The 52,585-nt window shown below is 58.1% G+C and carries 46 protein-coding genes and 7 pseudogenes; 20 read left to right on the forward strand and 33 right to left on the reverse strand.

Going from position 1 to position 52,585, the window contains the following annotated elements:
* On the reverse strand, positions 1 to 72 hold a 72-nt coding region (locus tag IWX87_RS20075; protein WP_196864042.1), incomplete at its 3' end, for a transposase DNA-binding-containing protein.
* 55 nt (positions 73 to 127) lie between these two features.
* A pseudogene (locus IWX87_RS17300) lies at positions 128 to 410 on the reverse strand (aldehyde dehydrogenase family protein); the annotation flags it as partial.
* Positions 411 to 675: 265 nt separating this feature from the next.
* Between IWX87_RS17300 and IWX87_RS17305 the strand changes: the two are divergent.
* Complete coding sequence (locus IWX87_RS17305) at positions 676 to 894, forward strand: hypothetical protein (RefSeq protein ID WP_348535239.1); 219 nt, start codon at positions 676 to 678, stop codon at positions 892 to 894.
* Positions 895 to 898: 4 nt separating this feature from the next.
* Positions 899 to 1,192 (forward strand): type II toxin-antitoxin system RelE/ParE family toxin, encoded by a 294-nt coding sequence (locus IWX87_RS17310; protein WP_196864765.1) that lies wholly within the window; start codon positions 899 to 901, stop codon positions 1,190 to 1,192.
* 337 nt (positions 1,193 to 1,529) lie between these two features.
* On the opposite strand, the gene IWX87_RS17315 is transcribed toward IWX87_RS17310, so the two are convergent.
* From IWX87_RS17315 to IWX87_RS17350, 8 genes are all read right to left on the reverse strand, one after another.
* Positions 1,530 to 2,120, reverse strand: a complete 591-nt coding sequence (locus IWX87_RS17315) for a c-type cytochrome (RefSeq protein ID WP_196864766.1) — start codon at positions 2,118 to 2,120, stop codon at positions 1,530 to 1,532.
* Entirely contained in the window at positions 2,104 to 3,402 is a 1,299-nt protein-coding gene (gene soxC / locus IWX87_RS17320; RefSeq protein ID WP_196864767.1) for a sulfite dehydrogenase, read from the reverse strand. The genes IWX87_RS17315 and soxC overlap by 17 nt, the downstream gene beginning before the upstream one ends.
* 111 nt (positions 3,403 to 3,513) lie before the next feature.
* Positions 3,514 to 4,728 carry an ABC transporter substrate-binding protein gene (locus IWX87_RS17325; protein ID WP_196864768.1) on the reverse strand — a complete coding sequence of 405 codons (1,215 nt, stop codon included), beginning with the start codon at positions 4,726 to 4,728 and terminating at the stop codon, positions 3,514 to 3,516.
* Between the two features lie 59 nt (positions 4,729 to 4,787).
* Positions 4,788 to 5,783, reverse strand: a complete 996-nt coding sequence (locus tag IWX87_RS17330) for an MDR family oxidoreductase (protein WP_196864769.1) — start codon at positions 5,781 to 5,783, stop codon at positions 4,788 to 4,790.
* A gap of 33 nt (positions 5,784 to 5,816) precedes the next feature.
* Positions 5,817 to 6,467, reverse strand: coding sequence for a TetR/AcrR family transcriptional regulator (locus IWX87_RS17335; RefSeq protein WP_231374889.1), 651 nt, complete (start codon positions 6,465 to 6,467; stop codon positions 5,817 to 5,819).
* 75 nt (positions 6,468 to 6,542) lie between these two features.
* Positions 6,543 to 7,745 carry an MFS transporter gene (locus IWX87_RS17340; RefSeq protein WP_280757919.1) on the reverse strand — a complete coding sequence of 401 codons (1,203 nt, stop codon included), beginning with the start codon at positions 7,743 to 7,745 and terminating at the stop codon, positions 6,543 to 6,545.
* Positions 7,742 to 8,566 (reverse strand): enoyl-CoA hydratase/isomerase family protein, encoded by an 825-nt coding sequence (locus IWX87_RS17345; RefSeq protein WP_196864771.1) that lies wholly within the window; start codon positions 8,564 to 8,566, stop codon positions 7,742 to 7,744. The genes IWX87_RS17340 and IWX87_RS17345 overlap by 4 nt, the downstream gene beginning before the upstream one ends.
* 54 nt (positions 8,567 to 8,620) lie before the next feature.
* Positions 8,621 to 10,099 (reverse strand): class I adenylate-forming enzyme family protein, encoded by a 1,479-nt coding sequence (locus IWX87_RS17350; RefSeq protein WP_196864772.1) that lies wholly within the window; start codon positions 10,097 to 10,099, stop codon positions 8,621 to 8,623.
* 263 nt (positions 10,100 to 10,362) lie between these two features.
* On the opposite strand from IWX87_RS17350, the gene IWX87_RS20080 reads away from it, so the two are divergent.
* The gene (locus IWX87_RS20080; RefSeq protein WP_370583950.1) at positions 10,363 to 10,824 is read left to right on the forward strand and encodes a transposase; all 462 of its coding nucleotides are present in this window, start codon (positions 10,363 to 10,365) and stop codon (positions 10,822 to 10,824) included.
* Positions 10,812 to 11,120 (forward strand): annotated as a pseudogene (locus IWX87_RS20085) (barnase inhibitor); the annotation flags it as partial. The gene IWX87_RS20080 and the pseudogene IWX87_RS20085, both read left to right, overlap by 13 nt.
* A gap of 184 nt (positions 11,121 to 11,304) precedes the next feature.
* On the opposite strand, the gene IWX87_RS17365 reads toward IWX87_RS20085, so the two are convergent.
* Entirely contained in the window at positions 11,305 to 11,646 is a 342-nt protein-coding gene (locus IWX87_RS17365; protein ID WP_196864774.1) for a thioredoxin family protein, read from the reverse strand.
* Positions 11,647 to 12,082: 436 nt separating this feature from the next.
* Here IWX87_RS17365 and IWX87_RS17370 point away from each other — a divergent pair, with 436 nt between their 5' ends.
* A complete protein-coding gene (locus IWX87_RS17370) occupies positions 12,083 to 13,435 on the forward strand; it encodes a PxKF domain-containing protein (RefSeq protein WP_196864775.1) in 1,353 nt (450 codons plus the stop codon).
* Positions 13,436 to 14,026: 591 nt separating this feature from the next.
* On the opposite strand, the gene IWX87_RS17375 is transcribed toward IWX87_RS17370, so the two are convergent.
* Entirely contained in the window at positions 14,027 to 14,737 is a 711-nt protein-coding gene (locus IWX87_RS17375) for a transposase (protein WP_231374893.1), read from the reverse strand.
* A gap of 9 nt (positions 14,738 to 14,746) precedes the next feature.
* Between IWX87_RS17375 and IWX87_RS17380 the strand changes: the two are divergent.
* Positions 14,747 to 15,349 (forward strand): annotated as a pseudogene (locus tag IWX87_RS17380) (IclR family transcriptional regulator C-terminal domain-containing protein); the annotation flags it as partial.
* A gap of 309 nt (positions 15,350 to 15,658) precedes the next feature.
* On the opposite strand, the gene IWX87_RS17385 reads toward IWX87_RS17380, so the two are convergent.
* The 10 genes and pseudogenes from IWX87_RS17385 to IWX87_RS17425 all read right to left on the reverse strand — a co-directional run bounded on the left by IWX87_RS17385 (position 15,659) and on the right by IWX87_RS17425 (position 27,425).
* Entirely contained in the window at positions 15,659 to 16,483 is an 825-nt protein-coding gene (locus tag IWX87_RS17385) for a M55 family metallopeptidase (RefSeq protein ID WP_196864777.1), read from the reverse strand.
* 39 nt (positions 16,484 to 16,522) lie between these two features.
* Positions 16,523 to 17,581 (reverse strand): P1 family peptidase, encoded by a 1,059-nt coding sequence (locus tag IWX87_RS17390; RefSeq protein WP_196864803.1) that lies wholly within the window; start codon positions 17,579 to 17,581, stop codon positions 16,523 to 16,525.
* Positions 17,582 to 17,599: 18 nt separating this feature from the next.
* Positions 17,600 to 18,511, reverse strand: a complete 912-nt coding sequence (gene gsiD, locus IWX87_RS17395; protein ID WP_196864778.1) for a glutathione ABC transporter permease GsiD — start codon at positions 18,509 to 18,511, stop codon at positions 17,600 to 17,602.
* A 7-nt stretch (positions 18,512 to 18,518) separates the two neighbouring features.
* Complete coding sequence (gsiC, locus tag IWX87_RS17400) at positions 18,519 to 19,439, reverse strand: glutathione ABC transporter permease GsiC (RefSeq protein ID WP_196864779.1); 921 nt, start codon at positions 19,437 to 19,439, stop codon at positions 18,519 to 18,521.
* A gap of 93 nt (positions 19,440 to 19,532) precedes the next feature.
* Complete coding sequence (gsiB, locus tag IWX87_RS17405) at positions 19,533 to 21,092, reverse strand: glutathione ABC transporter substrate-binding protein GsiB (RefSeq protein ID WP_196864780.1); 1,560 nt, start codon at positions 21,090 to 21,092, stop codon at positions 19,533 to 19,535.
* A gap of 77 nt (positions 21,093 to 21,169) precedes the next feature.
* Positions 21,170 to 23,065 carry a dipeptide ABC transporter ATP-binding protein gene (locus IWX87_RS17410; protein WP_196864781.1) on the reverse strand — a complete coding sequence of 632 codons (1,896 nt, stop codon included), beginning with the start codon at positions 23,063 to 23,065 and terminating at the stop codon, positions 21,170 to 21,172.
* A gap of 66 nt (positions 23,066 to 23,131) precedes the next feature.
* On the reverse strand, positions 23,132 to 24,064 hold the full coding sequence (locus IWX87_RS17415; protein ID WP_231374892.1) for an isoaspartyl peptidase/L-asparaginase family protein: 933 nt from the start codon (positions 24,062 to 24,064) through the stop codon (positions 23,132 to 23,134).
* A gap of 50 nt (positions 24,065 to 24,114) precedes the next feature.
* Entirely contained in the window at positions 24,115 to 25,056 is a 942-nt protein-coding gene (locus IWX87_RS17420; protein WP_231374888.1) for a MurR/RpiR family transcriptional regulator, read from the reverse strand.
* Between the two features lie 191 nt (positions 25,057 to 25,247).
* Positions 25,248 to 25,842 (reverse strand): annotated as a pseudogene (locus tag IWX87_RS19780) (IS3 family transposase); the annotation flags it as partial.
* A gap of 599 nt (positions 25,843 to 26,441) precedes the next feature.
* On the reverse strand, positions 26,442 to 27,425 hold the full coding sequence (locus IWX87_RS17425; protein WP_196864784.1) for a LysR family transcriptional regulator: 984 nt from the start codon (positions 27,423 to 27,425) through the stop codon (positions 26,442 to 26,444).
* A gap of 104 nt (positions 27,426 to 27,529) precedes the next feature.
* Between IWX87_RS17425 and IWX87_RS17430 the strand changes: the two genes are divergently transcribed.
* The 11 genes from IWX87_RS17430 (at position 27,530) to IWX87_RS17480 (ending at position 40,511) form a co-directional block, all read left to right on the forward strand.
* On the forward strand, positions 27,530 to 29,368 hold the full coding sequence (locus IWX87_RS17430) for a gamma-glutamyltransferase family protein (RefSeq protein ID WP_196864785.1): 1,839 nt from the start codon (positions 27,530 to 27,532) through the stop codon (positions 29,366 to 29,368).
* A 51-nt stretch (positions 29,369 to 29,419) separates the two neighbouring features.
* A complete protein-coding gene (locus IWX87_RS17435; RefSeq protein WP_196864786.1) occupies positions 29,420 to 30,385 on the forward strand; it encodes a tripartite tricarboxylate transporter substrate binding protein in 966 nt (321 codons plus the stop codon).
* A complete protein-coding gene (locus tag IWX87_RS17440) occupies positions 30,378 to 30,926 on the forward strand; it encodes a GAF domain-containing protein (protein WP_196864787.1) in 549 nt (182 codons plus the stop codon). The genes IWX87_RS17435 and IWX87_RS17440 overlap by 8 nt, the downstream gene beginning before the upstream one ends.
* 572 nt (positions 30,927 to 31,498) lie before the next feature.
* Complete coding sequence (locus IWX87_RS17445; protein ID WP_370583951.1) at positions 31,499 to 33,079, forward strand: ABC transporter substrate-binding protein; 1,581 nt, start codon at positions 31,499 to 31,501, stop codon at positions 33,077 to 33,079.
* A 202-nt stretch (positions 33,080 to 33,281) separates the two neighbouring features.
* Positions 33,282 to 34,256, forward strand: a complete 975-nt coding sequence (locus tag IWX87_RS17450; protein ID WP_196864788.1) for an ABC transporter permease — start codon at positions 33,282 to 33,284, stop codon at positions 34,254 to 34,256.
* A gap of 20 nt (positions 34,257 to 34,276) precedes the next feature.
* Positions 34,277 to 35,215, forward strand: a complete 939-nt coding sequence (locus tag IWX87_RS17455) for an ABC transporter permease (RefSeq protein ID WP_196864789.1) — start codon at positions 34,277 to 34,279, stop codon at positions 35,213 to 35,215.
* A complete protein-coding gene (locus IWX87_RS17460) occupies positions 35,212 to 36,198 on the forward strand; it encodes an ABC transporter ATP-binding protein (protein WP_196864790.1) in 987 nt (328 codons plus the stop codon). The genes IWX87_RS17455 and IWX87_RS17460 overlap by 4 nt, the downstream gene beginning before the upstream one ends.
* A complete protein-coding gene (locus IWX87_RS17465) occupies positions 36,195 to 37,205 on the forward strand; it encodes an ABC transporter ATP-binding protein (RefSeq protein WP_196864791.1) in 1,011 nt (336 codons plus the stop codon). Before IWX87_RS17460 ends, IWX87_RS17465 begins: the two co-directional genes overlap by 4 nt.
* A 34-nt stretch (positions 37,206 to 37,239) precedes the next feature.
* Complete coding sequence (locus IWX87_RS17470) at positions 37,240 to 38,163, forward strand: alpha/beta hydrolase (RefSeq protein WP_196864792.1); 924 nt, start codon at positions 37,240 to 37,242, stop codon at positions 38,161 to 38,163.
* 49 nt (positions 38,164 to 38,212) lie between these two features.
* On the forward strand, positions 38,213 to 39,340 hold the full coding sequence (locus IWX87_RS17475) for a M20 family metallopeptidase (RefSeq protein ID WP_196864793.1): 1,128 nt from the start codon (positions 38,213 to 38,215) through the stop codon (positions 39,338 to 39,340).
* A gap of 157 nt (positions 39,341 to 39,497) precedes the next feature.
* Positions 39,498 to 40,511 carry an IS110 family transposase gene (locus IWX87_RS17480; protein ID WP_196864794.1) on the forward strand — a complete coding sequence of 338 codons (1,014 nt, stop codon included), beginning with the start codon at positions 39,498 to 39,500 and terminating at the stop codon, positions 40,509 to 40,511.
* A gap of 495 nt (positions 40,512 to 41,006) precedes the next feature.
* Here the strand turns inward: IWX87_RS17480 and IWX87_RS17485 are convergent.
* A pseudogene (locus tag IWX87_RS17485) lies at positions 41,007 to 41,285 on the reverse strand (DDE-type integrase/transposase/recombinase); the annotation flags it as partial.
* Positions 41,286 to 41,392: 107 nt separating this feature from the next.
* Here IWX87_RS17485 and IWX87_RS17495 point away from each other — a divergent pair.
* Complete coding sequence (locus IWX87_RS17495; protein ID WP_196864795.1) at positions 41,393 to 41,698, forward strand: Mu transposase C-terminal domain-containing protein; 306 nt, start codon at positions 41,393 to 41,395, stop codon at positions 41,696 to 41,698.
* A 179-nt stretch (positions 41,699 to 41,877) separates the two neighbouring features.
* Entirely contained in the window at positions 41,878 to 42,675 is a 798-nt protein-coding gene (locus tag IWX87_RS17500; RefSeq protein WP_231376565.1) for a TniB family NTP-binding protein, read from the forward strand.
* A gap of 623 nt (positions 42,676 to 43,298) precedes the next feature.
* Here IWX87_RS17500 and IWX87_RS19785 read toward each other — a convergent pair.
* Positions 43,299 to 43,775 (reverse strand): annotated as a pseudogene (locus IWX87_RS19785) (DUF4158 domain-containing protein); the annotation flags it as partial.
* 117 nt (positions 43,776 to 43,892) lie between these two features.
* On the opposite strand from IWX87_RS19785, the pseudogene IWX87_RS17505 reads away from it, so the two are divergent.
* Positions 43,893 to 44,081: pseudogene (locus IWX87_RS17505) on the forward strand (peptidase); the annotation flags it as partial.
* Between the two features lie 240 nt (positions 44,082 to 44,321).
* Here the strand turns inward: IWX87_RS17505 and IWX87_RS17510 are convergent.
* The 9 genes from IWX87_RS17510 to IWX87_RS17550 all read right to left on the reverse strand — a co-directional run bounded on the left by IWX87_RS17510 (position 44,322) and on the right by IWX87_RS17550 (position 52,537).
* Positions 44,322 to 44,993, reverse strand: coding sequence for a hypothetical protein (locus tag IWX87_RS17510; protein WP_196868293.1), 672 nt, complete (start codon positions 44,991 to 44,993; stop codon positions 44,322 to 44,324).
* A gap of 111 nt (positions 44,994 to 45,104) precedes the next feature.
* Positions 45,105 to 45,458 (reverse strand): plasmid pRiA4b ORF-3 family protein, encoded by a 354-nt coding sequence (locus IWX87_RS17515; RefSeq protein WP_196864797.1) that lies wholly within the window; start codon positions 45,456 to 45,458, stop codon positions 45,105 to 45,107.
* Between the two features lie 57 nt (positions 45,459 to 45,515).
* A complete protein-coding gene (locus IWX87_RS17520) occupies positions 45,516 to 46,586 on the reverse strand; it encodes an IS3 family transposase (protein WP_196864798.1) in 1,071 nt (356 codons plus the stop codon).
* Positions 46,583 to 46,987 carry a transposase gene (locus IWX87_RS17525; RefSeq protein ID WP_231374885.1) on the reverse strand — a complete coding sequence of 135 codons (405 nt, stop codon included), beginning with the start codon at positions 46,985 to 46,987 and terminating at the stop codon, positions 46,583 to 46,585. The genes IWX87_RS17520 and IWX87_RS17525 overlap by 4 nt, the downstream gene beginning before the upstream one ends.
* A 76-nt stretch (positions 46,988 to 47,063) precedes the next feature.
* Positions 47,064 to 47,378, reverse strand: a complete 315-nt coding sequence (locus IWX87_RS17530; RefSeq protein WP_231374884.1) for a plasmid pRiA4b ORF-3 family protein — start codon at positions 47,376 to 47,378, stop codon at positions 47,064 to 47,066.
* A gap of 52 nt (positions 47,379 to 47,430) precedes the next feature.
* Positions 47,431 to 49,041, reverse strand: coding sequence for an IS66 family transposase (locus IWX87_RS17535; protein WP_036803739.1), 1,611 nt, complete (start codon positions 49,039 to 49,041; stop codon positions 47,431 to 47,433).
* 86 nt (positions 49,042 to 49,127) lie between these two features.
* Positions 49,128 to 49,475 (reverse strand): IS66 family insertion sequence element accessory protein TnpB, encoded by a 348-nt coding sequence (gene tnpB / locus IWX87_RS17540; protein WP_196864800.1) that lies wholly within the window; start codon positions 49,473 to 49,475, stop codon positions 49,128 to 49,130.
* Entirely contained in the window at positions 49,472 to 49,864 is a 393-nt protein-coding gene (locus tag IWX87_RS17545; protein ID WP_051983916.1) for a transposase, read from the reverse strand. Before IWX87_RS17545 ends, tnpB begins: the two co-directional genes overlap by 4 nt.
* A 423-nt stretch (positions 49,865 to 50,287) precedes the next feature.
* Entirely contained in the window at positions 50,288 to 52,537 is a 2,250-nt protein-coding gene (locus IWX87_RS17550; RefSeq protein WP_231376566.1) for a S8 family peptidase, read from the reverse strand.
* Positions 52,538 to 52,585 lie beyond the last annotated feature (48 nt).

The raw sequence follows: 52,585 nt of genomic DNA on the forward strand, positions 1-52,585 counted from the left end.
CCGGATGGCCCGCTTGTTGCGCCGCTCATCGCCCAAGTCTATCGTCTCAAATTCAGTGCCTGCCCAGCCCATCGTTTTCCTTCAAATCTTTCTTGGGGGGGAATTTTGCCGGAGTTGTGTATAACGAAATGGGCATAGCCGGCCAGGCCGAAAGGCAGACGGTTTGCCTCGAGGATGGCTTCATCGAGCGTGTTGAAGCTCTGAATGGCGGCCACCGGGCCAAAGGGTTCGTCGTTGAGTATCCTGGCGCCCTGCGGTACGTCGGCCAGTACGGTAGGCTGCCAGAAATTGCCCGACTCGCCGATGCGCATGCCACCGGCCAGCAGCGTAGCGCCACGCTCGACCGCATCCTGGGTAAACTCGGCCATCGCCGTGATTCTGCGCGCGTTGGCCAGCGGCCCCATCAGGGTGTCAACGCCAGTTTTTCGAGCCTTTTTGCTTCACCCACTTGGTGACTCCTGCAAATTCGTTGAAACTGGCTCCCAGTCTAGCTTGCAGCCGGGTTACTTGGCTTCAACTGCCGGAAATGGGATAAATCAGTCTGGAAAGAGAAAGGCGCATGTCATGCCGTTGGCAACTTCACGTACACCATGGCAAGCCAGAGGTTTGTCATCGTGACGGGTTGCAAAAAGTTGCTTTTTATGCCATATTAGCCCGTCAAACAAGGAGATGAAGATGGCGGTGGCTTTGAAATTGTCTGATGAATTGGTGCAGGACGCCAAAGCCGTTGCGGCCGCTGAACACCGCTCGGTGCCCAAGCAAATCGAGTATTGGGCCCGCATCGGAAAAGCCGTGCTGGAAAATCCGGAACTGCCGCTGCGATTGATCCAGGACACGATGCTCTCGCTTGAAGAGGCCAAAGCAGGCCGGGTTTCAGCGTATACGTTCGGTTAGTCCGGTGGCATTGGCTGTTGTCGCGACGCCGTCGTTTGCCCGCATTGCCAAGAAGCTTCACGCCAGAGAAAAGAAGGTCCTGGACCAGGCGGTCAAAAGCGTTGCCGATGATCCGGCGCTCGGCGAAGAAAAAAAGGGTGACCTGTCGGGTGTTTTTGTCTATAAATTCAAGCTCAACCAGCAAGAGACGCTGCTGGCGTACAGCTTGAAGCCTGACAAGCACTCGCCTGACGAAGTGGTGCTGCTCGCTGTGGGGCCGCATGAAAACTTCTACGCGCAACTCAAGCGATCGAGTTGATTGCGATGCGATCCACAACCGCTCAAAAGTCCAACGGGCTCCCATCTTCAAACTCGTCGTGCCGAGTTGTCGTCCGGGGTTCGGGCGGGTCTGTCGGTTTGCGCTCGATCGCCCTGCGCTTGCGCGTGACTTGGTAGGCGGTGAGCACCTAGCTGGCCACCAGATCGAGTGCCGGCCGGGCCATGCCTTCGCGGTCCGTTCAGGCCTTGGGCGTGAGTCTGCCGTTCAGAGCCACCGCTTCGAGGAGTGCGACGCTGTGCATCGGTATCGCCGCATCGGAAACAAAGCGTTGTTGATGTGCGAATGAACCCGGCGGCACGTGAGCCCTCTAGCTTGCTCAGTTCGAGTGCGGCGCCTTGGAAGCGGGTACGAAACTTTCCGGCCGGTGATCCGCGACGAAGCCATTTCGGTTCGGCATCTGCACCTGGGGCAGCGTGCGGGCGTCGAGCGTGACATCGGGACCGACGATCTTCGCCTCCGAGAGGATGTAGGCCGAGATGGCATAAACCTCGTCGTTGCTCAGACTGCCTGGCGTGTACAGAGGCATTGCACGCTTGACGTAGTCGAACAGCGTAGTCGCATACGGCCAGTAGCTCTCGATCGTCTTCACGGGCGCCTTCTTGGCGTCGCTGTTGACCAGGCTGCCGCGACCACCGATGAGCTTGTCTCCGATACCGCCCTGCAACTTGTCGCCGTGGCAGGCCACGCACTGTGCCTCGTAGATCGCTTTTCCCTGCACGACCGAGCCCGATCCAGGCGGCAGGCCGCGCCCATCGGGCAGCGGTGAGACAAAGTTCTTCAATTCGTCGGCGGTCGCAGTGCTGCCGATGCCGAATCCGTCGGCGGCGTCGTTACTCGCCGCGAAGCACGAACTGGTGAGTAGACAGAAGGCGGCGAAACGAAGTCCGCGCTCAATAGTGGTGGACATTGGAGACCTTTCCGTCGTTCGCGACCTGCCAGCTCTGAATGGCATTCAAGTGATAGATGGAGCCGGTTGGACCATTCAGCGCACCGCCGCGCGCGGCAATCACCTGCCCGAGTGTGGGTTGCACGTAGCCCATGTCGTCAGTGCAGCGGCTTTGCAGGATGGCCGCTTTGCCGTCCCACCGCCAAGGCAATCGAAAGCGCGTGTGGCAAATGGGCAGAAAAGGGCCCTGCAGCGCTGCCGTCTTCCAGGTCGCGCCGCCGTTGGTCGAGACCTCTACCTTCTTGATTGCCCCGCGACCGGACCACGCTAATCCAGTGATCTCCTGAAAGCCCGGACCATCGAGTTGCATTTCGCCGGAGGGCGAAGTGATGACGGACTTGGCATCCATCTCGAACGAAAACTGCACCGCCTTGCCGTTGGGCATCAGGTCGGTGTACTTGGAGGTCTCCTCGCGCGTCATGAAGGGCGTGTCGGAGACTTCGATGCGGCGCAGCCACTTGATGTGGGTGTTGCCTTCGTAGCCCGGAACGATCAACCGAAGCGGATAGCCCTGCTCGGGCCGCAGCGCTTCTCCGTTCTGGCCGTAAGCCACCAGACAGTCCTTCAGCGCCTTGGCCATCGGGATGCTGCGTGTCATTACCGAGGCGTCGCCGCCTTCGGCCAGCAGCCATTTAGCATCGGTGCGAAGACCCGCTTCGCGCAGCACCGTGGCCAGAGGCACGCCGGTCCATTCGGAGCACGAGGTGAGGCCATGCGTTCCCTGCACCGTCTTCAGTGTCGGCTTGGACCATTCGGTCAGGCCGTTGCCCGAGCACTCGATGAACATGATGCGCGACAGCGACGGGAAGCGCCGGATGTCGGCCATCGTAAACTTGCGTGGCTGCTTGACCATGCCATGCACGTACAGCATGTGCTTGGCCGGGTCGATCACCGCAGTGCCGCCGTGGCTGCGCTCGAAGTGAAGGCCCGAAGGCGTGATGATGCCGATGCTGTTCTGCAACGGCGTCAAGGTCCACGACGACTGCGGTGTCGCAGTCTTGAAACGTGTGCGCACTTCAGTCTCAAACTGCGAGCGCGAGCCATAGCTGGAGTCCTCCAGCGGATAGCCCTGGATCTTGGTCGCATCGGCTGGCACCTCGCGTTCAACCGCGCTCAGCGGCGCCGCTGCGCGCGCGGTACCTGCGGCACCGACGATGGCTGCCGTGCCGTTGATCAAAAAGCGTCTTCGGAGGCTGCGCATGCGCTCGGCATCGGCAGTGGCTGCAGGGGTTCGATTTTCCATCAAATTGTCTCCTCTTCGGTCGTGAATCGGTCTGTGGCCAGGTGCATGGGGTGCGCTTGTCGTCGCCCCAGTGCCTGTATCGTCAACGTCCGGTGCTCAGGGCGCCAACCCTCATTTCCACAATGAACACTTCGACTCAGACTTCGTCGCAAAAGCCTGATCGCCTGGTACTATTGTGATCAACTTGTAGTAATCCCACGGATACTTTGACTCGCTGGGGTCCTTGACTTGCATCAAGAACATGTCGTGGACCATGCGGCCATCGGCTCGGATAGTTCCGTTTGTAGCGAACATATCGTTGATCTTCGTTGACTTCATTTTGGCCATGACTTTGTCGCCGTCGGTAGAGCCAACTGCCTTCACGGCTTTCAGATAAGTCATAGTGGCCGAGTAGTCCGCAGCCTGCGTTGACGAGGGTTCCTTATTCATTTTCTGAAAATAACGTTTGGACCATTCTCGCGTCTCGGGGGTGCGATCCCAATACCAGGCGTCGGCCAGATACATACCCTTTGTGGCGTTCAAACCCAACGCATGTACGTCGGTGATGAACATCAGCAGGCCTGCCAGTTTCATGGTTTTTGTGATGCCGAATTCGTTGGCTGCTTTGATGGCGTTGACCGTATCACCTCCTGAGTTCGCCAAGCCAAGAATCTTGGCTTTTGAGCTCTGCGCCTGAAGTAGGAAAGATGCGAAGTCTGAGGTGTTCAGTGGATGTTTGACACTGCCTAAAACCTTTCCTCCGTTGGCTTTGACTACATCAGACGCGTCCTTTTCAAGAGAGGCGCCAAAGGCATAATCGGCAGCGAGGAAGTACCAGGAGTCACCGCCCTGCTTGACGATCGCTGAACCCGCGACCTTCGACAGTGCGACCGTGTCGTACGAGTAGTGCACGGTGTACGGCGTGCACTCTTCGTTGGTAAGGCGCGATGTACCTGCGGAAACCACGATGATTGGCTTCTTCTTTTCAGCTGCTACTTTGTTCATCGCCAGTGTCACGCCCGAATTGGTGCCGCCGATCAAGACGTCGACGTTCTGCTGATCAATCCATTCACGGGACTTGGACGCGGCTATATCGGCTTTATTTTGATGATCAGCCACCAACAATTCAATCTTCTTGCCGTTGACCTCACCACCGAAGTCGGCGATAGCCATCTTGATCGCTTCCACGCCGCCAGGACCGTCAATGTCCGAATAGAGTCCGGATATATCGGTGATGAACCCGATGCGGACAACATTGCTGGAGTTTTGTGAGATTGCTGCGCCGCTTCCCGCGAGTGTTACTAAAGAACATGCTACAGCTACCAAACGTTTATGTTTCGTTTTCATAATCTCTGCTTTCTGTTTATTGAACTATTGGCGGGCGATCACGCGTAATCTTGACGACCTTAAGCGTTAACATCAACCACAAAACGCCCACGAACAGTGCCGGCGAGAATATTTTTTGCAATTTCAGGTGCATCGGCCAAATTGACACGTTGTGCAATAGCTGCGATCGCGTTGCGATCCAGATCTTTAGCGAGTCGCGCCCACGCTTGTTTGCGCATACTCTGGGGCGCCATCACGCTATCGATTCCGATGAGCTTCACGCCGCGCAAAATAAAAGGCGCGACAGTGACTGGGAAATCCATTCCCTGAGCGAGGCCGCAGGCGGTCACTGTGCCACCATATCGAGTTGATGCGCATGCGTTGGCGAGTGTGTGCGAGCCGAGCGTATCAATCACACCCGCCCATCGCTCTTTCTGCAAAGGCTTGCCAGCGACGGAAAGTGAATTACGGTCAATAATTTCTTTGGCGCCGAGCGATTCCAAATAGCCGTGCTCCGTTGCCTTACCTGTGGACGCAACGACACGGTAGCCCAGCCCTGTAAGTAACGACACCGCCACCGACCCTACGCCACCGGTAGCACCCGTTACCAGGATCTCACCGTCGTCCGGCTTTAACCCTTGTTGTTCGAGTCCGAGCACGCACAGCATCGCGGTGTAACCTGCCGTGCCAATTGCCATGGCATCAAAGGCTGTTAAGGATTCGGGTAAGCGTACTAACCAGTCTCCTTTGACACGTGCCTTCTGCGCGAGCCCGCCCCAGTGCGATTCACCAACGCCCCAGCCGTTGAGGATGACTTTGTCACCCATTACCCAATTGGGGTCTTCGCTTGCGGTGACGGTACCAGCAAAATCGATTCCGGGAACCATTGGAAATTTTCTGACTACTGGCGATTTTCCTGTAATCGCGAGGCCATCTTTGTAGTTGACCGTTGAGAACGCAACATCGACTGTGACAGCGTTGGACTCAAACACCGGTAGTGCACTGTCATCCAGCTTCTTTACGGATGCTGATGTGATCTTGTCAGTGTTTTGTTCGAGATAAATGGCAGAAAACATAGATTCCTTTAATAAAGTTCAAACATTTAGAAATCAGGTACGTGCACGTTCTGACAGCGTGGGTCGAACTGGTAGGAGCATGTGGTCGAAGAAAAGCATGCTGATATTTTCAAGGGGTTTGGTAGAGCGCTCAAGCTTGGCGCATAGCACCGCACCCTCCCAAGCGCTCCAAAAGAACTGCGCGAGTTGTTGCGAGTCAACCGATGTAGAGATTTCTCCGGCGGCCTTAGCATCGTCGATGCATGAGCTGAAACGATGCTGCCATTCGTTCAGCAACTCAAGAAGACGCACCCTAACGCCGTCTTCCAGGCTAGCCATTTCTTGGCCCAGATTGCCTACCAGGCAGCCGCGTTTGAATTCGAAACGCTGCACAGCATTAGTCGCTTCTTCAGTGAAAGATTTCAGCCGTTTCAGCGGCGTTAGGCTTTCCTCGTTTAACGCGCGATCCAGCTTTTTGGCGAAGTAGGTTTCGTAGTTTTTTATCACTTCAAACACGTACTCCTCCTTAGTGCCGAAGTAGTAGTAGAAAGAACCTTTTGGAACCCCAGCCGTTTGTACGATTTCGTCGAGGCCGGTATTGAAGAAGCCTTTTTGGGTGAATAAAGCTGTTCCAACATCGATAAGCAACTTGCGCTTGATGTCACCTCGGCGCTTTAGCGGTGTTTTTTCTGGAATCTTGTTCATAGTAGAGGCTGTAGTCGTTATTGTTCGTGTTTCGATTGGTGTGCATTGCCGCAATAGTGGTCAGGCGTCATTGGATCAAACAACTCTTGTGGTATTCGCCGGTGGCGCGGAAGGTCTCAAAAGAGTACGCATGCAAATAAGACCGATGACTGGCCCTGGCAGCAAGATCCACGCGATTTTGCTGCCTATCAATGGCTGCGCTGACGTAGCGAGCAGTATCGAAAATGTAGTCAGAAGAAAACCGATACTATTTTGGATAGTCAGAGCGCTGCCCACCAGATCAGGAGGGCAGGCCTTGATTGAAAGCGCCGAGAACTGAGGGGAATCGGCAACCACAGCAAGTCCCCAAATCAGCATGACAGTGATCACAATACCAGACGGCAACTCGTCGAGAAACGGGTAGAGGAAGCAGACCCCTCCTGACGTAATTAAGGCCCACCACGCGACCTTGGCACTACCAAATCTTCGGCTAAGCACTCCCCCTGCGGTGCATCCGATCGTGCCCATCGCGATCACGGCGAAAGCCCACCCCGATATCAACGCTGGTGACGAGGCTCCCTCACGACTTAACACAGGCACCAGCAACACAGGCACCAGCGTCCAGAACGCGTAGAGTTCCCACATGTGCCCGAAGTAACCGAACGCTGATGCACGGAAGTCAGGCACTCGGAAAGCACTAAATACGTGTTGGTGGGTGACGTTTTGTACGCGACTCTTGACTTTTAAGTGTGGACCATCGCCTAGCAGTGCGATCACAACGGCGCCAATCACTGCCAGTGCCGAAGACGTTAGGATGACCCCCTGCCAAGAGATCGCGCCGCCCATCATTCGAATTCCGTGTGGGAGTGCGGTGCCTAGCGTTAGCATGCCAACGAGCAATCCGAGACTCTGGCCCGCGCGCAGCGGATCCCAGCTCACGATTAACTTCATCCCAAGAGGATAGATACCGGCCAGCGTGATGCCTACCGCAAATCGAAACCACATCGCAGAAGGCAGATCGTTACTGGCGAATGCGAATCCTGCGTTGAAGATCGCACCCAGCAAGCTACAAATCGTGAAGATGCGACTCGCTGGAAAGCGGTCAGCGAAACCGGTCAATCCGAACGTCAGCGTACCGATGATGAATCCACCCTGAACAGCATTTGTCAGCCAGCCTAAATCGCCCGTTGAAAGGCCCCAGATGCGCTGCAGGTCGTCAGCTGCGCTATTGGCGCTGAACCAAAGCGACGTACCGCACAGTTGTGCGAGAACAATCCATGCAACGGGAGGAATTTTCACGATTGCCCTTTGGCAAACCGTTCGTCGCGCCATGCAATCGCATTACGCATGCCTCGCTCGCGCGCGATGTCCATGAACGCACGCTTGTCGGGAGAGCCGTGTGATTCGATAGTGTGGTCGATGTCGAGCGCCACCTTTAGCGCTGTCGACATTCCCTGGATCTCGTACGTGCGGTTAAGAGCCTTCTTCGTTTCGGCCACCAGACTTGGGTCCATCAACGCTATGCTGCGTGCAGCGCGCAGCGCCTCTTCAACGTGCGTGCCCAGTGCGACCACACGGCTCACAAGTCCCATGGTGAGCGCATCGTTCGCTGAAATGCGATCGTCGGCCATTAGAATGATGCGCTTGGCTTGCTTGGGACTGGTCATCCATGGAAGCAACATGGTTACGATGCCTGCGCCGAACTTGAGTTCAGGCTCGCCGAAGACTGCGTCTTCGGACGCAATCGTAATATCGCACGCCATTGCCAGTTCAAAGGCACCGGCCAGGCAGGCACCGTGGACCGCAGCGATGGTCGGTTTCGGGCTGTTCCAGAAGCGCATCGTTGTGTTGAAGTCGAGGTCTAGGATTTCGCGCCAAACCTTTGCGCCTTCAGGCTGCTGTTCCATCTGTGCCTTGAGGTCGAATCCTGATGAAAATGCGCGGCCGCTACCGCTGACGATGATGACGCGCACATTGGCATCGGCCTCAGCCTGATCCATCGCGAGGTTGATTTCCTCAAGCGAGGCCTTGTTCAAGGCATTGAGTCTTTCGGGGCGATTAAGGATGATATGCGCGACATGGTCGCTAACGTCTAAAACGATTGATTGGTAGAAAGTCATGGTATTTCAGTCAGGATTGTTTCGGTGATTCAATGCAATTTGGGATGCACACACTCAAAGCTGGATCGGCGCAACTGCGCCCGTGGCGATCGAAGCCTTAAACTGCTCGCGATCCGCCTTTCCCGTACGACCGAGGGGTAGAGCCTCGGCCCGATAATAGAAATCAGGATGCTTGAACCGCTCGAGGTGCATTTCGAGGTGCTTACGCATCGCGTTCAAGCTAAGCGTTGAGCCGCTTCGAGGCACTAACAGCAGATGAATTCGCTGTCCGAGCAGGGGATCGTCGATACCGACCGCCATCGCTGCAGCGACATCCGCATGCGAGCAGATCGATTGTTCGATTTCGACCGGTGTAACCTTATTGCCTGCGCGGCTGATCACTTCCTTCAGCCGCCCCATAAGCTCCACTACCTGGCCGTCCAGTACGCGCCCGAGATCACCAGTCTTAAACCAGCCCTCGCGATAGGCCGCCGTAGTCAGAGCGGAATCGTCGAGATAGCCTTGCATAAGGTATGGACTGCGAATCTGTAGTTCCCCGACTGTTCCTGCGTCGACAGGTTGGTCTTCCGCATCAACGATTCGAAAGCGCACATTCGGCGATGGCCTTCCAATACTCCCGGGGTACCTCGCGTAGTCTGAGGGGAAGGCAAAGAAGTCACATGTTGCTGTTTCGGTCAGCCCGTAAATGTCGATTAGGGCAGTCTTCGAAAAACTTTTTCGGATCGTATTTGCGAGGGAGCGGCCAAGCGACTCTCCGCCGATGAGAATTTGACGTAGGCAACCCTGTTGGGTAACGCGATCAATCGCTGCTTCGTGCCGCGCATCGGAGAACAGCACACGCATCATTGTCGGAACCATTCCTACGCGCGTGATTCGTTCCGTGACAAGAGCGTCGAGGAAAGTGTCGGGCTCGAACTTCGACTGCATTACCAGCAACCCTCCGCGCAATAGAGTTAGGAGGCTGACCCACAGTCCAAAGCTAAAGGTGATGTTGAGGGTTAACAGGGTCCGCTCGCCCAACTTGAAGTTTAGCAAGCTGTCGACCTGCTCCATCTTTCCAAGAAATGCCTCGTGCGTAACCACCACTCCCTTGGGAACCCCGGTCGAACCCGACGTGAAGACGATTAAGGCAGCAGCATCCAACAGCGATCGCTCCGGCGGAGCTTCAGTCGCGATCAGAGTCAGCGGGTTAGCGTCGTCGATCTGCGTCCGAAAATCGACGAGGAACCGCGCATGCGTTCGTTGTTGAAATCCTGCCGCAATTGATGGCGGTGTCGTGCGATGGATCGGAACAGCCACGCCACCCGCAAGCCAAATACCTAGTAAGGCAGCAATATCCAAAGGTTGATTCGAAACGCACAAATGAACAGGCTCATCTTTTGTCATTCCTTTAGCTAAAAGTCTTACAGCGATTCCATGCGCATGGTCGGCTAGCTGTTGGTATGTAAGAGTCATGGAAGCACCAGATACTGCTGTCGCCTGCCCAAATTCCCGGAAGGCCGTGTCGAGGGCCTGACCCAATGCACCGTGCATATAGTTTCCTTTTGTGCTTTGCGAATTTGGATAAAACTTTGATGACGGTGCAATCGGCTGTTTCCAACTGCTCACCCTACTTCTGGAATAACTTTATGAATTACTAGTTGATCGGTCAACTAGTAATTTCCCTAGTATTGAAATTGGTTGTCGCTTACCAAAGCTTTTTGGTTTTGTCGCATTAGCAGTGCTAGCCAATGATGGCGTTATGCTGACAGCCTGAAATTCAATGGTTGGAACGGGGGATGTTGAAGATGAAGGGGATGCGATTTCCGAAGGAAATCATTCCGCTGTGCGTCCGTTGGTACGCAGCGTACCTACTGAGTTACCGCAACCTGGAAGAAATGATGCACGAACGTGGCGTGCATGTTGATCACTCCAGCGTCAGCCGCTGGGCGATCAAGTTTTTGCCATTGCTGGAGAAGGTATTCAGAAAGCACAAGCGGGCAGTTGGCGCCAGTTGGCGCATGGATGAGACCTGCATCTTGGTCAATGGCCAGTTGAAGTACCTGTATCGTGCGGTGGACAAGGGAAGGCGTCACCATCGATTTCCTGCTCTGAGCCAGGCGCGTATGGTGGCAGCGACCCGCTTTTTCGAAAGGCGATGCGCCAAAACTGAGATCCAGAGAAGGTCACGATGGACAAGAGTGGCGCCAACAAGGCGGCCATGGACGGGATCAACCAAAACCGCGACGTGCCGATCGAGGTGCGCTTTGTTGTGGTGATCGAACAGATTCCGGCGCATGCCAAATTTGACAAAGAAGCGCGCGAGCAGCTCCTGGACATTTTTCGCGATGCCGCCGACTACTCGGCAGAACGCAAGCTTCCTTTTCGATGCTTTTATACCTTTGCCGTTGCCCGCAAACCGGCCCCTGCTCCACCAGGCCAAAAAAGCCTCTCCAAACCGATCCTCATGAAAGGCGACGAGCCCATGGCGACCGACAAGCTGTACGACGTTTCACCGCTGGCGCTGCGTATGAGCAGCCCGTTCAATGCGCATTACTGGCGCGTGGAAGCGTAAACAAGAAAATAGCTTATAGATCCCGAGGGCAATATTGCACCGGGGCCCGTGCTGCTTCACAGGCAGCAGCGCTTCGCTTCGGGGATAGAAAGGGTCCATCGTCAGCGCTGGGCTTTTGCGCCGCGCGTGCTTGGCGTTCAATGCTAAGTTGCCAGGGCAGCGGCAGCCAAGCCCTGGCTGCGCATCACTTGGCAGGATCAATCGGATCAATGGCCGCCAGCGCCTGCGCCACGGCATGCCCGTCTGTTGGCCGCACCAAGCGGGCCACTTCCTTCCCATTGGCCAGGAAAATCAGGGTCGGCCACAGCTTGACCTGAAACGACCGGCCCAGCGCCCGGCCGCGGCCATCCTCGACCTTGAGGTGCTGGACCGCAGGGTGGGCAGCCAATGCCTTGGAAACGATGGGCGCGCTGGCCAGGCAGTGACCGCACCAATCGGTGCCAAACTCCAGCAGCGCCGTCCCGCTCAAAGCATCGATCGCGCCCCGTGAGGGCGCATCGCTGGCATAGGCAAAAGCAGAGGTCATGATGGGGGATCCTTCAGTAAAACGAAGTCAGGCGATTCAAACACGCTGCAGCGCCTGGCGTCAAAAATCAATGGCTCACACATTTCGCCCCCGCTGTTTTTTACAGAAAAGAAGTTGCTTTATCCACTTAATTAGGTACGCACTGAACGTAAGACGTGTCACCACTGACGTCTTACGTAACCGCTAGAGCTATCCCTGTACCGAGAACATACGAGGTATTTGGCTCAACCTTTTTGTGTTTTGTCTTTACTAAATAGTACTTTAAGACTGCAGCAATGCTGACAGTGGTGGAGGCTGATGAAGCAGCGCGGAGGTGAACAGTTGTAAATCAAGTGAGTATCTTTTTGAATTTTGCAGGTGTACTGTATCCGTCTCGAATATGACCCCATGACATGGGCTACGACCCTTTCCTCTTAATTCCCCGCTGAAAGACACCATGATTCTGCACATCAAAAAGCATCCAGATTCTTCTGGCACAAGTGGCTTGAACCGGCTATCGCGGCATGGCCGTCGCGCACTCTTGCTGTGCCTTGCACCGCTCTGGGTTGCTACCGTAGCGCCTCATGCATTCGCTCAAACCCTTGCTCCGGGCACTGTCACGGGCTGGGGCTACAACGAGTTTGGGCAGGCATCGCCTCCGGTAGGCCTGGATAACGTAAAAGCGATTTCGGCCAGCTTTCACTCCAGCATGGCACTCAAAACCGATGGCACGATCGTGGCCTGGGGCAAGAACGACTTTGGAGCCATCAACGTTCCGCCGGGCCTGACCAATGTGGTTGCGATTGCACAAGGCAATTACCACGGCCTGGCCCTCCTGGGCGATGGCACGGTGAGGAGTTGGGGTTGGAACTATTTTGGACAGAACAATATTCCGGCAGGTTTGACCGGCGTGACCGCGATTGCGGCCGGCTACGCGCACAACCTGGCCGTTAAAAGCGACGGTACGGTTGTGGCTTGGGGCAACAACGATGAGGGTCAAATCAACGTACCCGCGGGCTTGACCGGCGTGACCGCGGTGTCCGTTGGCGTTCGTAGCAGCTTTGCGCTCAAAAAAGATGGCACGGTTGTAGGTTGGGGATGGGGCTTTGGCCCCCTTCAACAGCTTGGCATTCCGCCGGGCTTGAAAGATGTGCAAGCGATTTCTGCGGGCTGGTATCACGTGATGGCGCTTAAGCGCGATGGTACGGTTGTGGCATGGGGCTCGAACCTCAGTGGGGAGACCGATGTTCCCGCGGGCTTGAAGAACGTGATAGCGATTGCAGCCGGCGCCGCCCCCTCCTTGGCGCTTAAAAGCGATGGCACGGTAGTGGCTTGGGGCAGCAGCTTCCTGGGACCGAATATCGTTCCGCCTGGTTTAGCGGGCGTGACAGCAATTGCAGCCGGCTCACTTCACAGCCTTGCCGCTAACGTATCCATTGCCTCGGCTACTGGCCCCTACACCCTCAGCGGATTTCAGGCCCCGGTCAACAATCCGATGGGGGTCAACATGGGCAAGGCGGGACGCAACTACCCTCTCAAATGGCAGCTCAAGGACAAGGACGGAAAATTTGTCACAACGCTTGACGCCGTGCAGTCGGTAACCTTCAAGGCCGCCCAGTGTGGCTCGTTCACCAGCACCTTGGCCGATGGCATGAAAGCGCAGAACCCGGGCAAAAGCGGGCTGACCTATGACGCGGGAGGCCACCAGTACCACTACAACTGGGCCAGCCCTTCGGCGCCCGGTTGCTACGCCTTGCAGCTGACCTTGAATAGCGGACAGGTGCAGCAGGCCTACTTCAACTTACGGTAGTAGCGCAGCATCTTTTAGCGTTGCGGGGGCAGTGGCCCCTTGCGGGCTACCCGTATCAGTGAATGCCTACGCAATGGCAGCAAGCTAGAAATTGCCCAGCATATGGCCAAACATGAAAGCGTAAGCGCCAGGCCTATATGCCGACGAAACGATCAGATTTCGCTTGACGATGTAGAGCGGATTTTGATCTGAGCTAAGGTTATCGCTAACGTTTGATCCTTTGATCCTTTGATCCTTTCATCCAGCCAATCATCGAAAACGAATAGCGTTTATCGGCCGCTGCCGCGCTGCAAGCCAGGCTCACTGCTGCTGATCAGCGGCAGATAAACCTGTTGGACTGAACCGCCCCCCTGGACGGTAGCAAGAAAAGGGGGATTGAAAGCTTCGCCGTGCCGGCCGGATCAGTTCAAGAGGGCGCTGGCGCTGCAAACGGGCGAGGTGCAAGGCCGCCGCTCACGCAACACGGCCTCAAATCTGGGATGGCGTGGTCATTTGGGATGGTTCGCGCTGAGATGTGGGAATGCCGCGCACAGTACGGCCGGCAACGCCAGGGCGTGCCATGCAGCGGCAGTGAGGATCCGGGTTCCGTCGTCATGGCGGCCCACGGCCTTGTGGCCACATGGTCGTGGTGCCGGGCGCTGGCAACTGTCTGGCACCTGGCAGTGTCCCGCTAACATGCAGCCGTCCCGCCCCGCAGCACGGGCACAGGTCCACGTCAAACCTGGCCACCCTTGCCATGAAGGCTTTGACCGGCTCAGTAATCTGAGGGTCGATGACTGGCATCTCCAGGGCCAGGCGCGCAGCACCTAGCTTGACCGCCTTGCAGCTCGAAGCGAGCACCCCGTAGTGGCGAATGCGCTTGAGGCCGCTGGGCAGCACATGCTGCAGGACGCGGCGCACGAACTCTACGCCGGGCAGCCGCACGATGCGTTTTCCCCCATGCGCATCGGCGCGGACCTTGAAGGCGACTTCGCTGGGGCCGACCGATGAGATGCGTTCGTTGCTGATGGCCGTGCGGTGCGTGTAGCTGCTCAGGTAATCCAGCACCTGCGCCGGCCCGCCTAACGGTGTTTTGGCATACACGACCCAGTCATGTCGGTAGAGCTGCTGGTACCGCTCGCGCCAGGCAGGCGCTTGGCGCTGCGGGTCGCGTTCGGTCTTTCCGGCCTTGCGCGCGCTTGTAAGCGCGGCCATGAACTTGCCTCGAAACACCTTGGACAGCGCATGCACTGGAAATAAGAAGTCGGGCTGGCGCGCGGGCGCCGACCACTGGCCGTCCTGGGCCAGCACGCCGCAGGCCATGACCAGTGTGGGCGCTTTCGTTACGTGGCGGGCACACGGCTTGCCGCGCTTGCACAGCCGCTGGGTGTTTCCAATATTGCTATGTCGCTCCAACCCTTGTTGGCCCAAGTCAGTGCGGTTTACGGTGATGCTGCGTTTGCGGTTGTACGTCAGGGATCTTTGTCGCACTGCATTGCGCGCCATGTAGGCACGCACCCGGTGCAAATGCTGGTCATTCAAGTCGGTACACGGCAGCCACTGGGTGTGGGGGCAGCCGGACTGGCTTTGCTGGCGGCGCTGCCAGACGAAGAAGTCAGCGCCGCAATTGTTGCCAATGCACCCACCCTTGATGGCTATGGCGGCATGACGCCAGAACGTATGCAAATTCTTGTGCGCGCCACACGCGAGCGCGGTTGGTCAGTCATTGGCAACCATGCCACCCAAGGCGTGTTGGCAGTCGGCATGTCAGTGCTTAATGCCAAAGGTGCACCAGTGGCGGCGATCAGTGTGGCCTCCACCATTGATCGCATGCCGCGCGAGCGTCAGCAGCTGATTGCACGTGCCATGCGCTCGGCGCTCTGCGAATGGAGAGGGTGTGAACCTGGTTTGGTAGACTGCTTTTCTGCCCCATGATTCTGCGCGACGATGTGGTTCAGCTAATTTGACTTTCCGCACGCTGATCGGCGTTTCACCTCGGGTCCAAAGCTTGGTTATGCCTGCAAGGCGCTTTAGGAAGGCACAAGCCCGACAGCCCAGCGATTAATCCAAGAGCGCTCTGAGCATCAGGCTGTGCTCCTGCATCATCTTTTCGAAATGGCGACAGGTCAACAAATAGGCCTCGTGTCCATGGAGACATACCAAAATGACGTCAATTGGAAAGCGCATTTTTTGGTACTCAACATAGGCCTGCAAGAGGTATTGACGCTCAATGCGATAGAACCATTAACGCAACATCGTCGACATCGCTGACAGGCAGTTAATCATGCGCACGCCAGCTTCCACAGTTGGGGCCTCGAACCTGATCTGGTCACTCTTGAGGCGTACCAGGCTGGGCCACTGGCAAAACAGATCAGCCAGCGCTGGGCTTTGGGTCTCGATGCGCACACTGATCGTGCCTGAGAGCACGAAGCTTGCGGCCTGCTGAGCCATGGTGGCCGTTACGCCTGCAGCAGCCCCGGCCCGTATGGCCTTGCAGGATTCGCTTGGCGACAGACTGATGCCGCTGGTCTGGCCAGTGGCGCGCTTGGTCTGCACAAAAGTCGCATGCGGGAACAACGGCCGGTGTTCCTCGATGAAAACATCGTCGCCGCTGGCCATTACCACCGGCACGCCATACTCGCCAGCGAGCGCCCCATAAATGCCCGCCTCGCCCAGTTCGCGCTCGTTGAAATAGACTCGGCTGAAGGCAAAGCTGTTGATGGTGTGCGCCAGAATGCCCCGGCCTTTCGCCCGTGAGTGGTAGCCAACCATACAGACAGCATCTACGCCATCGTCAACGCCGGCCATCATGCTGAGGTAACGCGGCTTGCCCATGACGGCTTGGGCGCGTGGATCGAGCAAGTCGGGCGGCATGTTGCGAAAGCCGCCATGCGAATCGTTGACCAGCACTTTGGTGGCACCGGCGTCGAAGGCACCGGCAATCGCGGCATTGGCCTCATGGGTCATCAGCCGTCGGGCGCGTTCATATTCGGGATTGCCAGCGCGCACCTGTTCATGGTGAAACACACCGGCAACGCCTTCGATGTCGGTAGAAATCAAAACTTTCATGGGGCCGTCTCCAAATAGTAGGTGAACGAAGGGGCGGTATCAGGGCGCGAAGCCACCGGGCAGCAGCTCCGCAAGCCCTTGGCGCGCATGGCCGTTGCGGCCGGTCACCGCACGGGCGCACCAGAGCGCATGCAATATGGCTTGCTCGGTGCTGTCAACAACTGCCTGAAACAACCCATCTATCAGTCCGTCGTGCAGCATGGCCAGCGCTGGCATGGGCTGGTCGGCGTGCAGGGGCACCGTGTAGGCGGTCGAAAACGCCAGCGCAATGTCGCCGCTGCCATGACCAAACACGGAGCCGGTTCGCGCCAGACCCGCGCCAGCGCGCAGGGCCAGGCGGCGCAGCTGGCGTGCGTCCAGCGGGGCGTCGGTGGCAATCAGCAAAATGATGGAGCCTTTCTCAGGCTCTGCCGGCACTGCCTCACGTTTGCCGTCCACCAGACGGGCCAACCGCTCGCCCAAGGCGTGACCCGCCAAAATCAACTGGGGGAGGCGGCCAAAGTTGGCCAATACCAGTGCGCCCACTGTGTGCTGACCACCACTGTGTGCTGGCACCCGCCGCGAGGCCGTACCCACGCCGCCTTTGAGGCCAAAGCTTGACATGCCGCGGCCTGCGCCGACCGAGCCTTCCTCGACCACTGCACCCGATTGCTCGCAGGCCTGCAGGTAGTGCCGTTCGGTGACAGCCATGCGTTGAATGTCGTTGAGATAGCCATCGTTGCACTCGAACACCAGGGGGTTCACTGTGCTCAGGGCGCGACCAGTTTCAGGGTTGGCCGCAATGCACTGGCGGATCTGCGCCGTAGCGACAGCAGCGACTGAAAAGGTATTGGTCAGCGCAATCGGCGTTTCCAGCACACCGAGTTCTTCGACTTGCACCAGCCCAATACTTTTGCCGAAACCGTTGATTACCACAGCGGCGGCTGGCACGCGGTCACGGAACAGATCGCCACCGTGTGGGCGCACGACCGTTACCCCGGTTTGAACCTCGTTTTCATCGAGCGTGTGATGGCCGACGGTCACGCCAGCCACATCGGTGATGGCATTGCGAACGCCGGGCTGAAGGCTGCCGACCTGGGGCAATAAAGGGCGAGGCATCATGCTGCAGTCTGCTTTTTAAAGCCGGTCAATTTTCGGATCCAACGCATCGCGCAAGCCATCGCCCAACAGGTTGAAGGCCAGTACGGTCAGAAAAATCGCCAAGCTGGGAAACAGTGCCACGTGCGGCGCGTTGACCATGTCGGCGCGGGCCTCGTTGAGCATGGCGCCCCATTCGGGTGTGGGCGGCTGTGCCCCCATGCCCAGGAATGACAGGCTGGCTGCCGTGATGATGGACGTGCCCAACCGCATCGTGAAATAAACGACGATGGACGAGATCGTGCCGGGCAGAATGTGGCGTGTGATGATCGTCCAATCCGACGCACCAATGCTGCGCACCGCCTCGATATACGTCATCTGCTTGAGCACCAGCGTGTTACCGCGCACCAGTCGGGCAAAGGCCGGCACGCTGAACACCGCCACAGCAATCACCACGTTGACCATGCTGCTGCCCAGAATGGCAACCACGCCCAACGCCAGCAAGATGCCCGGAAAGGCGAACAGCACGTCAGAGATGCGCATCACGATGCGGTCCCACCAGCCTTCATAATAGCCAGCCATCAAGCCCAGCGCCGTGCCAATCAGTCCGCCAATCGCCACCGACGAAAAGCCGGCTGCCAACGAAATGCGAGAGCCGACCAGAATCCGGCTGAAGATGTCGCGGCCTAGCGGGTCAACGCCCAGCCAATGCTGCCAGGAAGGGGTGTCGTTGAGCTTGTCGTAGTCGAAAAAGTTCTCTGCGTCGTAGGGCGAAATCCAGGGTGCCAGGATGGCCACCAGCACGAGGACTGCGACAAATACCAGCGCCACGACGGCCACATGCTGCTTTTTAAACTTGCGCCAGAACTCGCTCCAGGGCGTGCGCACTGGCGCACTTTGCGGTGTGGTCGCATTGGGTGCGATGAGGGCGGTGGAAGAAGACTGCGTCATGGCCGACTCACTTGTAGCGAATGGTGGGGTTGATATAGCCATACAGCACATCGACAACCAAGTTGATCAAAATAAATTCGAGGGAGAACAGCAGCACCAAGGCCTGAATCACCGGATAGTCACGCATGGTCACTGCGTCGACAAGCAAACGGCCCAAGCCAGGCCAGTTAAACACCGCCTCGACGACAATGGAGCCGCCGAGCAAAAAGCCGAACTGCAAGCCCATCATGGTGACGACTGGGATCAGCGCATTGCGCAAGCAGTGCTTGAAAATTACCGTGCGCTCTTTAAGTCCCTTGGCGCGGGCTGTGCGCACAAAGTCTTCCTGAATCACTTCGACAAACGATGCCCGGGTAAAGCGTGCCATCACTGCCGCCACGGCGGCCCCCAGCGTGATCGAGGGCAACACGTAGTGCTTCCAAGTGTCAGCGCCTACCGTAGGAAACCATCCCAGTTTTACCGAAAACACCTGCATCAGCAGCATGCCAAGTGCAAAGGCCGGAAATGAAATGCCGGACACGGCAATCGTCATGCCCAGGCGATCAGGCCACTGATTGCGAAACACGGCCGAGCTGATGCCAACCGCCATGCCAAAAATAACCGCCCAGACCATGCTGGTCAGTGTCAGCAGCAGAGTCGGCATGAAGCGCTCGGCGATTTCAGTGGACACCGGCCGGCGTGTCCGCAGCGAGGTGCCCAGGTCGCCTTGTGCCACACGCTTGAAATAGGTGACGAACTGCTCGGGCAAGGGTCTATCCAGGCCGAGTTCCTGGCGAACCAGCTCGACGGTGGCTTGATCCGCATCCTGACCAGCCGCCATGCGCGCCGGGTCGCCAGGCAGCATGTGCACGAACAAAAACACCAGGATCGCCACAATCAGCAGCGTCGGCGTGAGGCCCATCAGCCGTTTCAGAAAATAGTTCAGCATGAAAAAAGTATCGCAAAAAAAATCAGCAACGTGCGCTAGCCACGGCTAACGCACGCAAAACGGCAGGCGCCTCAAGGACCAGCCAAAAGAGGCTTACTTGATCTCGATTTCCTCAGAATAGATGCTGGCGTCGGGCATCGCATAGACGCCCTTCAGGCGCTTGGCTGTGGCGTACAGCAATTGCTCGGTCACCAGGGGCGCCCAGGGCGCGTCCTTCATGATTTGCTCCTGGGCATCGCGATAAAGCTTGGTTTTTTCGGCCTCGTCCACCGATGTCAATGCTTTGGCGATGTCGGCGTCGACTTTTTCATTGCTGTAGTAAGCCGTATTGTTCAGCTTGGGTGGCCAGGCTTCCGTGGCCAGCAGTGGGCGCAGCGCCCAGTCGGCCTCACCGGTCGATGCTGACCAGCCGGCGTAGTACATGCGCACTTTCGCGGTTTTAGCATCTGGTGCGGCCTGAACCCAATCAGTTCGCTGGCCCGGCTCAAGTGCCAGCACGGTGATTTTGATACCGACTTGCGCCAGCTGCTGCTGCACAAACTGCAAGGTCTTTTGTGTGGTCGTGGTGGTGTAGGCACCCCATAAAACGGACTCAAAGCCGTTGGCATAGCCTGCTTCTTTCAGCAGTTCGCGCGACTTCTTCGGATCATACGGCCACGGGGCCATCTTGTGGGCGTACTTCACCCCTTGTGGCACGACGCCCTCCGCTGGGAATGCATAGCCATTAAAGGCAACTTTGACCAACGCTTCCTTGTTAATAGCGTAATTGATCGCCTGACGCACCTTTAAGTTGTCAAATGGCTTTTGGAGCATGTTGAAGCTGATGTAGCGCGTGACGATGGACGGACTCGCGACCAGGTTGAGATTCGAATTTTTCTTCAAGGCGTCAGCCTGTTCGTAAGGCAGTGGGAAGGCAAAGTCGGCCTCGCCGGTTTGCAGCATGGCCGCGCGCGTGCTGTTTTCCAGCACCGGTTTCCAGGTGATGGTGTCCACCTTGGGATAACCCTTTTTCCAGTAGCCGTCAAACTTTTTGCCTTTGACGTAATCCGTCTGCTTCCACTCGACGAAGGTGAAGGGGCCAGTGCCGACAGGGTTAAAAGCGATGTCTTTATTGCCGTACTTTTTCAGCGCAGCCGGCGAAATCATGGCTGCCGAGGCGTGCGCCAATGAATTGAGGAAGGGCGCGAATGGCTCTTTGAGCGTGATGCGAACGCTCAGCGGCGACTCGACTTCAACTTTGTCAATCCGGTTGAACTGGTTGATGCGGGCAAGTTTGTTGTCCAGATTGGTCACGCGGTCCAGTGTGACCTTGACAGCTTCGGCATTGAAGTCGGTGCCATCATGGAACTTCACACCTGCTCGCAGCTTGAAGGTGTAGACCAAGCCGTCCTTGGACACAGTGAAGCTCTCAGCCAGCACGGGCTGAATTTTCAGATCCTTGTCAAACTCATACAGACCCTGATAAAAGGATTTGGTGACCGCCGTGGTGAGCGTCGTGTTGGTGTTGTACGGGTCTAGTGTTTCGGGCTGGCCACCGATGGCCAGCACAGCGTCTTTGGCCGCCAGTGCAGAGCCTGCAGCGGCCAGCGTCAGCACGGCAACCACGCTGCCGGCAATCGCGCGATGGCGATATGATTTTTCACGTTTTGTCATCAAAAACTCCTGATTCAGGTTAAACAGCAGACACAAGAACTAAGAGAAACAGCCTGGTGTTGTACCCGGCCAGAAGCTCAATACACACCGGCGATGCGGTGCTGCGCCACGAAATGGCCAGGACTCACTTCAACAAGCGGTGGCACCACTGGTTCGTCACCCGCCGCGCGTATCGGGCTTGGAATATCACCGGTCAACAGTTCGTGCTTGAGATGGCGCCGGGTTGGATCGGCCACTGGAACAGCAGCCATCAGCATGCGGGTGTAAGGATGTTGCGGATTTTCGAAAATAGCGCGGCGTGGGCCGATTTCAACGATCTGGCCCAAGTACATCACCGCCACCCGGTGACTGATGCGTTCGACCACAGCCATGTCGTGCGAGATGAATAAAAACGCAATGCCCAGATCGCGCTGCAAGTCCATCATCAGGTTGACGATCTGGGCCTGAATCGTCACGTCCAGTGCCGATACCGATTCGTCCGCAATCACCACCTTGGGGTTGAGCGCCAGCGCACGCGCAATGGCGATCCGCTGGCGCTGACCGCCCGAGAATTCGTGCGGATAACGTTGGGCGGACTCAGCGGGCAGGCCGACTTTTTCGAGCAGCCAGTCCACCCGCGCTTGTGCCTCCTTGCCTTTGGCTATCTTGTGCACCAGCAGTGGCTCCATGATGGAAAAGCCGACGGTAAGACGCGGGTCCAGCGAGGCAAACGGATCCTGAAAAATGAACTGGATGTTACGGCGCAGGCTTTGCAGTGTGCTGGTCGGCATCTCGCGGATGTTTTGGCCGCCAAACTCGATGACACCGCTTTGGCTTTCAACCAGGCGCAGCAGCGAACGACCGGTGGTGGACTTGCCGCAGCCCGATTCGCCCACCAGTCCCAGCGTCTCGCCGGGTCGCAAGTCGAAGCTGATCTTTTCTACCGCGTGCACTCGGCGGGTCACGCGGCTGAACAGGCCGCTGCGGATGTCAAAGCGCGTCACCAGGTCTTTCACCTGCAAGATGGGTGCGCTGTCCTGCTTCACGGTGTCCTGTGGCTGCACAGGCTCGCGCGCAGCAGTGTCATCTTCGCGGCGCAGCAACTCGAATTTGAGCGGCAGATCCTGGCCAGTCATGGCACCCAGGCGCGGCACGGCCGACAGCAGGGCGCGGGTGTAGGGGTGTTTGGGTCGTGCAAAGACTTCTTCAGCGCCGCCTTCTTCGACCTTGTTGCCGCGGTACATGACCAGCACCCGGTCGGCCACCTCGGCCACCACGCCCATGTCGTGGGTGATGAAGACCACGCCCATATGCATTTCTTCTTGCAATTCGCGAATCAGCTGCAGGATTTGTGCCTGGATGGTCACGTCCAGCGCGGTTGTTGGTTCATCGGCAATCAGCAGTGAAGGTTTGCACGACAGCGCCATGGCAATCATGACCCGTTGTCGCATACCGCCCGAGAGCTGGTGCGGGTAGCGGTCCAACACGTTGCGGGCTTCGGGAATACGCACCAACTCGAGCATGCGCAAAGCCTCGGCGCGAGCAGCGGCGGCGCTCTTGCCTTGATGAACCTGGATTGATTCGGCAATCTGGTCGCCGGCGGTGAACACCGGATTGAGCGATGTCATGGGCTCCTGAAAAATCATTGCAATATCGGCGCCGCGAATGCCGCGCATAGCTTGCTCGCGCGCCTGCGTCAGATCCAGCACTTCACCATTTCGACGCCGAAATGCCATGCTGCCGTTGATGATGCGGCCGCCACCATGCTCAACCAGACGCATCAGCGCCAAAGAGGTGACTGATTTCCCGGAGCCGGACTCGCCCACGATGGCCAGCACCTCGCGGCGATCGACATGAAAGGAGAGATTGCGAACCGCATCGACGGTGCGTTCAGAGGTACTGAAGCGAACCGACAGGTCGTTGACCGAAACAACCCGATTTTCCGGCAGGTCCAAGACGCTAGGTGAAGAGGCTTCGGCCCTGTTGGAATGCATTGCGCTGCGCTTTGTAGAGGAAAAGAGGTGTGTGATGTGCAAAGAGCGTGCTGGTACGCAGCGATCTCAGCGAAAGATGGCTGTGTGCAGGATCTCACCGACGCGCGCCCAGCCACGGTACATGCCTTCGGTATTGAAGGGCAGGCTCAGATTGCCTTGGGCATCAACGGCAATCAGGCCGCCCCGACCGTTTAGTGTGGGCAGCACGTTCATGACCACCTCTTGAGCGGCCATGTCCAGTGACTGCCCGGCGTAGGCCATGCGTGCGCAGATGTCATAGGCGGTGGCAGTGCGTATAAACATTTCGCCGGTGCCCGTGCAGGAAATCGCTGCCGTGCGGTTGTCCGCGTAAGTGCCGGCGCCGATCAGCGGCGTGTCGCCGACCCGGCCTGGCCGCTTGTTGGTCATCCCGCCGGTGGAGGTGGCTGCGGCCAGATTGCCCTGCGCATCGAGTGCAACGGCGCCTACAGTACCAAATTTGGTGTTTTCGTCCAGCGGGGCGCTGCCGGCGGCCGCAGCGCGAAACACCAACGCCGCGCCGTCGTGGTCCAGCACGGTGGCGTTGCTGGCCAACGCGCGGTGCAATTGCACGCGGCGTGCCTCGGTCGAAAAGTAATCGGGTGTCACCAACTCCAGCCCCAGGGATGAGGCAAAGGCTTCGGCACCCTCTGCCACCAACAGCACATGTTCGCTGTGCTCCATCACGGCGCGAGCAGCGCGCAAGGGACGGCGCAAGCGGCTAACGCAAGCCACCGCACCGGCGCGCAGTGTGGCGCCATCCATGATGGAGGCGTCCAGCTCATGGGTTTCGTCGTGCGTGAAAACCGCGCCATGGCCCGCGTTGAAGAGCGGGCAGTCTTCCAGCATATCCACCGCGAGGCTGACCGCATCAAGGGCGCTGCCGCCGTTAGTCAGCAGTTGTTGAGCCTGCCGCAAAACATCCTGCAGTGCGACATGGTAAGCAGCTTCTTGCTCGGCGCTGATGTCGCACCGGCTCATGGTGCCGGCACCGCCGTGAATGGCAATGAGGGGAAGAGGTTTGGACGATGTCACGGGGAAGCCTTTGGTGGTTTTTTAGGGGTTTCGGACTGCCGTGCATTGCGGGGTAGGGGTGTGGCGTTATCCAAAGTAGCGCGCAGCCGCTCGTTATGGTCGCCGTGCAACCAGGGCAACACCGACTCGGCCAGTTGAGTTGCTGCCTTCAGTGAGTCCTTGGCGCGGTACGCGACGGCACTGCACAAGGCTTCTATCAGGGCCAGCACTGTGGCTTCGGAGTTGGCAAAGTACTGGCTTTCGGTGTGTGCGTAAAGCGCGACGCTGGCCAGAGGCGCCAGCGGTGAGGTGACACGGTCGGTCAGTGCCAGCACCGGTACGTCGGCTTCGCGGGCGCGTCGAACCAGCAAGATGGTGTCAGAAAAATAACGCGGGAAGGCAATCGCTATCAGCAAGTCTGAAGATCGCAGCCGCGTCAGCACACGTGCGCTGTAGGACGAGCTTTCTATGCTGGCCAGCAGTTGAACGTTGTTGCAGTAGAGGTCAAGATTGCGCTGCAGCAGCCCGCCCAACCAGCTGCTGGCTCCAAAGCCAATGATATAAATGCGCTGCGCGTTCAGTATGACCTCTACCGCCTGTTCACAACTCTTGGCATCAAGGGCTTGTCGTGTCATTTCTACATTACGCTGGCTTTCTTGCAATGCGTTGGCAAACACATCGGCCACTGTAGTGGGGTGTTCGAGTTGGCTGCGCAGCTTTTCGACCGGTGCCAGCGTGGCCTCAAAACCCAACACCAGTGCTGCGCGGAACTGGGAATACCCCTCAAATTCCAAGGCTCGTGCAAAGCGGTTTGCAGTCGCCACCGAAACGCCAACTGTGGCCGCCAGCTCATCGATCGGCATAGTAGCTGCCTTGAGTGGATGATCCAGCACATAGTCGGCCATCTGACGATGGGAGCGGCTTAGTTCGGGCAAGACCCGCGCAATGCGTTGCGCCATAGATGGGTTACCGGTAGAAAATTTCATCTTTAGTGTGGAACACAGTCATATAAATGACTATAAATTTACAATTTGATCAATGATAATGAAATTATCGATCATTTTCACTAAGGATCAACCCTGTAGCGGTCGTTTGCTAAACCAAGCTGAGTTATGGATAACGGAGGAAATTATTTCATCCTCAGTGGATGGTTGTGTTCAAGCTGTAATTTCCGAATGCCGCGTTGAAGCGATTGGACTTGCCGCTCGAGCTCGAGCGTTCAGGATCTGGCGGTAAATCGTTGTTGGGTTTCATGGATGCGGGAGTCTCAAGACCCATGAGTTGGTTTTTCCATTTGTACAGCACGCCCCTGCTCATGGCCAGCTTATGTGCAATGGCTTGCGCACTTGTCTGCCGGGTGCACAGCTCGATGACGGCTGCCTGCTTTAGCGCTTGAGGGCGCTGCGCGCTTTGCCGACAATGCGTTTCCTCGTTTCGGGATGCAACTCATCGACCCAGGTTACGAGCGTTTCGCGGCACGGGTATCCCATAGCCTTCAGGGTTCCAGCCAGGCAGCGATCATGGTCTAGGTAGTGCTGGGCGGCCACTTTCTTCTGTTCGTCTGAATACTTCGGCTTCGAACGCGCATAGCCCACTGGCAAATCTCGGCCTTGTTCATACTCTTGATGCCAGCTCTTCAGAGCGTTCTTGATCGGGTACCCCAGCTTGCGAATGGTCGTGCCAGTGCGTTTGCCGAGTTTTATATAGAGCTTGACGGCTCGAATGCGGTCTTCGTATGAATAAATGAACTACCTCCAAGTAGTCCAAGATTTCCGCCGCACCCCCCAACACACCAGGGACAGTGAAGAACAAGGGACAGGCGTTCTTTCCAAAAGGTAATTTGAGCTGGCACACTAAACAAAATGCTAGCCATACCATCAAATCCATGGGATGAGATATCTAAACCGTGTTTCAAAATTTGAAGTCGACGACAGCGTCAGCCATCGTTTAATTTAGTGAAGTTGCAAACATCCTGTGTGCATTTCCGTGCATACCGTTGGCAATGACGGCAGCGCGTATATCAAACATTTAAAAAATAACTTTACAAAAAGATAGCGCCAAAGATAAGTAATTGCGTTGGCATGACCCAATAGATCCGAGTCAGGCATAAAAATGGCAAGTCGACTACAGCCCAAAATTTATCTGGCTGCTGTGGCAACTAGATAACGGGGGGCGCCTCTTCTTGAGCCTGCCGCCAGTCTCCTTCAGACTGACTGCGGCTGTAGAGGTTTCTGAACTGGTCGATCTAAACCGGTCATCGAACTGTTGTCGCCGACGACAATTTAACCAGCGACATCTGCCCGGCATCTTGCAATACCCTGGATATTCGTGATTTACAGAGCGGTCACTGATTTTCGGCGGCCTTGGTCAAATCGCTCGGGGCGACAACTGGCTGACGCACCGCAGCCGCCAGCGCGGCGATCACAGCTGCTTTGGGTGAATCGCGCAGCCACGCCAAGCCGACGGGCGGCAGGCTCCAGTGCAGGGGCTGCTGCAACACCTTTGCGCCGCTGATGCTGGCCACTGCTCGCGCAATGTCGTGCGGCAGCACTGTGATGCCGCGCGGCAACTGTTGCAGGGCCGACGCAATGGTGTGCGGCGCGTAGGCCTCAAGCAGAGGGACTGGCACTGTCTGACCGGCCGCCGTAAAAATGCCGTGGATCACTTGCCGGATCGGCGTGTCGGGTGGCGGGAAAATCCAGTCCATCCCGGAAAGCTCGGCAATGTTCAGCGTGGCCTGTTTCGCGAGCCGGCCGGCACAGGATTGCGCCACCACCAGACAGGCCTGCTGCTTGTATAGCAGCTGCTGCACCAGATCGCCGTCGTTGCTGTCGTGCGAGAAGCGGCAGATGGCACAGTCCAGCGTTCGACTTCGCACTGCTTGAATAAGGTTATGGGTGGTGTCCTCATGCGCCAGTAAGGCAAGCCGGGGCCGCAAAGCGAAGAGGTGGGTCCAAGCTGCGTCCAGTGCCTGCGTCAAAACATAGGGAATGACGCCGATGCGCAGCCGACCCTGACGCCCGGCGCCAACCACCTGCAGTTCTTGCTGCAGCGTTGCGATGTCCGCCATGGCCAGCCGAGCGCGTTCCAACACGACAACGCCAGCGGGCGTGGGTTCCAGGCCGCGCCGCTGGCGAATGAACAGGGGCGTCATGAAAATATATTCGATATCAGCCAGCGCCCGCGTGACTGTAGGCTGCGTCAAGGCGAGCTGCTCGGCCACGCGGGTGATGGAGCGGTGCCGGTCCAGTTCCACCAGCAGTGCGTAATGCCGCATCTTGAGGCGGGTTTCCAGACGGTGGGCAAGCGGATCGGAGGAGGAAACCATAGTGCAACTATTGCATAGAATTTTAAGTATGCAACCATAACAAAATATGTACCTAATTCTATTTCTTACTTTTAAACTGAACTAAATTTATTACCAAAACACGCATGAGTTCTTTCACTACCCGACCCGAAATCACCGGTACCTTTGGGGTTGTCGCGTCAACCCATTGGCTGGCCTCGCAGACTGCCATGGGGGTGCTGGAACGCGGCGGAAACGCTTTCGACGCCGCTGTGGCCGGCGGCTTTGTCCTGCAGGTGGTCGAGCCGCACCTCAACGGCCCGGGCGGCGAAGCCCCCATCCTGATGTGGAGCGAGCGCGAGCGACGCATGCTGTCAATCTGCGGTCAAGGGCCAGCTCCAGCGGCAGCGACGGCCCCCGCTTTTCGCGGACTTGGTATGGAACAGGTGCCCGGGATCGGGCTGCTGCCTGCCACCGTGCCAGGGGCCTTTGCCGCTTGGCTGGTCATGCTGCGCGATCACGGAACCTGGTCGCTGGCCGAGGTGCTGGCCCCAGCTCTGGCCTATGCACGCGACGGGTTTCCGTTAATCCCGCGCGCGGTGCAGGCCATTTTGGCGGTGCAGGACCTGTTCCGCCAACAATGGATCTCTTCAGCTGAGGTCTGGCTGCCCGGCGGACACGTGCCGGCTCCGGGCGCGCTGTTTCGCCTGCCTGCCCTCGCGGCGACTTATGAACGCATTATCCGCACCGCCGAGGGCCTGGCACAAACACGGAGTGCAGTGATAGACGCCGCCATCCAGACCTGGTACCAGGGCTTTGTAGCAAAAGAGATTGATCACTATTACCGCACCGAAAAAGTTGAGGACGGCACAGGTGAGCGACACGCCGGCCTATTGCGCTTCGAGGACCTTGAACGCTGGACACCGGCCGTGGAGGTGCCGCTGACGCTGGACTTTGGCCAATACACCTTGGCAAAGTGTGGTTTCTGGAGCCAGGGGCCGGCATTTTTGCAGCAGGTCGGCATGTTGCGCCACGCTGGACTTGAGCAGCACGCGCCGGAAAGCGCTGGGTTTGTGCACCGCATCGCCGAGGCCGCCAAACTGGCGCTGGCTGACCGGCTGGCCTGGTACGGCGCCGCGCCCGGTGCCTCGCGCGCTGACCAGTTGGCACTGCTATCAGACGACTACCTGCGGCAGCGCTGGCAGGGTGTCTGCGAGCGCGCCGCGCAGCAATTGCAGCCCGGCGCCCCCGGCGGCCACCTGCCGCGCCTGCCGGACCTCGATGTTGGCCGCCGCACCCTGCTCACTGCCGACACCCGATTTGGCATCGGCGAGCCGACCTTCGCGGCATTACCGCCAGTGTCCGAGTGGCTGGAGCGCGAGCTGTTTGTCGGCGACACTTGCCATATTGATGTGATCGACCGGCACGGCAACATGGTCGCTGCCACGCCTTCCGGTGGCTGGCTATCGTCAAGTCCGGCGATTCCTGCGCTGGGTTTTTCGATCAACACGCGGCTGCAGATGACCTGGCTGGACGATGGCCTGCCCAATACCGTCACCCCGGGCGTGCCGCCCTGCACCACACTCTCGCCCTCGCTGGCGTTGCGCGACGGTGAGCCCTACATGGTGTTCGGCACCCCCGGCGGAGACCAGCAGGACCAGTGGTCCTCCGCGTTCTTTTTGCGCCACGCGGTGCACGGCATGAACCTGCAGGAAGCGATTGATGCGCCTGCCTGGCATGTAGACCATTTCCCCTCTTCCTTTTGGCCGAGACAGACCATCCTGAACAGGCTGTCGATTGAGTCGCGCTTCGGACCCGCAGTGATCAACGAACTACGCGCCGCAGGTCATAACGTACGGGTCGGCGACCCTTGGTCTGAGGGCCGTATGTCAGCCTGTAGCCGCGACCGCGACCCGCAGGGGCGGCTGGTGCTGCGCGCGGCCGCCAACCCGCGTGGCATGCAGGGCTATGCCGTGGGTCGTTGAAGCCAAGCCATGTAAGTGAATTTCCATCCATTTTCTGAAGGAGTGATTGCCATGTTTTCCCGTACTCGACGAATCCTGACTATTGCAGCGCTGTACGGCTTTGCCCAACTAGCCAGCGCGGCCTGGCCTGAAAACACAATCACACTGATCGTGCCCTGGGCTGCCGGAGGATCCACCGACATCCTGGCGCGGTCACTGAGCGAACAGCTGAGCAAGTCTCTTGGCCAGCCGGTCATTGTTGACAACCGCGCCGGTGCCTCGGGCAACATCGGCTCAAACGTCGTTGCCAAGGCCAAGCCGGACGGCTACACGCTGCTGGTCGGATCCATGAGCACCCACGCGATGAACCCGGCGCTGATGCCCAACATGCCGTTTCGGGGTGTGGACGACTTCACGCCGATCGCACAGATTGCCAACGTGGTCAACACCCTGGTGATCAACCCGTTGGTGCCGGTAAAAAACGTCAGGGAACTGATCACCTACGCCAAGGCCAACCCCGGTAAGCTGGCCTACGCCTCGGCCGGTGCCGGCTCGACCAATCACCTGAGCGCAGTGCTTTTCGAAAAGGCCGCAGGCATCGAGATGCTGCATGTGCCCTACAAGGGCGGTGCGCCTGCCGTGCTCGACACCGTCGGTGGTCAGACCCAGCTGTTGTTCTCCGCCGGTACGCAGACCCTGCCGCACGTCAAGGCCGGTAAGCTGCGCCTGCTGGGCGTGACCGAGGCAAAGCGCTCCGCCCTGTTGACTGATGTGCCGACCGTGGGCGAAACGCTGCCGGGCTACGAACTCGGTGTCTGGTATGGCGTCTTCGGGCCTGCCGGCATGCCCAAAGATCTGGTGGTCAAGTTGAACACCGAGATCAACAAGGCATTGTCCAATCCGGACATCCGCGCCCGCATGGATGCGATCGGCGTCGAGATAGTGCGAGGCACTCCACAGGAGTTCGCGATCGTGCTGCGTCGCGATGCCGACCGCTACGATAAGATAATTCGCGAACTCGGTATCAAAAATGACTGAGGCTTTGCAACTGCCGGCTGCTGCCTGCGCGGCGCTATGTGACGACTTGCCGCGCGCCTGCAGCCCGGACGCGGCGCTGCGAATCCTTGAGCAGGTGCGCCAAAGGCTGCTCGGTGATGGACTGCTCACAGTTAACCTCAACGTCACACCAAAGCGCATCGGCAACGAAGCGGTAGAGTTGGAGCGGCTGTGGTCCTCCAGGCCAGAGGTCTATCCTGTGGCCGGACGCAAGCGTAAGGCCATAACTCCCTGGGTGCGGCAGCTGCTGCGGCGCTGCGAGGTCTTTGTGGGCGAAGGTGACGCGATTTTGGCGGAAGTATTCGACGACCATGCGTTAATCGGATCGCTGGGACTGCATTCGGTCATCAACGTCCCGCTGCTGGTCGAAGGCCGCTGCATCGCGACCTTCAACGTGTTGGGCATACGCTCGAAGTGGCAGCCGCAAGAAATTATGCTGATCCGCCTGCTCGCAGTCTTGGCAACGCCTTGGGTGCTTCAGGCAGCTGCTGGCAGCCTGCCAAAAAGGGATGAAATGCTTTGATAAAGGGCGATAGAGCATCGCTGAGCAGGCGTGAGTACCCCACGCCGGATGAGCTTATTCACCTGACCTCTCCCCATTGACCCCCAGCTCACGATGTTGGGTCGGCGGCACCTGCTCAGCGAGGGAAGTTGGCGATCAAATCAACTCCGTCCATTTTCTGGCCGCGACATCAGCAAGGATTCCCGGATCGACAGAAACTTTTTTTGCGTGATCAACTTACCGAAAATTGAAGGTCTCACCACGGCGCCAAACCGATCAAAAACGCACCTTTTAATTTGGGGAATTTCAGTCAACTAGAAAATAAATCAAGCCAAAATGCACTGTTTTCCCTTTTCGTGCCGGGCATGCGGAAGCCGCATCCTGACCTAGTCAAATTGGCATCGGCGACAACAAGCACGGCTTAGATTGTCGTTTATGTTCAATGCCATCGAGCCAGGCTCTGGGCCTTGGTTCTAGGGCTCAAGTCCACTAATTCTGCGCCTGAGGCGTTTATCTAATATTTTTTAAAAATGAAATCTGAAATGATTATGGGAATTCAAAAGACCGTATTCGCCTTAGCTGGCGGCGTAGCAATGTCGGTTGGTTTGGCAGGTGTAGCGCAGGCGCAGTCACTCACCATTGCCTTGGCTGCAGAGCCGACCGCGGCTGATCCGCATTACCACAAGATGACGGCCAACGATGCGTTTTCGGCGCATGTTTATAACTCGCTGGTGGGGCGCAATGCCAACATGGAGTTGGTACCCGCGCTGGCGACGTCCTGGAAGAATCTGGATGATCTGACATGGGAGTTCAAGTTGCGCCCGGGGGTGAAGTTCTCCAACGGCTCGCCCTTCACCGCAAAAGACGTGCTCTTCACCATCTGCCGCACGCTCAACAACGAAACCAACGTGTCGCAGTCGTACATGGACACGACCAAGCGTATCACTGAGGTGAAGACGCCGGACGATCTGACCGTCATCATCAAGACATCCGAACCGCTGCCGCTAATGCCTGCCGAAATGGCGCGCAATCTTCCGATTATTTGGAGCGGAATTGTTCCGCACGGCAAGCTGCAATTTGCCCCCAAGACGGGCTGCGGCGTCACCGGTCCATGGCCTACGGTCACCGACTTCAACACCGGCAAGATGGCGATTGGAACTGGGCCTTTCCTGCTCAAGTCTTATGTAAAGGGGACCGGCATCCAACTTGAGCGCAATGAAGGTTACTGGGGCGCCAAACCCCATTGGAAGACCGTGAAGATGGTGCCCGTGGCCAGCGCCGGTCCGCGCCTCACCGGTCTTTTGTCGGGCGACTATGACGTGATCGAAAACCCGGCCGCGCGCGACCTGACGCGTGTGAAGGAAAGCGACAAGTTCGGCTTTGTGGCCACACCTTCAACGCGCCTGGTGTTTTTGCAGCCCGATATCGGTCGCAATCCCAGCCCGTTCGTGAAGAGCCCCGACGACAAGAACCCATTGCAGGACTTGCGTGTACGTCAGGCCATGAACATGGCCATTGACCGCAAGGCCATCGTTCAGCGCATCATGGACGGCGTGGCTACGCCCGCCTCCCAATACATGCCAGGCGGCATGTTCGGCGCTTTGCCTAAGGAACCCGATATAAAGTACGACCCCGTGGCTGCCAAGAAGCTGCTGGCTGATGCCGGTTACCCCAATGGCTTTGAGCTGACGCTGTCCTCTACCAACGACCGTTACGTGAATGACAGCCAGGTTGCCCAGGCAGTGGCGCAGTACTTAACTCGTATCGGCATTAAGACCAATGTGGATGCGATGACGGCCTCGATCTACTTTCCCAAGCGTGCCAAGCGTGAGTTCAGCCTGTCCATGGGCGGCTGGCCATCGGAAAGCGGCGAAGCGTCAGCACTGTTTCAATTGTGGGTAGCCACGCTCGACTCGCCCAAGGGCCTGGGCACCAGCAACTACGGTGGGTTCTCTAGCCCAGAGTTCGACAAGGTGTACCTTCCTGCAGCCAACACGGTTGACGCCGCCAAGCGCAAGAAGGGCCTGGAAGAAGCCACACAGATCGCTCTGGATAACGTGCCGCTGATCCCGCTGCACTTTGAAAGCAGTATTTGGGCCTTCCGCAAGGGCCTGACCTACGAAGGTCGTCGCGACCAGTACACACTGGCCACGTCCGTAAAAATCAAGAAATGACCTGGTGACACAACAAAAACGGGGTGTCTTGATAGCACCCCCTTTTGCACTGGCAACCTGGATTTTCCTGAGACACCTCTGGCTGGCATCTGTACCCATGTTTACTGCAATGACTGCAAGTACCCCGCCGTTCAGAGCCGAGGCGATTCACCAAGAGCGCCGCGTTGGCGTGGGTTTCATCTATTTTCAAGGGGACGCCTAAGTGCTCGTCTTCATTTTGCGAAGGCTTGCACAGAGCCTGTTCGTTTTGCTGGCCGTCTCGTTGGTCGTTTTCTTTGCCGTGTATGCCGTTGGTGACCCCATCGAACTGCTGGTGAGTGCCGAGGCGAGCGAAGCCGACCGCCAGGCCATGATCCAGCGACTGGGCCTGGACCTGCCCGTGTGGCTGCAGTACACAGGGTTCCTCACCCGCGCGCTGCACGGCGACCTGGGAACTTCGTTCGTGCACGGCATTCCCGCCATCGAACTTATCGTGCAGCGCATCCCGGCAACGCTGGAGTTGGTGTTTGTTGCCATCTCGCTGACCATCATCATCGGCATCCCACTCGGGCTGATTGCCGGCCTGAAAAGCGACAAACCGACGGGACGCGGGCTAATGGCAGGTTCGGTGCTGGGATTCTCACTGCCCAACTTCTGGCAGGGAATGGTGCTGATCCTGTGCTTTGCCGTGTGGCTGCAATGGCTGCCGGCCGCCGGCCGGGGTGACACGGTCTCGGTGTTGGGCGTGCCGCTTTCGCTTCTGACTGCCGATGGCTGGTCCCACGTGATACTCCCTGCCGTCAACCTGTCGCTGGCCAACATCGCGTTGGTGCTGCGCCTGACGGCCACGGGCGTGGTGGATGCCAAGACCCAAGAGTACGTGAAGTTTGCGCGTGCCAAGGGCATCCGCCCCCGGCGTATCCTCACTCGGCATATTCTGCGCAACATCCTCATCCCGGTAATTACCGTGATCGGTATGGAGTTCGGATCACTGATTGCCTATTCCACCATTACCGAAACAGTGTTCGCCTGGCCCGGCATGGGCAAGCTGCTAATTGACAGCATCTACCAACTGGACCGTCCGGTGGTGGTGGCCTATGTGATGCTGGTGACCTTCATTTTTGTGATGATCAACATGCTGGTGGACATGCTGTACGCCGCGCTTGACCCGCGTGTGCAGCTTCAAGTGTCCGAATAAAGAGCGGACACAAGCGTTATATGCAAATTCCAGAATACCCATCCACTGCCAACCTGCCACTGACAGCCCCCACGACAGCACCGCTGACAGATACGCCCCGCAGGCGTGTCATTCTCAAGCAGCTGCGCAGCCACCCGAGCGTGAAAGGTTCGATGATTGCGCTTGTGTTGCTGCTGGCCATCGTGCTGCTGGCGCCCTTTTTTGCGCCTCAAAACCCCTATGACCTGGCAGCGCTCGACCTGATGGACGGCCGACTGCCGCCGGGCTCTGCCAGCCCGGACGGTTTTCGCTACTGGCTGGGTACCGACAGCCAGGGCCGCGACATGCTCAGTGCCATCCTTTACGGGCTGCGCATCAGCCTGACCGTCGGCCTGAGCGCCGTGGCGCTGGCCACCATGATCGGCAGCTTGGTAGGACTGGTGGCCGCATATGCCGGAGGCCTCATCGACACGCTGTTGATGCGCCTGGTTGACTTCATACTCGGCTTTCCCACCATCCTTGTGGCGCTGGTACTACTGGCCATGCTGGGTCGGGGCGTGGACAAGGTGGTGATCGCCATCGTGGTCGTGCAATGGGCACATTACGCACGAATCATGCGCAGTCGCGCTCTGCAAGAGCGCCGCAAGGAATACATCGAGGCGGCGCTAAACCTGGGCTTCCCGGCATGGCGCATCATGCTGCGCCACCTGCTACCCAACTGCATGGGTCCCGTGATGGTATTCGCCACCATCCAGGTCGCCAACGCCATCGTGCTCGAAGCCACGCTTTCTTTCCTTGGCGTGGGAGTGCCCATCACCGAGCCCTCGCTGGGCCTGTTGATTGCCACCGGCTTTCAGTACCTGCTGTCGGGCGATTATTGGATCAGCATGTTCCCTGGCCTGGCATTAGTACTGCTTATCCTGACGATCAACGTGATTGCCGACCGCCTGCGCGCAGCGCTCGACCCGAGGAACTCATGACCACCCAACCTTTGCTTGAAGTGCGTGGCCTGCACACCGTCTTTCATGCCGAAGAAGGCGCCTGGCCTGCCGTCAGTGGCGTGGATTTATCCATCCAGCCCGGAGAAATCGTCGGCCTGGTCGGCGAATCCGGCTCAGGAAAATCGGTCACCGGCTTTTCCATCTTTGGCCTGATCGATCCGCCTGGTGAAGTCATCGCCGGCGAGGTACTTTTTAAAGGCCAGAACCTGCGCGACCTAAACGAAGAGCAGATGCGCCAACTGCGTGGCAACCGCATCGCCATGATTTTTCAGGACCCGCTGATGACGCTCAATCCGGTGCTGCGCATCGAGGAGCAGATGCTCGAAGCCATCCAGACGCATGCCAGCGTGCCACGCGCCCAGGCGCTCAAGCGCTGCTGCGAGGCGCTGGAGATGGTGGGCATTCCGTCACCCGAAACACGCCTGCGCAGCTATCCTCATGAGTTTTCGGGCGGCATGCGCCAGCGTGTGGCGATTGCCATCGCCATGCTCAACCAGCCCGAGCTGATCATCTGCGACGAACCCACGACTGCGCTTGATGTGACCATTCAGGGCCAGATCCTGTTCCGTATGCAGGAAATCTGCCGCACGCATGGTACGTCGCTGGTCTGGATCACCCACGACCTGGGCGTGATCGCCGAACTGGCCGACCAGGTGGCAGTGATGTACGCGGGCAAGATCGTGGAGTCGGGCCCCGTCTCCGAGGTGCTAGATGCCCCCGCGCACCCATACACCCGGGGCTTGCTCGACTCGCTGCCCGGCGCCATCCAGCCGGGCCAACGCCTGCGGCAGATCAGCGGCATGGCGCCCTCGCTCAGCAACCGTCCGAGCGGCTGCGCGTTCCAGCCGCGCTGCACCCACGCTCTGGCGCAATGCGCCACCAGCGAGCCCGAACTCACCACGGTAAACCAGCGCACCTACCGCTGCTTTGCGCCCCTCGTTGCACTGAGTCCCACCGCATGAGCCATTTCACGCCACCCGTCATCGAACTGCGCAATGTGCACAAGCGCTTTATCAAAAAGCAGGACCTGATCCAGCGCGCCTTGCAATTGGCCGGTAAAGCGCCCGAGCCGCGCACCGTGTACGCCGTCAACGGCGTCAGCCTGGCCATTCAGCCGGGGGAAGTGCTCGGCCTGGTGGGCGAATCGGGCTGTGGAAAATCCACGCTGGGCCGCGTGGTGGCTGGCCTGCACCGCCAGACCGAAGGCGAGCTGCTATACCAGGGAACGCCCGTTGAGAAGCTGAACCGCAAGGACAAGCTGGCCTACACGCTAGGCGTGCAGATGGTGTTCCAGGACCCACAAGCCTCGCTGAATCCGCGCCAGCGGTTGCACCAGATTCTGGGCGAGGCGCTTTATGTGCACCGGCTCGCGCCCGCGGCCGACATTCCGGTGTGCATCGACCAGGCACTGGCCGAGGTGGGCTTGGCCGCCGAGTATCGCGACCGTCTGCCGCACCAGCTTTCCGGTGGCCAGCGCCAGCGCGTGGGCATTGCGCGCGCGCTCATGGTATCGCCCAAATTTCTGGTGTGCGACGAACCCGTCGCGGCGCTCGATGTATCGATCCAGGCGCAGGTCATCAACCTGTTCATGGACCTGCGCGCGCAGCATGGCCTGACATATCTATTCATCAGCCACGATCTGGGCGTGGTGCGCCACATCTCTGACCGGGTGGCCATCATGTATCTCGGCAAGATCGTCGAGATCGCGTCCACCGAAGACATTTTCGACCGGGCCAACCATCCCTACACCCAGGCGCTGATTGCCGAAGTGCCCAATATTGAGCGCCGCAAGCGTGTATTCGTGCCCATCATCGGTGAAATACCGTCGCCGCTCACGCCGCCCTCGGGCTGCACCTTCCACCCGCGCTGCCCTCACGCCATGGCGCGCTGCCGCGAAGAAGTGCCGCAGCTGGAGGGCGTCGCGCCCGACCATTGGTCGGCCTGCCACTTGAACCACACCGCGGCCTGAACACGGCGTGCGCTTGCATCCCCAACCTCACTCTATGTCCTACAAACTTCACCTTCAGATACTGCGCGACGCCGTGCAGGGCGCGGGCCGCCACGCGGTGGAATACCGCAACAGCGCGGCGCCCAATTCCCGCTCCATCACGCTCAACACGTATCGGCCGGCCCACGCCACGGCCAACAGCCCCATCGTTCTGGTGCAGCACGGGGTGCTGCGCAACGGTGATGACTACCGCGACTTCTGGATACCCGCTGCCGACGAGCACGGCCTGGTGATCATCGCTCCCACGTTCTCTAACGAACAATGGCCAGACGTGGTGAGCTATAACAACGGCAACCTGCTCGCCACCACCGACCGTGCGGCCCTTGCCGACACGGCCGCTGCCACCACGCCCGATAGGTGGTCGTACACCGTCGTCACCCGCCTGGTGGACGATCTCAAGACCTCGGGCCTGCTGGCCAATCAGCCGCTATACCTGTTTGGGCATTCGGCGGGCGGGCAGTTTGTGCACCGGCTTATGAGTGTGCTTACGCCGGGCGTATTCACGCAGGTCGCGGCCGGCAACCCGGGCTGGTACACGCTGCCCCTGCTCGAACTTCCATTTCCCGAAGGCCTGGGCGGCACACCCGCAAATGCCGACAGCCTGGCGCGCCTGTTCGCGTCCCCGCTGACCATTTTGGCGGGCGACCAGGACACCGAGACAAATGACCCGCACCTGCCGTCCGAGCCTGCAGCTCTGCGCCAGGGACCGCACCGCCACGCCCGCGCGTTGCACTACTACGCCACCGCGAAAGCCGAAGCGGCACGCCGTGGCCTGCCGTTTGATTGGCAATTGCACTCTATCGCGGGCATTGGCCATGATGGCCAAGCCATGTCGGCCGTGTGCGCGCACCTGTGGTTTCACCACCGTTTGCCTGACAGCGACCAACTCGCGGCCCTCGCAGGCCAGCATATGGCCTGACACAGCTCTTCTCCTCCCATTTATCGTTTTACCTCCCTGGACTGCGCCCATGACCTCCACCACCACCCAATCCCTTGTTGACGGCATCACCTCATGGATGCAATGCGAATCGCCCACCAGCAGCCCCGAAGGACTGGCGCGCATGGTCGCGGTTATCCAAAGCTACGCGCTCGAAGCCGGCCTGCAGGCCACGGAGACGTCCTTCGGCCCCAACGTGGGACCATTGCTGCACATCAGCAACCGCGCTGACGGCGACGAGCGGCCGGGCCTGCTGATCCTGGGGCACTCCGACACCGTACACCCGATCGGTACGCTGCAAGATAACCCCTGCCGCATCGAAGGCGACCGCCTGTACGGCCCTGGCGGCTACGACATGAAGGCAGGCATTTACCTCGCGCTGACGGCGCTGCGCGACTTAGCCGGCACCGCCACCACCGCATTGCCGGTGGACTTTGTCATCGTGCCCGACGAAGAAACCGGCAGCCACGCCTCGCGCCCGCACATCGAGGCTTTTGCGGCCTGCGCGCGCTACACCCTGGTGTGCGAGCCGGCGCGCGCCAACGGTGGCAAGTGCGTGACGGCTCGCAAAGGCACGGGCATGCTGCGCCTGAGCGTAAAGGGCCGGGCCGCGCATGCCGGCGTGCAACATGAAAAAGGACGCAGCGCCATCCGCGAAATGGCGCACCAGATCCTCGCACTGGAGGCCATGACCGACTACGCGCGCGGCGTCACCGTCAGTGTGGGCACCATCGAGGGAGGCACCGCCACCAACACCGTGCCCGCGCTTTGCCGCTGCGTGGTGGACTTTCGCCTGCCTGACCTTCGTGCGGCCGACGAACTGGTGGACAAGATGCAGGCTCTCAAACCCTTGGGTCCGGATATGGAACTCGACATCGACGTCGAGGTGAACCGTCCGCCCATGATCAAGAGCGACGCCGTAGTTGCGCTTCTGGCGCGCGCACAAGACTCGGCCCGTCACGCTGGGTTTACCCTCGAAGATGCGCCCATGACAGGTGGCGGCAGTGACGCCAACTTCACATCGGCACTTGGCGTGCCCACACTTGATGGACTGGGGGCCGATGGCGACGGCGCGCATACTCTACAGGAGCACATCCTGGTGTCAACGCTGGAAGCACGCCTGAACTTCTGGCGCCATCTGTTGACACATCTGGGGTAATTCCTGGAGGTATTATTCGAGAATGGTTATGTAACCTGAGGATACTGTTGGCGAATTCGAGGGTTCTGAAAATCATCTAGCCGGCCACCCTGTACGAAGACTGGTGGCGGAATTAAAGTGAGTTTCCAAACTTTGCTTTAACCCACAGGAGGCCAAGATGAAATACAGCGGAATTGACCTGCACTCGAACAACAGTGTGGTGACGGTGATGGATGAGGAGGACCGGGTGGTAGCAGAAAAACGCCTGCCCAACGACCTGGCGAAGATCGTGCAACTCCTGGCGCCCTGGCGCGAGGAGTTGGCAGGGGTCGTTGTCGAATCGACCTTCAACTGGTACTGGCTGGTCGACGGTTTGAAAGCAGCGGGCTTTACCGTGCATCTGGCCAACACGACAGCGATCAAGAAACACGATGGTCTCAAGCACAGTGGCGACGAAGCCGATGCGCGTTATCTGGCGCACTTGCTGCGGCTGGGGATTTTGCCGACGGGAACGATCTTGGCACCAGAGCACCGCGCCGTACGCGATCTGGCGCGAAAGCGGATGCAACTGGTACGCAGCCGCACGGCCCACATTCTGGCCGTCGAGAACATCACGGCGCGCCAAAATGGAGAACACAACAGCAGCAATCAGGTCAAACGCTTGACCACGGAGCGGGTCAATGAGATGCCTTTGCCGCCGGATGTGACACTGGCGGTCAAAGCCAACGTGGCGGTGATCACGGCGCTTTCCGAGCAGATCGATCTGCTTGAAAAGCGATTGCAGGCAGCCGTCAAGACACGCCCGGAGTATGAACTGCTCACCAGCGTGCCGGGTATTGGCCAGGTGCTGGCGACCACCATCGTGCTGGAGACAGGCCCGATTGATCGCTTCAAAGCTGCTGGCAACTTTGCCTCTTACGCGCGTTGCGTCGACAGCGTGCATACCAGCAATGGCAAGAAGAAAGGCGCAGGCAATACGAAGAACGGTAACAAGTACTTTGCCTGGGCGTTTGGGGAGGCTGCTGTTTATGCGATGCGATTCAATGCTGAGGCAAAACGGTTCTACGACAGAAAGAAGGCCAAGACGAACAACGTGGTGGCCATCAAGGCCCTTGCCCACAAATTGGCCAGAGCGTGCTTTCACATGCTGAAGGAAGGCCTGCCATTTGATGTGACGCGCTGCTTCGCATGAGTCACGACGGTGGCCGTCAAGCCCGGTAACGCGACTGGAGTAGCAGCCGACGGTTCTGAATTGGATGGCGAGCCACCGTCACCCGTTTGCAGTAATGCGGATCGCCCGCGATGTGAACCATTAATGGATTGGAGCCGATATGTCGGCAGCCACGGATCTGTGATCAACCATTGGACACATTTCGGCACCAACGTTCTTCTGGGGCGGCCAAGCCGCCAGGGCGAGAGGCAGTGACAGGGCCGCTCGCTTGATCCTGATGGGTGTCTGGCGCGATTCGTCGCAGCCAAGAATCGAAGAAACGGACGCGGTTGGCAACTGTAAACAGCTTGGAAAGGGATAGATTGAAGACAGACGGCTGACGCCGTCATGAATTTTTATGCTCGCTTGACACCGACCGGCTAATGGGTGTCGCGTTGCCGATTGATAAACATGTTTTGGAGGCGAACGAATACCTGCTCCTCAGATGGGACGGATTTGTCCTGCCAATACATAAAACTAGTCGGCAAAAGATCTTTCGTTACCGCCTTGCAGAAGTAGCTGACCTTTGCGGATCATGTGCATAAGTTCGATGCCAGCCAGTACATTTTTGGCCGATCGAAATGACTTGAAGTTGAGCATCGGCCTGGTGACTCGTTTGATGGCCCGATGGTCCTGCTCCACGATGTTGTTCAGGTACTTCACTTGTCGCACGATGACCGGTGTTTCGCCTCGGGCATTGATCTCATCCATGGCCGCCTTGTTGGCGCCGCTTTTGTCCATCGTGACCTTCTCGGGAACACGTCCACAAGGCAATTCGCCGGAGCCCCTTGGCGGCGTGGCAGGCCGCGACAAGTGGCCCGACTGCGCGCGCCCGGTCGCTGCCTGAGCAACCCGATCAATTCATGATCAGCTTTCTGCCCTCGTTGCAGCGCAAACTGCGCCGGGATGGATTGCACCTGTTCAACATCCGCTACTGTGACAACGTGCTGCCATCCATCGTGCAACTTGGCTCCCCTGTGCTGGTGCGCTACGATCCGCGAAATCTGTCCAGGGTGTTTGTGTACGGACCCGACCGGCGCTACTGCCCGATACCGTACGCTGATCTGGCGTTGCCGCCCATCACGCTGTGGGAGCAGCGCGCCGCCTTGTATGCGTTGCGCGAACAGGGTCACAACGCCCCACTCAGGAAGCCATATTCCAGGCCGTGACTGCCCAGCGTGCCTTGATCGAGCGTGCCACGGCCAAAACAAAGGCGGTAAGGCGACAGTCGCAGCGATACAAAGATGCCCAGTCCGCAACGATGGGCAGAGCAGCTACTGCCGCAGGCGGGGTAGATTATTCGCAGCCGGTAAAGCCTTCGGACGCTGAAATATGGGACAACTGAGCCATGGCAATCGGCCTTGATCATCTGCATATCGGGGTCTGGTCTTACCTGGAAGGCTCGATCGATGAACGCGTGTCCAGACTGTATGCGCCCAAGTGGGTGGCGTACTCCCGAGGTAATGAGGCGCTGGCCAGAATGGCGCACTTGCTCAATCACCCACCCAGCGGGCGCATGCCCTGCATGCTGCTGCACGGCGACAGCAACATTGGCAAAACCATGATTGTCGAAAAGTTTGTTCAGGGCAACCCCAACATATGCAATGAGTTCAATGAAGTGGAAATCCGTAAAACGGTTCACCTTCAGATGCCTGCCAACCCTTGCGACAACAAGCTGTACGCCCAGATCATCGAAGGCCTGGGTATTCAGCCGCCAGTCAATAGCCGCGGCACCGATATGGAGTTGCTCGGACTGCGCCTGCTGCACCGCCAGCCGCCAAAGTTGATGATCATCGACGAGGTCCATCACTTGTTGGCCGGTTCAGTCCGCGAACAGCGTCAACTGCTGAACCAGCTCAAATTCATCAGCAATGAATTGCGCATGCCGATCGTGCCACTGGGCACCAATGAAGCGCTGTATGCCATGCAGACCGATCCGCAGATTGCCTCCCGGTTCGAACCCTTTTCCTTGCCGAAGTGGCGTGAAAGTCCAGAGTTCCGGGAATTCGTGGTGAGCTTTGGCCGGCTGCTGCCCCTGGAAAAACCGTCGCCACTGGCCGACAAGGCCATCATCCAAAAACTCATGGGTTTGAGTAGCGGAACAAACACAGCTCGAGCAAGTGGACGCCAGTTTTGTTTTTCATGATGCAGGTGTTCGTCGCAGCTTTTTACGAGCGCCACTTGGCCTCCCTGGGCGGCGAACACAGTCTCTACTCTGGACACTTTTTGTACTGGGTCAACTTCCGTACCGTGAACGATCAGCGTGTCCCGAAACGCGCGGATAAGGGCATCGGTTTTATTGCGCCGTGTTTGATACCACTCTGTCAGGCGTAGCTCACTTTTCCATTCGACTTTTCGGGCGAGCCTGAGCAGCATTTGTGTCAGGCCGTCAAGGACCTGGCCGCGCGCATCGTGAATCACCGCCATCAGCAACGTGTGGCGCCGTGCGGTGATGTACTCCCGTAACTCCAGTGCGTTGAGCCGCCTGGCCTCATTGGCCCATTGCAGTATTTTCGAATCGGCGATGGACTGCAGCGCCGTGGCTGGATTTGGAAGCCCTTGAAGCCATTGATAGCGATCAATCAGAACATTGAGATTTTTGCGTGACGGCCTGCCTGGCGTTGAGCATAGATTGGCGAATGGTGATTTCTGTGTCTTCGGATCGACGACCAACAGGGTTTCCAGTACAACTTGTTGCGCCGAACTGAGGCGGCCACACACTTCGGCCCATTGGCCCGCATTAATGTTGCTGTGCGCGGTACCTGCGAGCCGACGTAACGTAGCCAGAGGCGGCAATTCAAAATCATGCCGAATGAGTGCGTCAATCGCCGAATTGATGATGTCAGCTGGATCGGTACGCGCTTGGGCGGTCTTACACATCGTTGCTTGGGCCAGCGCACGCGCATCGGCTCCCCACGCAACTACTTTTAAGCGACGGAGGATCGCCTGGCGGTGCCGATAGTGCGTTCGGTGCGGGCAAATTAGAGTTGCTTCGGATTCAACGGCCATTCGGCAAGCCACGTACTCAACGGCCGCAAGCGGGACATCGGCGGCAGACAGAAACCGTCCAATGGTCTGGAAAATCTTCAGGTGAACCAGTAATGCTACCTGGGACGCGGGTGTTCGCGCAACGCTTGACGCCCACTTGCGCTCATCGAAACTCGTATTGAAGAGTTGCCGCAAGTCGCCTTGGGTCAGCGGATCAGGCAGCTCTGGATAAATTACGCGCGCTGTGGTCGGTGTCATAAGGTGCTAAAAGTGTCAGGACACTGAACCATAACAAGTCCAAACAACATCGCGGCCAAGCAAAAACTAGAGATTAAGGGTGAGTGGCCGGTTTTGCACGAATCTTACCGACGGGCCATCGTGCCGGTGCGCAACCTGGCCGAAAGCATGCAGGTCGCGTTTGATGCGGGCGCCAAACGCATCTTGCTGCCGATGTCGAGCGTGATTGACCTGCCATCGGTGCCGGGCGAGCTGTTTGCCAAGTTCCAGACCAGTTTTTACTCGGACCCGGTGGATGCAGTGTTCAAGGCGCTGGGGGTGGAGTAATTTCTTTCAATCCATGGTGGTTAGGGCCTGTCTTGGGGCTCAAAATCTTCTACGGTGCGTAGCAAAGGCGCCAAGGATACCCAGCAGTGTGAGAAAACCTTAGCTGGCAAATCGTTTTCAAAATTGAGGCGTAACGCTAAGGCCGAAGAAAAGAAAAAATAGATTGTGTATCGTCGCTAGGCTGGATGGACGCCAATAAGCGCAAGGCCACCCCGCAGCAGCACAGTGTACCGGTGCTCATTAGGTTTCGTCGATGTTAATTAGTATTGTGAATAGGTCGTCGAAGACTTCAGCTAATGGAATTTCAGTCCGGATCCGAAAAGATTCGTGATCACTCTGTTGGACTAGCTCCATTTGATGAATGGGCGCGGCCGAAATAATGGAACGTATGCCATCCTCATCGCCCGCAAAGCCAATGACCCGTATGGATTGGTTCCACTCAACAGCCCACGACCAGACTGCCAGTGGTTCGGGATGACGGCGAATTAGCAGTTTGAAAAAAGTGCTGGCACCAATCGCATGAACCCTTAGCTCCCAATTTCGCACGAGATCCATGAACCAGCGTGAACGCGGCGAACCCCAATCTCCCCGATGGATGGCCGCTATTGGGAAAAACCCACCTTTAACGAATCCGCCTCGTTTTGTTTTAACTTGATAAGTTATCCAATAGAAGAAGCCGAGAAAGTGATAGTGCGCTAACTGATAAAGTCGCGACTCCTCAACTTGAGCTGGCGCCGTGAAATTGAAGGAAAAAGTTGCCGGTCCAAAGGCGTTTTTGATCTCGATCTGCTCATGGCTATCAGCGACAACCTTTCCTGTTCGGCGACTCCTCGACTTGATCGCCTTACGAGCAACCTCAGCTTTTAGTCGCGGATCATCACTTGGGTAGCGTCCAAACTGATCAGGCATCATTGAGATGACCGAAATGTCGTCTTCCAGCTTGGATTTTTCGCCATTGCAATGTGTGCAGACATTCAGGATCAGTAATAGCCCGGCGAATACCGTACTTGACGAAGTTGTCGATCAGAGCTTGATTTCGTCGAGCCGCTGCTGAGCAGCAAATGGATCAAACGCGCTGGGGTCGAACGCACCCCCACACCACTCAAGCATGGTTTGATGCTCTGGGTTTGCGGGATCACGAATGGCATCGACGAACTCTTCATAACCTGGTGCTCCACCAACGTCTTCCGGCGGGCATGCGTTTCTTCCGGTGATACACATCGCCGTGTCCAGCGGCACGCCCAGGTCGACGATGCGCTCGACCTTGATCTTGTGCTCCCAGTGGTCCCCATAATCGTAGATCCAGGTGAACGAACTGGCGCCGTCCATGGCCTTGACCAGGGATACGCGGGACTCATCTTCCACGCCGGGCTCCATTTCGACTTGCGCCTCCCCCGGTGGATGTCAAGCTAGTTGTCGCAAAAAGTTTGATGCTCAGGCGATCTTTTGGGTGAGTTGGTTCTGGTTTTGTTGTGTTTCCGGATTGAGGTGGACTTCTGCGATTCGGTCCCAATTGCGGGTCGGACCGGACCAGCGGTTTGGGTTGGCATCGCGCGCTGCAGCATACACTTTGGCGCGGTCATCCAGAAGTGCTTGATCGATTTGCATGTGACGTTGAGCGGGCGTCACAAAGCCAATCGCGCTGTGCCGATGCTCGTGGTTGTACCAATGCACCAACTCTGTCACCCAGCGTCGCGCCTGTAGCAAGCCATTGAACGGTTTGACGGGAAGTTGAGGCCGGTACTTCAGTGTCCGGAACAGGGCCTCCGAGTAAGGATTGTCGTTACTTACCGCCGGTCGGCTGCGAGACGCAGCCACGCCCAGGCGCTGCATGGTGGCGAGCATTGTTTCCCCCTTCATCGGGGAGCCGTTGTCCGAGTGAACAGTGAGCTGATTGGGCGTGATGCCCTGACGCTCGCAGATGGCCTGGAGCAGCCCGCTGGCCAGCTCAGCACTCTCGCAGTCGTACACCTGCCAGCCAACGATCCGGCGGCTGAACAGGTCCACGAACAGGTAAAGGTAGAAGTAGATGCCGCGGACCTCGGTGGGCAAGTAGCTGATGTCCCAGCAGTAAATCTGATCGGGCCCAGTGGCCACCAGCGCGCGTGGCTTGCTGCGTTTTTGCGCCACCCGCTCCAGGCGGCGGTGCGTCAACTGGCCGGCTTCACGCAGCAGCCGGTACAGGGTCGACTCACTCGCCACATACAGGCCCTGGTCAGCCAGGCGCGGCACGATCTGGCTGGGCGGCAGATCCTTGAACTCATCGCTGTTGACCACCTCCAGCGCAGCTTGTCGCTCCGCCTCACTGAACTTGTTGGGCGGCACGGTAATGCGGCGTTTGTCGCCCACCCGGAGGTCTCCCTGCTGGTTTTCCGGGCGTCTCCAGCGCTGAACAGTACGCGCATCCAACCCAATCAGGGCGCAGGCCTTTTGCAAACGTGCGCCGCTGTCGCAGGACTGTCGGATCAGCGTCAGCAGGGTCTGACGCTGTTGGCAACTGGTCATTTCTCCTCGTCCTCCCACAGGGCCTGGAACTTTTTTTGTAGCACCAGCAAGGCTGCGGCTTCGGCCAGCGCCTTCTCTTTTCGACGCAGTTCACGCTGCAGCCCCTCGTGTTTGACCTGCAGCTCACGCAACGCTGTCTTGGCTTGGCGCGATTCAGGCGCTGTGGCGCTGCAAAAAGCTTCACCCCAGGCCTTGAGCTGGTGCTCAAACAACCCCTTCTCCCGGCACCAGGCATGCAGCTGTGTGGGCGTCATGGCATGCGTCTGGTTCAGCGCAAGCAAGCGCTGGGCAGGGCCCCACGATTGGGCCGGTAAGTCGTCAGGCAGTTGCGCTGCGGGGCCACCGACTTCATGCTTTCGGTTGGACTTGCTGATCCATTTTCTCAAGGTGCCGACCGCCATATTCAGTTCATTGGCGACGTCCTGGACGCTGCGTGTGCCTCGTTGCCTAGCTTTGCTCAGGGCCTGTTCTTGGAATTCAGTTGAATGTCGATTTGTTGTCATGAATAGCGCTCCAATGCGGATCATCCGCAATCACGGGGGAGCGGCAACTAGTCTGACACAGGGGGTCCCCATACATGGCGTCCGCAAAGATGAATTCGTGCAAATGCCCACCTTGCCAGCCCATGGCCGCCAGCAGTATGTGATGGAGTTTGGAGAGTTTGATGGTGCCGGGCACAGCAATGCGACGCCACACGGCCGGCTTTACGCTCTTGAGTTCGACTCGCAGCTGATAGGATTTCGTAGATTTCGAACGGTTTTTTGACGGGAGCTTGAAGAGTTGCGCGGTCATGCAAACAATTCTCGCATCGGCGCCATATTCCAAGCAAATCGCCCAATGCCGCTCAGGCGGCCAGCGGCAGCGGCTGGATGACGCCACTCCCCAGATGCTGTGCCACGGCCCAGGGCAACAACTCATCGATCCGGTTGATGTGATGGTCTGCAATGCGCTCGAGCACATAGCGCAAATAGGCTTGCGGATTGATGCCGCACAACTTGGCAGTGCCAATGAGCGTGTAAATCACCGCCGCCGTGTGCCCCCCGCCATCAGAGCCAAAGTGCAGATAGTTTTTCCTGCCAATGGCAACGCCTCTGAGGGCGCGCTCGGCGATATTGTTGTCCGCCTCAATGCGCCCGTCCTCCAGGAAACGCGTCAGCGCCCGCCAGTTGCTCAGGCTGTACCCGATGGCCAGCGCCATGGGCGATTTGGCCGATATCTGGCCCAGCGCGGCGTGCAGCCATGCGTGCATTTCCTCCAGAACCGGGCGCGTCCGCAATTGCCGCTGACTTCGTCGCCACTGTGCGCTGTGCCCTCGGACCTCGGATTCCACCGCATAGATCCTGGCAATCCTTTGCAAGGCCTGATGTGCCAGGGTTCCAGGTAAAAGGTCCTGCTGCTTGTGGATTTCGAAGTATTTCCGTCTCGCGTGGGCCCAGCATGCAGCTTCCAGGACGCGGCCGTCATTGAAGAGCGCGTTGTAGCCTGCGAAGGCGTCGACTTGCAGCACACCGCTGAAGTTGCCCAGGTGCTGCCTGGGATGCTCGCCCCGGCGGTCTTCAGAATACTGGAACCATACCGCCGGGTGCGCGCCGTCGCCCCAGCTGCGGTCATCGCGCACATACGCCCAGATCCTGCCAAGGTGGGCCTTGCCTTTGCCCGCGCCCAGCGCGCGTGTGGGCGTGTCATCGCTGTGGACCTTGTATGCCTGCAGCGCATAGCGGCCAATCGCCTGGGCCAAGGGGGTCAGCAGCGCGGCTGCGCTGCCCATCCAGCCGCCCATGGTGGAGGCAGCAATGACAACGTCTTCGCGCGCGTAAATCTGGCTTTGCCGGTACAAGGGGCAGTGATCGGCGTATTTGCCCACCATCACGTGGGCAATCAAGCCGGCACCCGCCGTGCAGCGATCCATCGGGCGCCTGGGCGCCAGCGCCTGTGTCACCGCAAGGCATTGGGCGCAGGCAAACTTCGGGCGGATGTGGCGAATGACCTTGAAGCTGCCCGGCTCGTAGTCCAGCACCTCGGAGACGTCCTGCCCAATTTGCTGCAGACCCGTGCCGCAGGCGCCGCATTTGCAATCGGCGGCGCAGGCGCTGTGAACCACCTCTTCGCGGGGAAGGTGCGCAGGCAGTCCGCTTTGCTGTGAATTCGCAGGTTTGTTGCGCCGCTTCTTGCGTTCGGCTTCCAGGTCACACACATGGCTGCCTTTGGCATCACCCAGCGCGTCAAGGGGTGTATCCAGGGGCATCAGCGGCGCCAGTGCCGCACTGAGCAGTTCGAGTTGGGTTTGGGCGGCGTCCATCTTCTCGCTGGAGCGGCCGTAACGCATGCGTTTCAAGTGCGTGAGTTCGATTTTGAGCTTCTCGATGGTCAGGCGCAGCGCCTTGATTGTGGCGTCGCGCTGCGTGACATCGTCTGTCAGCATCTCGATGGTTTTTGGCAGCGCCTGGGAACTCATAGAACGCTACTTTGCCAGCGCATTTACCAACGGGAAAGAGGACTTGCACTGTCAACCGAAGGCCCCATTCCTGCAGCGTAAAGCGCCTACGCCGCAAGCGTGGGTTGCCAGGTGCGAACCGGCATTCTCCAGTCAATTCCTTCGAGCAGCATCGACAGCTGTGCCGGGGTCAGCGAGACCGAACCGGATTGGGCCTGCGGCCAGATGAAGCGGCCCTTCTCCAGCCGTTTGGCAAATAGACACATGCCTTGGCCATCCCACCACAGTAGCTTGACGATGTCGCCGCGCCTGCCCCGAAACACAAAGACGTGGCCGCTAAACGGTTCCTGATCCAGCGCGCTTTGCGCCAGGGCTGCCAGGCCATCGAATCCCCTGCGCATGTCCGTCCGTCCGGCGGCAAGCCATATCCGCGTGCCCGAGGGCAAACCGATCATGCCATCTCCCGTAGTGCCATCAGGACGCTGCGCACACTGGCCGGATCGATGCGGCCGCGCAGCACCACGCGGGCACCGACCATCTCGATCTCGATGACGCCCTCCTTGTCAATCGCAGCGTGCCCGTCAGGCGCGCCAGCCAGAAGTGTTTCTTGAGACTCAACGGTTACCGGCAAGAGCACAGTTTGGCGGACAGGCCCTGCGGGACGTTTGCGCTCGCGCTTGGCGCGTCTCCACTTGAACACCAAGTTGGCATTGACGCCGTGCTCCAGCGCAACGCCGGCCACGGATGCGCCGGGTTGCTCAATCAGCTCCAGGAGCTTGCGTTTGAAGGCCGCGCTATGCCTGCGTTTTGTGGCGATGACGGGCGATGAATTCGACTCTTGCATGGTGTCCACTTCACGGGCTTGAGTGCACACCACCAATGGAGTGCAACTGCTGCGATCTTGGGCGCCACTTCAAATTTCAGCAAGAACGGTATTCGCCGGGCTATTACCAGGATCAGGTTCCATTGATCAGCTAAAACGCCTCGTGGTACAAAACGCCTCGTGGTACAAAACGTCTACCGATGACATGTTCCTTAGTCGTCGCCAAGTCTGGTCCAAAGCTCTTACTGCAGTAAGCACAGTTTATGTTGCGCAGTACGATGGCGCGGTTGAGCGGAAGCTCGATCACTTTGGACATGATTTTTTATTATTGAAGTTAGCCCTACCAACCAATAGAAAGAGAGCGTTACTTGTATAAAGTAATTTGAACTGTAGGCGGCCCCGTTACTTGAACCTGTATGACTGGAAAAACTGCGATAACTCCTTCTAGCTCACCGTAATAGGAACGATGAGCGATTGCTCGATCTCTTGCTCGACTGCGGCATAAAGGTCTTGAACAACCTCTGGCGCTTCAATTGAAACCAGCAGTGCGTATCTAGCCGTTTGATCGTGCCGATTAAGCGCAGGTCGGTTCCGCCACCAGCCCATCGTTGGATAAATGGCAATCTGTCCACGATTTGCCAACTCGGCAGCTGACCCGGTCCACGTATCGCTTAACAATGATCCACGGCGCCGCAACGTTTCGCCGATAAACCAGCCTGCATCACCAACAGTTTGCACTGGAAGCCCATCCTCTTCATCACGCGCGCGAGCATTTATGCGGGCTCGAAAGATGGCTTCATTTTCCAACGGTCGGCGAACGGCGAAGCGTAGTGCATGCGACTGATACGCGTATTTATTGGCTGATCCTCTGTCACCAGGATTGGGTTCAATAAAATAAGAAAGTGTCACGCGCAAGGTGACATTCACGTTGCCCAAGCTCTCCAGTATGTCGGTCGGCCATGGTAAAGCATGGAGATGCATATCCCGCGTCTTGATGGCACTATTAACCTTTTCATAGGGCTGCAGCTGGTCTTGCACAATCAGCGTCAGCGAGTTTGAGGCGCTCCACAATGCCCGTTGTACATTTGGCACACCATAGCCGCAATGGCGCAGCAAGTTCGTGAGCGAAGCTCGACTTTTCTGATGGCCGAGATATTGATCCAGCATTTTTGGCGTCCAGCGCGCCGAATGAACCATAAGGGCTCGCACAGTCTCTGGCCAAAACGAAGGATAGGCCACCCCAATTTCTGCACCAAGCTTGGTTGCGAGCGCCGTAGCTGCGCTAGTGGCGTGTGTGGTTGTGAAAGACCTTAGCAAAGGCTCGCAATGGGTGGTAAGTAACGAAAGACTCGACGCTGTGCTAGTAAATCCACCCGGCTCAATCGCTGCATTTCCCCCCTCCATAACGATGTCTGGCTTGAAGGGCCAGTCCGAGGACCATGTACACGAAGTGGTTGTGAATGGACTCAAATCATCCACAGCTGCAATGGCTTGGTAATGTGCCATGTCGGATTCAGTGATGTTGGTCAACTGAGAGTAGGCACCGACCGTAATGGCGTTCCATGCCTGAGATGGATCTTGAATTCCATTGGTTGCCAGACTAGCTGGATGCTCAGCCCATGCAGCGGTGTCTTGAGTATTACCTGCTGAAAGGAAAAACAGACGTGGGGTCGCTCCCTGATATTCATAATTAGAAGCCAGGCGATCAATGACTGCCGACCAAGAAGACGGTCGACCTCGGTCACGCCCGTCATCAGCGGTCACAGACATACTGAAGATTCGTCGTCGATTTGCGGCGGATATTTCAACGCGTCCCACAGCCTCTATTGTCAAGTCGCCGTATGATTCACCTTGGTTTCCACCAGCGTGCTGCAGAACCTTAACTGATTCAAGTCTATGAGCAACGAGCAAAGGCATACCATCAGCCAATGCAGGTCCGAGATCGCCGAGCAATGATAGTCCAGCAAGTTCAGTTCCATGACCGTCAGCATCGGCAACGCCCCAACCAGGCTCCACACTATGCAGGTCGGCACTAGCCACAAATGGCGCAAGCAGCGGATGGCCGTTGTTAACGCCGGTGTCTAGAAGTGTCACATAGAGCGAATTTTCCTCAGTATTACCGGTACCAAGCCGCGACTGCAATTCATTGGCCCACTCAGCCTGTTCGTGAGGATTAAGGGAGTCAAAGAAAGCGGCAGTGTCTTTCGCACGCCGTAGCTCAGCGATGGAGTTCAGCAGAAGCGGGGCTTGAAGTAGCTGCGCCTTTGTCCCATGCAATGTTACGACTGATCGCTCCGGGAAGAACAGCGCTCGTTCTCGGGTCTGCATTCCAGCCAGCGAAGCAAGGTGGCGAAAATCATCAATAGATTGCTGCCGATGTTGGCCGGCGGGCAACCATACCTCCCACCAGATCGCCTGCTGGTCGTCGGTCGGAAGTACCTCAGTAGAGTCAGTCCACACAGCGTCGAAGGTGGCAACACGAACTGACCGGATGGCGTCGACGAGTTTTTGGTTGTCTATAGGACGCTGAAGCGAATTTTTTCGCTCAGCAACGTAGTCCACCAACAAATTCTCAAAGTGAAGGATTTTTCCGTCTGGCACAAACACGGTAGCAAAAACCTGGTCACCCACCTTACGCACATTCATTGTAAGCGGCCAGCCATGCCATCTTGAGACTGGGAAGAAAGCGGTCAAACATAGTGTCCACGAAACAAACAAGTGGGCACTATGGAAACGAAGAGA

The sequence above is a fragment of the Polaromonas sp. CG_9.7 genome (genome assembly GCF_015752205.1).
Classification (GTDB): domain Bacteria; phylum Pseudomonadota; class Gammaproteobacteria; order Burkholderiales; family Burkholderiaceae_C; genus Polaromonas.

What these genes read in the sequence shown, in the direction of transcription:
- IWX87_RS17305 (WP_348535239.1), top strand. Translation starts at nt 676, where the DNA reads ATGGCGGTGGCTTTGAAATTGTCTGATGAATTGGTGCAGGACGCCAAA.
- IWX87_RS17315 (WP_196864766.1), bottom strand. Translation starts at nt 2,120, where the DNA reads ATGTCCACCACTATTGAGCGCGGACTTCGTTTCGCCGCCTTCTGTCTA.
- soxC (WP_196864767.1), bottom strand. Translation starts at nt 3,402, where the DNA reads ATGGAAAATCGAACCCCTGCAGCCACTGCCGATGCCGAGCGCATGCGC.
- IWX87_RS17325 (WP_196864768.1), bottom strand. Translation starts at nt 4,728, where the DNA reads ATGAAAACGAAACATAAACGTTTGGTAGCTGTAGCATGTTCTTTAGTA.
- IWX87_RS17330 (WP_196864769.1), bottom strand. Translation starts at nt 5,783, where the DNA reads ATGTTTTCTGCCATTTATCTCGAACAAAACACTGACAAGATCACATCA.
- IWX87_RS17335 (WP_231374889.1), bottom strand. Translation starts at nt 6,467, where the DNA reads ATGAACAAGATTCCAGAAAAAACACCGCTAAAGCGCCGAGGTGACATC.
- IWX87_RS17345 (WP_196864771.1), bottom strand. Translation starts at nt 8,566, where the DNA reads ATGACTTTCTACCAATCAATCGTTTTAGACGTTAGCGACCATGTCGCG.
- IWX87_RS17350 (WP_196864772.1), bottom strand. Translation starts at nt 10,099, where the DNA reads ATGCACGGTGCATTGGGTCAGGCCCTCGACACGGCCTTCCGGGAATTT.
- IWX87_RS20080 (WP_370583950.1), top strand. Translation starts at nt 10,363, where the DNA reads ATGCGATTTCCGAAGGAAATCATTCCGCTGTGCGTCCGTTGGTACGCA.
- IWX87_RS17365 (WP_196864774.1), bottom strand. Translation starts at nt 11,646, where the DNA reads ATGACCTCTGCTTTTGCCTATGCCAGCGATGCGCCCTCACGGGGCGCG.
- IWX87_RS17370 (WP_196864775.1), top strand. Translation starts at nt 12,083, where the DNA reads ATGATTCTGCACATCAAAAAGCATCCAGATTCTTCTGGCACAAGTGGC.
- IWX87_RS17375 (WP_231374893.1), bottom strand. Translation starts at nt 14,737, where the DNA reads ATGGCCTGCGGCGTGCTGGCCCAGGACGGCCAGTGGTCGGCGCCCGCG.
- IWX87_RS17385 (WP_196864777.1), bottom strand. Translation starts at nt 16,483, where the DNA reads ATGAAAGTTTTGATTTCTACCGACATCGAAGGCGTTGCCGGTGTGTTT.
- IWX87_RS17390 (WP_196864803.1), bottom strand. Translation starts at nt 17,581, where the DNA reads ATGCCTCGCCCTTTATTGCCCCAGGTCGGCAGCCTTCAGCCCGGCGTT.
- gsiD (WP_196864778.1), bottom strand. Translation starts at nt 18,511, where the DNA reads ATGACGCAGTCTTCTTCCACCGCCCTCATCGCACCCAATGCGACCACA.
- gsiC (WP_196864779.1), bottom strand. Translation starts at nt 19,439, where the DNA reads ATGCTGAACTATTTTCTGAAACGGCTGATGGGCCTCACGCCGACGCTG.
- gsiB (WP_196864780.1), bottom strand. Translation starts at nt 21,092, where the DNA reads ATGACAAAACGTGAAAAATCATATCGCCATCGCGCGATTGCCGGCAGC.
- IWX87_RS17410 (WP_196864781.1), bottom strand. Translation starts at nt 23,065, where the DNA reads ATGCATTCCAACAGGGCCGAAGCCTCTTCACCTAGCGTCTTGGACCTG.
- IWX87_RS17415 (WP_231374892.1), bottom strand. Translation starts at nt 24,064, where the DNA reads ATGAGCCGGTGCGACATCAGCGCCGAGCAAGAAGCTGCTTACCATGTC.
- IWX87_RS17420 (WP_231374888.1), bottom strand. Translation starts at nt 25,056, where the DNA reads ATGGCGCAACGCATTGCGCGGGTCTTGCCCGAACTAAGCCGCTCCCAT.
- IWX87_RS17425 (WP_196864784.1), bottom strand. Translation starts at nt 27,425, where the DNA reads ATGGTTTCCTCCTCCGATCCGCTTGCCCACCGTCTGGAAACCCGCCTC.
- IWX87_RS17430 (WP_196864785.1), top strand. Translation starts at nt 27,530, where the DNA reads ATGAGTTCTTTCACTACCCGACCCGAAATCACCGGTACCTTTGGGGTT.
- IWX87_RS17435 (WP_196864786.1), top strand. Translation starts at nt 29,420, where the DNA reads ATGTTTTCCCGTACTCGACGAATCCTGACTATTGCAGCGCTGTACGGC.
- IWX87_RS17440 (WP_196864787.1), top strand. Translation starts at nt 30,378, where the DNA reads ATGACTGAGGCTTTGCAACTGCCGGCTGCTGCCTGCGCGGCGCTATGT.
- IWX87_RS17445 (WP_370583951.1), top strand. Translation starts at nt 31,499, where the DNA reads ATGTCGGTTGGTTTGGCAGGTGTAGCGCAGGCGCAGTCACTCACCATT.
- IWX87_RS17455 (WP_196864789.1), top strand. Translation starts at nt 34,277, where the DNA reads ATGCAAATTCCAGAATACCCATCCACTGCCAACCTGCCACTGACAGCC.
- IWX87_RS17460 (WP_196864790.1), top strand. Translation starts at nt 35,212, where the DNA reads ATGACCACCCAACCTTTGCTTGAAGTGCGTGGCCTGCACACCGTCTTT.
- IWX87_RS17465 (WP_196864791.1), top strand. Translation starts at nt 36,195, where the DNA reads ATGAGCCATTTCACGCCACCCGTCATCGAACTGCGCAATGTGCACAAG.
- IWX87_RS17470 (WP_196864792.1), top strand. Translation starts at nt 37,240, where the DNA reads ATGTCCTACAAACTTCACCTTCAGATACTGCGCGACGCCGTGCAGGGC.
- IWX87_RS17475 (WP_196864793.1), top strand. Translation starts at nt 38,213, where the DNA reads ATGACCTCCACCACCACCCAATCCCTTGTTGACGGCATCACCTCATGG.
- IWX87_RS17480 (WP_196864794.1), top strand. Translation starts at nt 39,498, where the DNA reads ATGAAATACAGCGGAATTGACCTGCACTCGAACAACAGTGTGGTGACG.
- IWX87_RS17495 (WP_196864795.1), top strand. Translation starts at nt 41,393, where the DNA reads ATGATCAGCTTTCTGCCCTCGTTGCAGCGCAAACTGCGCCGGGATGGA.
- IWX87_RS17500 (WP_231376565.1), top strand. Translation starts at nt 41,878, where the DNA reads ATGGCAATCGGCCTTGATCATCTGCATATCGGGGTCTGGTCTTACCTG.
- IWX87_RS17510 (WP_196868293.1), bottom strand. Translation starts at nt 44,993, where the DNA reads ATGATGCCTGATCAGTTTGGACGCTACCCAAGTGATGATCCGCGACTA.
- IWX87_RS17515 (WP_196864797.1), bottom strand. Translation starts at nt 45,458, where the DNA reads ATGGAGCCCGGCGTGGAAGATGAGTCCCGCGTATCCCTGGTCAAGGCC.
- IWX87_RS17520 (WP_196864798.1), bottom strand. Translation starts at nt 46,586, where the DNA reads ATGACCAGTTGCCAACAGCGTCAGACCCTGCTGACGCTGATCCGACAG.
- IWX87_RS17525 (WP_231374885.1), bottom strand. Translation starts at nt 46,987, where the DNA reads ATGGCGGTCGGCACCTTGAGAAAATGGATCAGCAAGTCCAACCGAAAG.
- IWX87_RS17530 (WP_231374884.1), bottom strand. Translation starts at nt 47,378, where the DNA reads ATGACCGCGCAACTCTTCAAGCTCCCGTCAAAAAACCGTTCGAAATCT.
- IWX87_RS17535 (WP_036803739.1), bottom strand. Translation starts at nt 49,041, where the DNA reads ATGAGTTCCCAGGCGCTGCCAAAAACCATCGAGATGCTGACAGACGAT.
- tnpB (WP_196864800.1), bottom strand. Translation starts at nt 49,475, where the DNA reads ATGATCGGTTTGCCCTCGGGCACGCGGATATGGCTTGCCGCCGGACGG.
- IWX87_RS17545 (WP_051983916.1), bottom strand. Translation starts at nt 49,864, where the DNA reads ATGCAAGAGTCGAATTCATCGCCCGTCATCGCCACAAAACGCAGGCAT.